We start from the raw sequence: 56,044 nt of genomic DNA, 5'->3' as shown, positions 1-56,044 counted from the left end.
AGCAACGACCGGCGCGGTCGCCTTGTGGCGGTTGCGCGTTACAGAAGCGTCAATGGGCCACCGCGCCTCCGCGCGAAAATCTTTCCGCCGTTGCTCCGAAAGCTTTACGGAGAATTTACGTGTCGCGACGCTACGGCCTGTACTGGCCATATTGGGGAACCTTTCGGAGCCAAGTGTGCGGGTGCTTTTTTGTAAGACCAGCACCCTAGCAAAAGTCCGCGCGCCAAATGGATCCATGCTGTTAGCCGAATATCTGACCCCGAAGCTCATCACGTCATAACAGGCCGGTATGCGCGGGGTTGTTATTTTACGGCGCGACCGTGGCGCTGTTACTCCGTGGGAGATTGCCATTCGTGGTTGGTTCTTGTTTCCAGTGGCACTGATGTTGACGTCTAGCCTGCAGGCGGTCCATCCCCTCGACCGGACCGCCTGCCAAAAGAGGAAGAGCGACCGGCCGCAGCCTCCATTGAGGGATTACATGTAGAGAAAAAAATGACCGCGAATATGCGGTGGCGCACAGAACTCTCGACAGCGCCCTACATCATCGTAGCGATACGGTGAACTCGGAACTCCGTCCAGACCCAACGACGTAGGCGAGTCGACGACATGCAAAGGAAATGGTCTATGTCGAATCATCAACCAATGCTTGCTTGCCCTAGATCCATGCGCTTTGGGATTACCTGAAATGCAGCGAGAACTATCCCGGCATTGACGAGAGATATTGCCGTAGCAGCTCAATTCCAAGCTTCACCGCTTAGGATTGGCAGCTGTCGCATACCTATGTACGCGTGGTGCTTCGGTATGAGGCAGGGCAAGAGTGGGTCATCAATAGCCGGTTGGATGACGACTGGAAAAAGATCGTTTCGTTGGGCGCCTTGCCTCGTCCATAAGTTCAGGAACAGGCAAATTTAGATCAACCAGCAGGAGTGCGCTATGAGCAAACCGTTGAATCGAACGACCCAAATATTGGCTGCGGTTTCACAGAGGCTGTTCTTGGCGTTAGTGACATTTCTAGCCATTCTGTTGGCCATTGCGTGGTTCCAACAAGACAGTGAGGCCGTTGTCCCTGCTCTAGTCATTGCAAGTGGTGTTATCGGCGGTTTCGTAACCATACAGCGGCGCCTCAAGGATCTAACAATCGATGATCTCGAACTTCTAGAGTCGTCGTGGCTTCAGATTTGCCTGTCGCCATTGGTCGGCGGCATTCTTGCTCTCTTGCTCTATATAATTTTTCTCGGCGGGTTGCTAACGGGTTCCATGTTTCCGACTTTCGTTCAAGACGGCCCTAAGGATGCAGCAAGATTCGCCTCCATCTTCGCTCAACACGCCTCGACGTATCAGGACTACGCGAAGCTGTTCGTCTGGTCATTTCTCGCGGGATACTCCGAACACTTCGTGACTGACGTGCTGGGTCGGTTTGAAGGCGAGTCTGTCAGCAAAAGTTCGGCTCGGCAGGAGAACAACTCGGAGGGACAAATCCATCAAGAGACTAGCGAAATCATAGAGATGCGGCCCGGCGCATCGCCTGTCGACGCCTCAGAGAAGGGCGTGGGATGAGGCCGGTTGGTCTTTGACGGCGAGGTCCTATTGGCGCAGGTAGATTTGCGCCGCAAAGGCGCCCACTGGCACATGAGTCGGGCGCTCGAACTGCGCAAACCGCTAACGAACAGATTGCCCTTGCCCGTGTTCTTGAGGTCGTCGGCCGTAGACCGCATTAAATCTATGGTCCCTCCCATTTTTGCAACCACGATTTCCGATGTCATTGCAGGCTCGCTTAAATCTATCCGGCGTCGATAGTGGGGATCACGCCCCGCGCCACGATGAGGTCCGCGCCTGAGGGTCCTTAAAACTGTCTCGGCTTCGAGAAGCCTATTTAATACCCAGGTTGTCCTTCAGGCCGATGTGCCGTTCATGTCATCAAATTTCAGTCGTCGCAAAACCAGTTGGGTGATTCGGTAGAAGTTGAGCCGCTCAGTCAGTCCGAAGCGACAGTCGATCCCGCACAATACGCGGTGCCATGCGCTGCCATTGACCACGCAGTTCGCGCCAGCTTATTAGCCAGCGCGCACGCAACAACGTTTGAATGTCGTCGGGTGAGCATGGCACGAACCCAGTCCGCGAGATGGCCTGTCCGTCCCTCGAGCCGCAGCATGTAGGCTCGAGCGCACGTGACAAGCAGCCGTCGGATATTCTTGTCGCCGCGCCGACTGATTCCAAGCAACGTCGCCTTCCCACCGGTACTGTACTGCCTGGGAACGAGACCAACCGACGCTGCAAAATCGCGGCCACACCTGTACTGCTTGCCGTCCCCCATTTCTGCGGCCAGAACACTGGCGGTGACGGGCCCGATGCCTGGGATCGTCAACAGACGCTGGCCGAACTCGTCGTCCACGAGCTGGGCATTAATCTCTTTCTCGATATGACTAACTTCGCTATCGAGGTACTTGTAGTGATTGTGCAGACGCTGAAGGATCGCGATCAGGCGTGGTGGCAATGAATGCTCGGTGAGGAAGGCTGGAAGACGCGCAACCGAAGCTTTTCCAACTGGCAAACTAACGCCGAATTCCAGTAACAGGCCATGCATCTGGTTCACGGTTCGGGTGCGGTCTCGCACGAATGACTCTCGCAAGTGATGTAGTGCGGAAAGCGTCTGCTGTGATTCCGTTTTCGCGGTGACAAACCGCATGGTGGGTCGGGAGGCAGCTTCACAGATAGCCTCGGCGTCTACAAAGTCATTCTTGTTGCTCTTCACGAACGGACGCACAAACTGCGGCGAGATCAGTTTGACCTGATGCCCGAACGTCGTCAGCAGGCGAGCCATGTGATGGGCGCCGGCACAAGCCTCCATTACAACAGTGCATGCATGAAATGTCGCGAAGAACTCGACTACCTGCCTGCGCCCCAGTTTCTTGCGGAACACTGCCTTGCCCCTTCTATCCTGGCCGTGGAGGTGAAAGGTATTCTTTCCCAAATCGATGCCAACCATCGTGACGTCTTGCATGACAGTCTCCAATCCGGAATTGACGCCGCAAGCGTAACGCACTCGGCGAGGGCGGGAGGGACCATCTCATTACTGTCATCCATTGAACGGCCAAGGTCAAGAGACAAACACCCACCTCTCAGGCCTGTCCCTGCTTGTCTGAAGCAATTTCAGCCACGTCTTCACGTTGAAGCGCATGAGTGCGCATCCGATTTTTCTATCATCTGGTTGCAGCGCTGGTCTGCACCGGTCATCCATCGGGATCAAGGCGAAGGCCGGTACTCTGCGTTCGCCGCTTTCCTGCGGCGCCGTCGCGACGCCGTGATACGCGCCTGGCGCGATGGGTGGCCGATGCGAAGCCGATGACCACCGCCGTCCCGCCTGCGCGGGCTGGCCGGCACGGACCCGGCGCGCGCGGCATCCGTCCCGGGCGCGGCCAGTGCCCGGGCTGCCGGCATTACCCCGGTCCGTCATCCGCCGCGTAATACTGTGCGGCCGCCTCCAGCATGCGCTGCTGCTCGGCGCGCACATAGATCGACGTCGTCTGCAGCGACGCGTGGCCGAGAATCGCCTGCACCACGTCGACCGGCATGTCGCGCGCGACCGCGCGTGTGCCGAAGGTGTGCCGGAACGCGTGCGCGGAGGTGTTCGCGAGCTGGACCAGGTGTTCTTTCGGGACGTCCGCCCGCGCGGCAAACCCGACGGTCAGACGCTGGATGGCCTGACGGACCAGATGCCCGAAGGCATCGGCCGTATACGGCGCCTCGACGGCGCCGCCGTGTTTCTTCCGCGCCGTGCCGGTCGCCGGAATCACCAGCGGCACGATCAGCGGCGCGGAGTCGAGCGGCGCATCGAAATCGCGCCCGCGATCGGCCCAGTGTTCGCGCAGCGCGCGCACCGTGGCGGCGCTGACCGGGACCGTGCGCTGTCTGCGGCGCTTGCCGGTCACCGTCAGCGCCCAGACCGCCGCCGCCTCCGGATCCTGCGGCGACCGGAGCGGGTCACCCCGCAGGTCCTCCCGCCGGGCGTGCGCCGCCTCGTCACGCCGCAGCCCGGAGTCGCCCATCAGCAGGATCGCCGCGCGCGCGGTGCGCCACTGCCGGGCGTCGGCCTCCTCCGCCCCCGCCCCGTTCACCGGCGATGCGCAGCGTGCGTCGAGCGCGTCGCGCAGCTGCGCCCACAGCCCGGCCGGCAGCGCGCGCCCGACCTGCACCGGGACTTCGCGGGTGACGGTCACCGGATCGTGCACCGCGCTCCACGGATTGCCCGCCAGATAGCGGACCTCGGTGAGCCACGCAAAGGCCGCACGCAGCACGCGCACCGCATAGCCCTGGCTGTCAGGCGACAGGCCCCCGGGGGCAAACGGCCGCCAGCGGCCGCTCACGCGTGACTGTTTCGGACCCACGAAGGCAGGCGCCGGGGCCGCGAGGAAATCCTTGTACGCCTCGCAGTCCTCGACCGTCATTGACGACACCGCGGTGCCGCGCACGATCACCGCCCACAGCACCAGCCGCTCGAGCTCGCGGGTGTACGCGCGACAGGTCGCCGGCCGGTCGCGGTAACGGTGCAGGTACGCGTGGATCGCTGCGAGGTCGTGCGGCGCGCGGATGAACGCAAACGCGCTCGCCCGGTTGGTGCCGCGCTTTCCGGCTCCATGCGCCCCCTCGCCGCCGTCGCCACCCGATAGCGCCGCCGGCACCGCGAGCCGTTCGAAAGGGGCCAGACGGGGCGCGAGCGGAGTGCCGCCAATGACCACCAGCCCGTCGGTCCCGCCCTGCCCGTCCGACGGTACCCACGCGCCCGCATGGGTACCTGCATCGGACCCGGCATCGACGTCGGCAGCCACGCGCATGCCGAGTGCCGCTTCATGGCGGCGCAGCCACGCGACGAGCGTGCGCGCGCGCAGCGCGCCGATGCGCGGCACCGAGCGCCACCAGCTGCCACCGCGCGCATTGCACCAGTCGACCAGCGCCCCGAGCGTCGCGATCCCCTCGCCGGCCAGCCGGCGCGCGATGAGCGGCCGGAACCACAGGTGCACCGGGTGGGCGGCGGCCGGGACCGCAGCCGCCAGCGTCGACGCCTGTTCGACCATGCGCAGCGTGACGGCGGTCAGTTTCGCGCTGCCGTGCTGCCGGATGGACGCCTTCAGGTGCTGCGCGAGCACCGTCGAGCCGTGCAGCAGCGCCAGCTGCACAAGGTCATCGCGCATCGTGCGCAGGTAGCGCTCCATCGCCTCGGACGTCGCCGCGTGCGGCGCGAGGTCGGGGTCGTAGTAGAGCCGCGCGATGGTCGCCGCGGGTACGCGCTGCACGAATGCGCGCAGCGCGGTGAAGTCGGTGCGCGTGTAGCGGCGCGGCGGCGGAAGGGTCAGCGATTGGGTCTGGTTGGCCATGGGCAGAAATCCAGCGTGGCTGAAGAGGTGAGCAATTCAGGAGCGCTCATCCCGGTATGGAGAAGAGCCGCCGGTCCCACACGACCGGCTGTGGTACGGAGACCGCCAGACGCGCCGCAGCCGGGTGCGCCGGGTTGACCAGCACGTTGGACTCGGCCCGCGCGACCACCGACGGCACGACCAGCACCGCGGATCGGCCCTCGCCGAGCCAGCGGTCACCAAAGTGGCGCGCGACCTGCAGGTCGGGGCTGTCCCAGCCGGCGGGCAGGTCGTCAGCCCCGACCCGCTCGACCCGCACGTCGTCGGGGATGTCCGTCTGCACCCACACGTGATGCCGTGGCACCTTGCCGATGCGGGCGTGCACCAGCACCTCGAGCATCGCGCCGGCAAAGCTCAGCGCCCCGTAGATGACCGGCCGCCCGGGACTGTTGAAGCGCCCGCCGACCAGCATCGCGCCGGTGCCGCTCCACACCGGGTGGCGGCTGTCCGCGATCCGGAACACCCGCATCAGGCCGGCACCCCGTAGAACAGTTTCCACAGCAGTTCCTCGACGCGGCGCGCGCCGAGTTCGGTCAGCGCGACCTCGAGCGGCGTGCGGCCCCCGAGCAGCGGGTGCGCGGTGGCGAGGAATGCGCGCGCGTCGTCCTCGCTGTCCCACACGTAGTTCGCCGTGGCAAAGATGCGCGCGAGCCGTTCGGTCTTCTCCGACTCGTCGGGGCTCAGCCGGTCGCGGCGGCGCTTGAAGGTCGCCTCCGGGACGATGCGCGCGAGCAGCGCGCGGCGCTCCTCGGCGCTGCGCGTCGCGTGTCCGACGCCCTCCTTCAGCGCCGATTTGGGCAGCCCGCCGCGGACGAGGTCGTCGAGTTCGGCGACCGAATGCGGCAGCGGCGTGAGCGCCATCACGGCGGCAATCTGTTCGGGGGAAACGAGGATCATGGCAGGTACTCCGGTAGACCACATGATCTATCATCATAGATCAAATGATACCAGAATGGGAGTGGCGGTGACGCGTAACGGGCATTCCTCGTATTTTACCCATTAAACGCAGGGCTGCTAATAAGAATTAGCAGACAAGGTGGGCCGCAAAAAAATCGGGCCGCCCATTCCCATGTCGGCGGCCCGCATCCAACCCAACTACTGCGGCGGCCAACCGCCGCGCATAGGCGCTGCCGAGTCGACCAGCAAGGCCGATTTCAGAGCGTGACGAGCCGCCTCTCTCCGCCCCGATGCTGGACTCGAGCCAGGTGCCGGCGCGGGTTTCAATGTCGCTCTGCATCAATGTGGCGACGGGCGTCGCCACCGGCGCAACGTCTGATGCGGGGAGATATCAGATGTGCGATTTTTACTCCCCTGCCCTGCGGATCGACCGGCGCTGGCCATGAAAAAACCCGGCCGGAGCCGGGTGTTGAGGTACGTGACCGTGGGTCCGGGCTCATTCGCAGGGCCGCTCAGCGGCGGGAGCGGCAGCGCGGTGCCAGCCGCCACCCGGTCGGCGCCGCTCGCCGCGGTCTGCTTCACGCCCGCAGCAAGGGCGAGCGCCTGGCGCGGCCGTCAGAAGGCCCGCCCGCCCTCAGGCGGGCGGCCACGGCGACAGCACGCTGTCCCAGTACTCGAACGCCGTTTTGCCAACGAAGTTGTCGCCTATGCCATCCAACGAATCATTGGCGACCAAGCTGAGCACGCCTTGGTCGGTGCCGTCGTCGTCGACCACCCAGCGCCAGTTTTTATCCAGCGTATAGAGCCCTACCTGGGTGCCCTGGCCGAGCGCGGACTTCGTGAACCCGAAGCGCGCGTGATTGAGGGTATTGTCATCCGGCGGCTGACGGCCTTCATATGGGACCAATTGCGTCGGATCGTCCAGGCTTTGCATGATCCAGTTGCCCTCCACATCGCTAAATACCCCCATCATCGGACTCATGGAAAACATGCAGAACGCATCCGGTGTGTCTTTGCATGCAACGTAACAATCTCGGCCGAAGAAGCTGGTAACCAGCGATAGCCACTTTTTGTTGTACACCGACAGGAACGCAATGCCCTGCAGAGCTGAACCCATGGTTGCCCCTCCTCGTAGTGATCCGTGATCGGCAGCACGCTTCGCCGTGGACGTGGACGCTTTGCCAACGCGCGCGTCGTGAAGATTCGGCCCTCGATTGCCGAACGTTCAATATAGAGGATTCGGCGCAAATTCGTATGACAAAACCGTGTCATGCGCCTGCTGGGTCGGGTTGCGTGAGGGGCAGTTACCGCTCGCGCCGAGCGCATCGCAGCGACGCACTTTCGCGCTCATGAGCTTGTCTCGTTGAACGCCTATTCGATCTAGGTTGAACACTTCGCCGTGGCATGTCCGGTGTGCAATGCGGTGAGCGCGACGTGATCAGCGCGAGCGGCATATTCAGGTGTTTTGACCCATGAATCGCAATGCCGCTAAGCGGAGTTAGCGGCATTGAAGCGGGACAAAAAACAGCCCGCCGGGGTGAACGGGCGGACCGCCTTCGTGATGCATGGCGGAGCCGCGGCGGGCGGCCAGGTTGCCCGCGCCGCTGCTCCGTTGTGGCCACGTGCCGTGAGGCACCGGCCACGTTTACATGATAGTCGCTGTTCCGCCGCCCTGCCGGGCCTGTCTGCCAGTCACATGCAGACAAGGCGACCGGCGGTAAACCGGCGCATCGGGGCCGGAAACGCGCACACAACTCAAGTGGTGGTCAGATTTCAACCGATGGGGTGCTCATCCGCCGTCGACCGCGCGTGCGCCACCGTTGATGTCAGTGTCCGGCGCAATGGCGGTGACCGGCTCATCCGGGTCCCCTAATCACGGATTGGCGGCCATCGGCGCGCGGTGTGAACCAGTGCCAGCACCCAGACTGTTTCGCCTTCGACCTCATACACCAGGCGATAGCTTTCGTGCAGGATCAGCTCACGCGTGCCGGCGATTTTTCCGGCCCGGCCCATCAGGGGGAAACCGGCCAGCTGCGCGACCACCTCGCTGAACAGCCCGTCCATCCGGGCCGCGGCGGCCACGTTGTCGGTCGCGATGTAGTCCCACACGTCATCGCGGTCCTGTTCCGCTTCTGGCGTCCAGACGACCCTCACGCCTTGCCTGCCGCACTGGCGCGCCGCGCGGCGAACCTCGCTTCAACCTCCTCATCCGGACGGCCGCGGCCGGCACGCATCGAGGCGCGGCCGGCTTCGACCTTGCCGCGCAGGAACTCCTCATAGTCGCGTGCCTCGCGCTGGCGCTGCACGAAATCGCGCATCAGCTCGCGCAGCACCTGCGACGCCGGCCGGTGCGCGGCTTCGGCTTCGGCCATGAACTCGGCGCGCAGCTCCGGTTCGAGCTTCATGGTGAATACGGCTTCTTTCGACATGGCACCATCTCCAGCAGTAAATACTAACCAAGTATATACGTTTTAATTACCAGCTCATTCGCGGCCCGGCAGGCGGTTTGACGGATGGGCGGGTTGGCCCATGCGGATAGCCATGCTGGATAGTCAAAAATTGCCGGGCCACTTCAGATTGCTATTCAAGGATTTTGGCCACCTCTGTCAGGCGTGGTCAGATTGGCTATACCCCAAAGAGCCGCCGCACGGCGTGGCTATGCCACGGCTGCAGGGAGCCGCTGTCGGCGGCCCTGGTACGTCAGGGGCCTACCCGTGCACCGACGCGTGCCGTGCGACGAGATTGCGCTGTCGCTGCAGTCGTACCGGATCGCGTTTGGCCTGCCACCAGTACCGCTGCCGGACGCAGACCAGCCGCTGCTGCTGTCGGTGCGGCGCTCCCGCTGGGGTGAACTCAGGGGCATCCGCAGCCACACGGCCGTCTGGAAGCTTATCACCGGGCTGTGCAACGAGGCGCTCGCCTACGCCCGCGCCCACGCACTGGCTGCGCCACACCTACGCGAAAGGGCTCCCGCAGGCGGAGCAAGATGGACTGGATGCCAGTGCGGCACTCGAGATCATGGGACACAGCGATCTGCGGACCTTCTGCCAGTACTTCGACGACGAACCGCTGAAGCGCGCACTGGCAACGCATCTGGCCCGCGCACGTGCGGCCCGGTAACCGTCAGCGTCCCACGATTACCGGGTGCCGCCAAACCAACAGGGTCTTCCCATTGCCATCACCGGCGCGGAGGCATAGCCGGCACGCAGGGCGTTCACCAAAGGCTCCAGTCATGGACCGTCATTGACGCGGTGTCCCTCGCCGAACACGATGTGGCGCTCACTGCTTCCATCGAAGAAACCGTCGCCCGCGCAACTGGCTGGCCAGTGCGTTGTCAACCCGGAGGCCTCGCGCTGCTGGCGCCCGACCGGTCGGGCAGCCGACTGACCGGCCCGTACCTGATGACTAAATCGGCGGTGCTTCGAGAGAAGGTGATCGGCGTATGGGCCGGTCTGAGGTGCTGTCAGGTAGCGTTGACGGCGGGAGGAAGTAGGGAAGCTCCAGCGCGACGCCACCTGAGCACGCAGAGATATAAGCACGTCGCCACACGGTCATGGCAATTGCGCCTGCGTTGTCCACGGGGCCAGGAAACAATTGTAAGAGGAAATACCATGACCCGGAACAACATCAAAAATGGTGGCACGTACAGTCGAGATCCTAGTCACATTGCCGACCACTGCAGTCTGGTTCGTCGCAATCTTGGGGCTTACCGCGGGACCAACTTTTTCCTTCAGAGGGTACAAGAGCAATGCACCGGGATATCGCAGTGGATGTCGGCAGTCGGACAACTTCTCGAATCCGAAGCCCCGTGCGAGAGCTGGTCTTGCTCAATAATCAGCGATCGTCAGGACGAAGGTATGGTGAACAGGAACGCTTACTCGCCGCCGAGATGAATGCTTATCGCAGGTTTTGGGTCTCACACGAAGATCTTCTGGGATCCCACGCCTTTCGCATTCAACTTTGATCAGGCTACTGCGCCGGCGCTGACTTGCTGACTCACGTGCCCAGCTCCTCTATAACAGGATGGCTCCTGCCGATCTGTTTCCATTAGAGGCGTGTCTAGAGTCTAGACACGCTCGCGCCTCGTCCGCCACCATCGACGCTTCCGGGAGCCGTGAACTGCTGACATATCCCGATAGCGCTGCTCGGAGCCGACGGCTACCCTCGTGCGCGTCTAGACTGTAGACACGCCAAGGTGACCGCAGCCATTCATTGCTCCTCGCGTGACCGCCTGATGCCCGCTAACCGCTGCCTAATCTTGTGTCTAGAGTCTAGATACGCGTGCTCTAGGTCGGACAGCGACGCGGCGGACAGTGTGTCTAGACTCTAGACACCCAAGAACGCATAGACGAAAAAAAGCCCGCGCATGCGGGCTCAGTGAAGGATGAAGCCTGCCTCAACTCGCTTTCGGCTGAGCGTGGAACATCTGGCTAATAAGCGCCCGAATCTGCGTCTCCTGCGCGTCGGTGAGGACGCCGGCCTTGATTTTCACCGTGATACCGCTGATGTCCTTGGTAATGGATCCCGCGTGTTCCTTGCCAGAAAAGAACTTGTCGATGCTCCGCTCGCTTGCGGAATTCGTCGTGGTCGTTCGACGAGTTGCCAACGCCTTAATCGCCGCGGCCACCTTCCCCTGGTCCATGTCTCCCTTCACAACGAGCGGCCAGACTTCCATTGCTGCGTTCACACCGTCTTCGCCGTGTTTCTTGATGGCCGCAACAATCGCTTGGGCAGCAGTCCCGCCAAGCAGCCGCGGCTGGATATCGAGGTCCTTCCTGATGAAGTCCGGCAGATTTTCAAACGAGAGGAACTGGTAGAGCCCGCTGCGGGACATACCCAGTGCCTCGGCCATCCGCTTACGGTCAGGGAACTCCTTCTCCGTCTGCCTCATGGACATGGCGACTTCATAGTCGGACAAGTCGTCACGACTAACATTTTCCACGAGGGCTAGCACAGCCATGTCTTCGTCGGAGCACTCCACAACGACAGCCTTGATGGCATCGAGTCCCACCATCTTGTGTGCGCGCCACCGACGTTCGCCAGCCACAATCTGATAGATATCCTCGGCGCGGCGGACCACGATGGGCTGCATAAGTCCGACTTCACGAATGGACTCGGCCAATTCCGACAGCTTCGCCTCGATGAATACCCTTCGCGGCTGCCAAGGATTCGGCACGATGTCGGACACCGATAATTGCGATGCGGCGCCGGTGGACTCCAGCTCTTGCACACGGAGTTGCGCTACCGCAAGCGCACCCGCGAGGCCAGGCGCCGTCTGCGTTCGGTTGCTACGCTTGACCTCATCTTCCTTGATAGATGAGGTCGTCCGGATGCCGGACGTCTTCGCCAACAGTTGCTCTCGCATGTTGCTCATTGCGCGTTCCTCCATTTTTCTGCATAGATTTCGTCCACCCATCGGCAGTAATCGACAAGGGGCTGTCGTACACGCTGCAACGACTTAGCCGCGCTATGGGTACTGCTTACGTCGAATACCGTTGAAAATGCCAACGCTCCTGTGCTCATCACAGAACTGGCCGGCACTTCAATCGAATGCAGCCAGCTCTCATATGCGCTTTGTGCCCATGCGCGCACGATAGGTGCGGAGGAGGTGCGCCCGTAATCGACCCTCGAAAGCATCAGCGAGATAAAGTCGTATTTCTTGTCCTGCTCATACTTGATGAAACTCTTGGATACATCTGAAAACAGTCGCCAGAACGACAGCGAGCTGATGAAGTCCAGATTTTCGGGAACCATCGGCATGACCATGGCATCCGCCGCCAGCAATGCATTCAGGTTGAGATACGACAGCGAAGGCGACGTGTCCATGAGGATGTAGTCGTAGCGCTTGCGTAGTGGCTCGAGACCTTGCCGAAGCACCGTCCAGAACCGGAAGCCCGGCCTCATCTTCTGCATCGCCGGCAGATGGAACTCCGCACCAATCAATTCGGTGTGAGCAGGAATCACGTCAAGCCCATCCCAGTAAGTCGACTGAACCCTTGTTTCCAGGCCACCCTCGACGTCCTGGTCGTAGATATATGGCAACACGGTGTCGTCCGGCGTCACATCCTTTTCCGCGTACAAGCCGCACAGTTCGGAAAGCGAGGCCTGAGGGTCGAGGTCGATGACAAGCACCTTGCGCCCGCGCAACGTCAGCCCTTGTGCGAGACACATGGTTGTGGTTGTCTTTGCCGAACCGCCCTTCAACTGGGCCGTTATGACGATTTTGCCTTCCGGTTCACGTGTTCCCGTAACGAGCGGAGTCTGATAGATGTCGGAGACTTTCTGGACCCAGAGGCGTGCTTCCTCCAGAGTGAATGTACGGGTCCGGCCGGTACCGGCAGCGGTGCCTGGCGGCAACTCTCCGTCGCTCTTGGTTGCGAGGTATTGGACCTGAGAATGAGAGATGTTGCACATCTCAGCAATTTCCCCTGTTTTGAAAACGGGAGCAGCTTTTCGCGGTCGGGGTGCAAGAATGGTGTTACGCAGCTCATCTGTGAAAATTGAGACCTTTTCAGCGAACTGGCTAATCTGCTCAAGAGGAACCGTTCGGTCTACAGCAGGAAGTTGGCTCGTTTTCACCATTCTGAGGTTTATCCATAAATTTCGATGAACCTCAGAATACAGGAAACACATGAAAATTGCTCTATAAACGACTGTTTTTTATGAAGACTTTCTGAAAAACCACCCATCATTGCGCGTTTCCGGCTGACTGGAGTGCGGCCGACAAGCGTAGAAGAGACACTTCCTGCTCTTCCAGACCGCTGCCATTCGGCAGAATTGTCGCCGATAGAGCACTGTAGTTGGCCGACCGGTCACCAGATCGTCGTTCAAGGTGAGGTCGCTTGTGCTAATTCTGAAAGCAGTATCGTCACGCAAATCGACCTTTGCACAAAAGTACGGCACATGGTGAGGTTCATTGTGCTGCGAACACATCGGCGCGCTTCGAGTTGTATCACCCAGCACAATTGACCTCACCTTCCTCTCCGATTTTCATTGCCTCGCATGCGCGGGGGTATTTATACAGGTGCCTGTGCACACGCCTGCACAATGAACCTCACCTTCACTTGGGTGCTTTACCGATCGAAAACGTTGTTTCTGTGGAAACGGAACAGGGGCTGGACCGAAACCGCTGTTCGGCACAATCAAGCTCACCATCAGGGGCGCTCGGCAAGTTGCTTCTTGGTAACGGGTTGGTTTGTTTTTTTAAAAATCAAACAATCCAACAAACCAACAGAGGGGCGTGCCTTTGTTTATTTTCAACGACTTAAGCTCAAAAAGGTGAGGTCCGTTGTGTTAAAGGTGAGGTCAGATGTGCACGAAGGTGAGTTTCGTTGTGTGGGCAAGGTGAGGCCGGTTCCACACGAAGGTGAGGTCAGATGTGCGGGATTCGCTGGCTCGCACCAAGGTGAGATTGGCTGCGCATAGCGGCGCAGGAGCTAATTCCAATCACTCGGGATAAGGGTTTGACGGGAGATGCGGGTTCATCGTGGTGAGGTTGATTGTGCTGAGGTGAGGTTCATTGTGCATGGCGGATGAGCGTAGGCGGCAGACAGCCAGTGCGGCCGGCTGATGGTGAGGTTGTATGTGTTGACAGCTCACCCACGAATGCTACATTGCCGAAAGCGAAAATGAGGAGCGGATGAGAATATGGCGGCGGAGGACAATCCGGAAGAAGGCAAGTCGAAAGTGACACCGCGACAGATGGCGCTCGCGTTGTTCGAGGATATGTTCGATTTGGGTTTGCCCATCAGCGAAGCCAATCGTGAAATCGGATACCAGCGCAACAACTTCTTCACCCAAGTCGTCAACATGGGGCTGCCGGCGCGGCGCTTTCTTGACGCCGCGTATTTCATTGTCGCCCAGGAGCAGGAAGCACGAGACCAGTACGACGTTGAGCTGAACTACTTCAAGTGGTTGATGCGCTATGACAGCCGCAATCTCAAGCACTTGCGCACTATCGCGGAAGAAGCTCAGGACGCGAAAATCCAGGTCACCGATACACCGCTCGATCGGGACCCCAACGAAAACGATCTGTGGGTATCAGTCCAGCTGATGGGCATGGTCGGCTTCCACAGGGGGCGCATTCGATTCGACGTGCACCCTCGCCTGGTTCCGCAAATCCGTGACCCCAAAAAATCCCACTGGTTGAGCCTGCGTATATCGACGGCTTTTACACGCAGCCTGGCGCGCGCGATCTATGACCAGGTCCTTCCCAGTGTCCCAAATGGCCGAACGGAATGGATACCGCTTGAAGACATGCGAAACTGGCCCGGCAGAATGGGAGCGAACGCCGCCATCTTCAAATACTTCAAGCGCGACTGGCTAGAACCGGCTGTGCGTGAAATCAATGAGGTGTCTGACATCGAGCTGTCCTATGAGACCAGGACCGAGTCCAGCACGTCGAAGAAAATCGACCGCATAAGGTTCCTGCTTAAGCGCAAGGATACCGCCGACGCTGCGCTGGCCAGCTTGGCTGACGCGAGTCACCTGTACAAAATTCTCAAAGAAGAATTCAACCTGTCTACCAAGCAGTTCAGCGAGATTTCCGAGAACCGCGAAGTCTGGACCGATGCGCACATCCAGCAGGCTGTCGAATACACACGATTCAAGCTCAATCGTGGACAGATAAAAAGAAGTCCCGCCGGCTACCTGATGCGAGCCCTGCGCGATAACTGGAAGATGTCTGAAGCCGAGCGGAAGATGGTCGAGGTTCAGGCGAAGCTACTTACCGAAGAGACTGAAGCGGATGTCGTAAAAAGCGAAACCCAGAGTTCGGTCGCACGCAGCATCGCTTCACGCGAAGAAGAAGTCCGTGCACGCATGAACGAGGAGTCGCGTAAGGGCCGCGAACACTTCAACGCGGCCGACGCCAAAACCCGCAAGGAACTGGTCCGCGCATGGGTTGCGTCGAGGGAGGGCAAGCTCATGCTGCGTCGTATGAAGCTCGAGGCCGCAACTGTAGTGGAGGAGGACATCGTCGCGAATACGGAACTGGTTTGGTACCTGGGGCAATTCGTATTCGGGCGCATGAATTCGTCTCGCGCATCGGCGTGAGTGTCAGCATGAGCACCTGCGCGTTTCCAAGCGGTTCGCTGTCGCTACCTTTTTGAATCACCGGCGGCCCTGGGAATATCTGGAGTTAAAGGATGCGGTCCTGTTTGCGCGGATGCGCCGCCGTGCTGTAGGGTGGTGTTACCGGCGGCCGCGGTCCGCGGGAACGGTCTCATGAACGCCCGATAGGGAGAAACGATGAATAAGCAGGAACTGGTTGATACGGTCGTCGCCGCGAAAAGTGAAAGCAAGACGGCGATCGACTCGCTTATCGACTCGGTGACCACTGCGGTGGCAGGCCGCGGAATCGTGCAACTGATCGCTTTCGGTTCGTTCTCGAGTGATGAGCGCGCCCCACGCGTGGGGCGTAGCCCGGCAAGCGGCAAAGCAATCCAGATTCCAGTTGTGAAGACGGCCAAGTTCACGGCCGGCAAGGTGTTCAGGGAGGCGGTGAACGCGTCATGACGAAGTCCGACATTGCGGCAGCCGTTTATGCCGGCCTGCAACGCGAAATTGCTGACGTGGTGGAGTCCACGCGTGAAGCGACAGCCCGCAGTATCAACGCGTTGATGACGGCAACCTATTGGGAGATTGGCCGGCGCATCGTGGAATTCGAGCAGGGCGGTGAGGGCCGGGCCGCTTACGGCGAAGCGCTGATCAAGCGACTCGGCACCGATCTGTCCCAGCGGTTCGGGCGAGGCTTCGGCTGGCGCAACCTTTCGCAGATGCGGGCGTTTTATCTCAGCAGACCGGCGGAGCAGATTTTGCAGACGCTGTCTGCAAAATCCCCGTCCCCGAAAATTGTCCCGACACCGTCTGCAATTTCTGCCGGACGACATCTTTCCGGATCACCTGCGCAGAACTCTCCTGGCCTGACCGCTGTGGCACAGGCGTTTCCCTTGCCCTGGTCGGCCTACGTGCGCCTGCTGTCGCTCAGGAATCCCGCGGCCCGCAGCTTCTACGAAGCTGAAGCGCTGCGCTGCGGCTGGTCTGTGCGGCAGCTTGACCGGCAGATCAGCAGCCAGTTCTACGAGCGCGTAGCCCTCTCGCACAACAAGGCGGCGATGCTCCGAAAGGCAGGGCAGCCTGGGTCTGACGACGCACCTACGCCTGAACAGGCGATTCGGGATCCGTTCGTGCTGGAGTTTCTGGACCTGAAGGACGAGTATTCCGAATCCGACCTCGAAGACGGCCTGATCCGTCACCTGACTGATTTCCTGCTGGAGCTTGGCGACGACTTCGCTTTTCTCGGCCGGCAGCGACGGTTGCGGGTCGACGACGCGTGGTTCAGGGTGGACCTGCTGTTTTTTCACCGGCGACTCAGGTGTCTCGTGGTGATCGACCTGAAGGTGGGCCGGTTCAGCTATGCCGACGCCGGACAGATGCATCTCTATCTGAACTACGCGCGCGAACACTGGATGAAGCCTGGTGAAAACCCACCAGTAGGTCTGATTCTGTGTGCGGAGAAGGGCGCTGCCGAAGCGCACTATGCACTCGATAATCTGCCGAACAAAATTCTCGCAGCGGAATACCAGACCGTGCTGCCGGACGAGAAACTGATTGCGCATGAACTGGAGCGTACGCGGGCCGAACTGGACAGGCGTAGCGTCGAATCCGGACGATCTTCTCAAGTCGACTGACCCCGCGCGACGACGCCGTAAACGTAGATCAAGTTGATTCTTTCAACACGGATTCTCGGTGGCGGACTGCACTTTGCGATTAAGACAGACCCACCTTTTGTTTAAGCCGACGAGGGTGCCCTAAAGGATTCTTGAAGCCATGCGATATGCGCGACGGGTCTCAGTACACGCACATCATCACGGGCGCTCAATTGTTCGACGTATTGAGTCTTAACAAAACGGCGTAAAGAACACGCATTGCACTCCAACACTCAGACGGCAGGTGCGCATGTACCGATTCGAAGATTACGACCTTATCATCGACGCGCGCAGCGAACGCGAATATGCCGTGGATCACATTCCTGGAGCAATCAACCTACCCGTGGTCAGCAATGAAGAATACGCCGAGGTCGGCACCCTGCATCGGACCGACAAAATGCGGGCCTATCTGATCGGGGTTTCCTATTCGCTGAAAAACATTTCACGTCACCTTGACACCGTAATTGCGGCCCGCCCACGTCATGGCAGGGTGCTTGTGTATTGCTTTCGCGGCGGAAAGCGCAGTCGCCTTTGGTTTGATGCTCGTAGAGCGCAATAAATCTGTCACCGCCCGTACCGCACCGCGATGCGACAAAGCGACGTCGCGGTGACAGTTTTGCTTCCACTCCGAACGCAATGAAAGTGTCAATTCGCCTCAGTCCGAATTAAATCTTTCACTTCGCATCGCGAGTCCAAGACTTCGGCTCCATCATATTGATTCGGCAAAAGAAATCGCGGCACGGATGCGGTCACTTTGTCGGCACTGTCAAGGTGTGCGCGGTGCAAATTGGATAGGTGCAGTTACGCCAGGAAAAGCAGCTGTTGTAATAAGAAGAGTTATCGCAATAGCGGCCCTCCGACGCTCACTGGTCGACATGCGCGTCGTCGGCACGCGGCATGTCCGGCCGTCGCCAGAGGCGCTTGACGACCCTGAACGGCCGGTCGCGAGCACAAGACGTCGATGGCTGCTTCTGAAGTGCTTCGGACGCCCGTTGAGGCGCCAACCGCCAAGCTCAATTCAATAAGTCAACCCTGTTCCAACTGGGATTTCAAACCGATAACTGGTTGGCAGCAATAGCACTTCCAGCATGCTTTAAGGCTCTTGGAGGCCGCAGAACGTCTAGGCCCGAGCCATAGAACCGGCAGCGAGCCGCTTGCGCCAGGCAATCCAGCCGACAACAATCGATAGTGTTGTCACGACAAGTGGCGCCACCCCATGTCCGTATTCGCCGTGAACTGTGACGGTTGCCAGCGCAGCCAACATCACGGTGCAGCCGAGCGCCGAGCCCCACAGCCGCGTCCGGGCTTGCGCCAGCAGAACGGCGGTCATGAGTTCCAGCGAACCGGTCACGAAATGGAACCAGTGCGGATATCCCCACTTCAGGTATTCCTCAAAGATGGATCGCGGGGCGACGATGTTGCTGAGCGATCCCACGACGAAAAAAGCCGCGAGAACCAAAGGTAATACCTGGCGCCAGGAAATCTTGGACATTCGTACCTTCTCCGATGAGGGCGCTGCCGACGACCAGTGTGGCCGCCTGGTCGACGAGCCGACACGATCTCCGCTGTTCATGCCGTAGTGGCCTTGTAGGCCGCCGCAAAGACATCGCGAGGGGACGTCGTGCCGGCGACGTGCTCCGTACCCGCGACGCCGAGGTCCATCCAGCCCGCGTTGACCGCATCGAACATCGCTTCGGCCGGTCCGGTTTGGCCCTTCGGGATGCCGAACTGTTCAAACGCTGCTGGCCACCCGGCCCGCGGGATGGCAAAGGCCTTGGCGTCGCGCTGCAAGACTTCGCCCAGCTGGGCCGCGACTTCATCCGCGCTGACCATCGAGCCAAGCTCGACGACGCGATGCCCGGACCACGCCGGCCCGGTCAGCAGCGTCGCCACCTCGGCGCCGATATTGTCGGTCGCGACCATGGTCGAGCTCCGGCTCGTCGGGTTGTAGTAGACGGGTAGCGTGCCGCCCTGGGCGACGTGCAAGCCGTAAAGGAAGTTTTCGAAAAACCCGCCGGCTCGCACATAGGCGGTCGGCAACGTCAGGTGGCGCAGTCCTTGTTCCAGAAGCGACAGGGCGGTGACCATTCCCAGCCCGCTGGTTCTGTTCGCACCCATCGACGACAGCGCAACCACCCGCGGCGGTGCTGCCCTCGTCAGCGCCTCGACATAGTTCGCGATTACGCTTTTTGCTTCCCTGAAATCAGGCGAGGGTGCCCAGACAGCCGGCAGCATGACAAATGCACCTTCGACCCCTTCGAGCGCCCTCTCTACGGCGACCGCATCGTTCCAGTCGCCGTCGACCAGTTCCACACCTTGATCCGCCCAATTCGCAGCTTTTTCCCGATTGCGGACCAGCGCCCGTACTTTCTCACCTTGCGCCAACAGACGTTGGGCCGTTGCGCCGCCTACGCGTCCTGTGATTCCCATTACCAAAAACATGTGTTTCTCCTGAAATTAGGGTTACCTTTAAACGCCAACGTTTCTGCGGCTGCGACTGGATGCGGTGGTATTGGTATCTTCGGCTTCCAGCTACGACTCCTTCACGCGCCGGCCGAGACGCCCGCCGGAGATCTGGAACACAAGACGGGCACAAACAGGGTTTGACAGCAGAGTTCCCTGAGGAGCGGTCTTTGTTTGAGGACAGGTCTATCATAGAGACCTATACCTCGCGCCGGAAGGAGGCAGTTTTTTGTTACCTGACGAGTTAAAGGGAACCCGAATGAGCACCGCCCAGAATGCGATCGAGAGATTCAGCCGATATCAACGTCAACTGGGCGACGCCCAGCCCGCACATTGCGCGGTTCGCGACGTGCTCGATCGCATCGGCGACAAATGGAGCATGCTCATGATCATGGAGCTCGCGACGCGATCGCAGCGCTTCAGTGAGCTTCACCGGGCCATCCCGGACATTTCCAAGCGCATGCTTACCCAGACACTCCGCGATCTGGAGCGCGACGGACTCATCACCCGCCATGTTTTTTCAACCAGGCCGCCGACCGTCGAATATCGTCTGGCCCCACTAGGCCAATCCCTGTTGGACCCGATGGCCGCCCTCATCGATTGGGCCGATCGTCGTTATCCTGAGATCCATGCCGCGCGCGTCCGCTTTGACGGCGCATCCGGTGATGTCCCGCGCTGATGCTCAGCCGGGTGTGACGGTGATGGCGAAAGCCGGAAGCGTCCAGTTTATGTCCTGCTTTGAAGATAACGCGGAAGGACGTATCACGCGTCTCATGCTTGTCGCCTCCGCGGAAGGAGGACGAACTTGCCAATCAAAAAAAGACTGCCGTGAAGTCTTAAATTGCTAGGCGGCCGGAGCCGCGGCTGTAGACGCGCCGGCGTTATGTCGCCCGATTAATGTCCGTTGTCGACGGATCTCCGGGCATCCGACGGTTAATGAACAGCAGTCGACGAAGGTCCGATTGTGGCCGAGCTCGGAAGTCCGGCGGCCGGGGCGGCGGGGCGTGAGACAAGCCGATTGCCTTCGATGTGGAGTGGCGCGTACCGGGCAGTCGCTTCTTCACATCTGCGCCTGCAGTTGACACTTTTATTTCGCTCCATCGAATTCGTATGCAGCAAGGCTTTTCAGGCGATGACGCGCCGCACGACCGCAGATTGACAAATTTATTGTCGCAACGGTGACAGTTTCAGGCGATGACGCGCCGCACGACCGCAGATTGACAAATTTATTGTCGCAACGGTGACAGTAATGAGATGGTCCCTCCCGCCCTCGCCGAGTGCGTTACGCTTGCGGCGTCAATTCCGGATTGGAGACTGTCATGCAAGACGTCACGATGGTTGGCATCGATTTGGGAAAGAATACCTTTCACCTCCACGGCCAGGATAGAAGGGGCAAGGCAGTGTTCCGCAAGAAACTGGGGCGCAGGCAGGTAGTCGAGTTCTTCGCGACATTTCATGCATGCACTGTTGTAATGGAGGCTTGTGCCGGCGCCCATCACATGGCTCGCCTGCTGACGACGTTCGGGCATCAGGTCAAACTGATCTCGCCGCAGTTTGTGCGTCCGTTCGTGAAGAGCAACAAGAATGACTTTGTAGACGCCGAGGCTATCTGTGAAGCTGCCTCCCGACCCACCATGCGGTTTGTCACCGCGAAAACGGAATCACAGCAGACGCTTTCCGCACTACATCACTTGCGAGAGTCATTCGTGCGAGACCGCACCCGAACCGTGAACCAGATGCATGGCCTGTTACTGGAATTCGGCGTTAGTTTGCCAGTTGGAAAAGCTTCGGTTGCGCGTCTTCCAGCCTTCCTCACCGAGCATTCATTGCCACCACGCCTGATCGCGATCCTTCAGCGTCTGCACAATCACTACAAGTACCTCGATAGCGAAGTTAGTCATATCGAGAAAGAGATTAATGCCCAGCTCGTGGACGACGAGTTCGGCCAGCGTCTGTTGACGATCCCAGGCATCGGGCCCGTCACCGCCAGTGTTCTGGCCGCAGAAATGGGGGACGGCAAGCAGTACAGGTGTGGCCGCGATTTTGCAGCGTCGGTTGGTCTCGTTCCCAGGCAGTACAGTACCGGTGGGAAGGCGACGTTGCTTGGAATCAGTCGGCGCGGCGACAAGAATATCCGACGGCTGCTTGTCACGTGCGCTCGAGCCTACATGCTGCGGCTCGAGGGACGGACAGGCCATCTCGCGGACTGGGTTCGTGCCATGCTCACCCGACGACATTCAAACGTTGTTGCGTGCGCGCTGGCTAATAAGCTGGCGCGAACTGCGTGGTCAATGGCAGCGCATGGCACCGCGTATTGTGCGGGATCGACTGTCGCTTCGGACTGACTGAGCGGCTCAACTTCTACCGAATCACCCAACTGGTTTTGCGACGACTGAAATTTGATGACATGAACGGCACATCGGCCTGAAGGACAACCTGGGTATTAAATAGGCTTCTCGAAGCCGAGACAGTTTTAAGGACCCTCAGGCGCGGACCTCATCGTGGCGCGGGGCGTGATCCCCACTATCGACGCCGGATAGATTTAAGCGAGCCTGCAATGACATCGGAAATCGTGGTTGCAAAAATGGGAGGGACCATAGAAATTAATACGGTCTACGTTTGATTAACTTCTTCTTTACCGCAGCCTGGTGGACCAGCACCGTGATCGGTGCGATTGTGCTCAACCTCTTCGCCGCTTATGCGAAAGACATCCTTGACCGGGCTCTCCGTGCGATGTCGAGAAAGTGGGCGACCAGGTCGCGGCGATCGCGCGAGGAATTCCAGCGGACTGTCCGAGAGCTGGCGGCCAGCTCGGCAAAGCGGGAGAGGTTTCACAGGGAAGAAAGGCGGTGGCGGTCCAACGCAATCTTCTATCTCTTACTTACTGTGGCGCTAGCCGCGCTTCTTGTGCTCGGGATCGAACTTGACCTTCAACAGATCCTCGAACCCTCCTCATTTTCCGCTTCTTTGGCGCCCCACATGTTCGGAAAACGCGGTGTTGGTAATGTCGGGGTATGGTTTCTTGGCCTCGGCATCATGATGGCCTTTGGGTCTTTTGCCCAGGCGAATGCTATCAACGACAAACTTGCCGCGTCAGATCGCCTGCGCGAAGAGGGCGGCACTTGTTGAGGTTCGTTAATTCCGCTCCTGGGTACGCTAATTCTGCAAACCTCAACAGTTGGTCCCGACGCCATTTTTGTCGATATGGATGACCTTCACTTCATGTATCGGGCTCGCTTTGAGGGAAGGGCGCTAGCTTGCCGACGGCGAGCAGGACCAGAAGAACGTTGTGCTCGAGTTCAGGGTCCGAGTCGGGAGAGGATATGCTTGTTGCCTGCCTCTGGTCGCGCTAGAAGGGTAAGGGCGAGCCGGATCTTTTGTCGTTCGCAGCCGTAACGGACGAGCCGCCGGCGGAGATCGCTGCAGCCGGTCACGATCGCTGCATCATCCCGATCCGTCCGGAGCACGTCGACGCGTGGCTTAATCCTGAACCCGGCAACCTGTCAGCGCTGTACGCCATCCTCGACGACAGGGCACGGCCGTACTACCTGCATCGACTTGCCGCCTGACCGATTGCTGCAGCCCGTCCGTCACGTCAGCGCGACTTTTTGCATCGTGCGCATTCGTAGGCGTGGATTCCGCTGTCGTTCAGGATGGAATAGTAGTGCGGATGCTTTCGCCATTGGTGTAGCCCAAGGCGACAGACCAGCCATCCAGCGAGAGAACGTAGCATCGCTTTTTCTCCTAAACCGTGCCGTACGCCTTGACAGAAATTTCGGGAACCGGCATCTGAAGGTTGGTGATCAAAACCCGTATGGATTGTCGCCCCATTGCCGCAGGACACGGTAATCGTGTTCGGGTAGCACGATCAGCCCGTCCTCGGCCGCCTCGAGCACCCGCTCCATCTGGCCGCTCTTCACGAGGTTGCCGTGCAGGCCATAGAAGTACCACGCGAACGGCGTGCCGATCCGCTCGTCGAACTGGGTCAGCTTGCCATACAGGCTGTACACATCGAGCTTGTGTGTGTTCTTCAGCGCCGCGATCTTGCGCGTGTGCGTCCAACCAGGCACGAAATCCAGATACCGGCGACCCTGCGGGTCAGTGTAGTCGGACGTGTTGAATGCCCAGCGCGTGCAGATCCGTTCACCTGCACGACCGGCGCTCGAGGCGCTCCAGTCGTCGAAGAACCGGCGGCCGCGCCACCGCTGCCGATCGTAGCCGGGCGTGAGTTCGCGTACGCTGACGATGCGGGTCTCGCCGGTATCCGTGTCGGTTTCGATCAGTCGTCGATCGCCATCTGCCCGCTGGCGATCGGCAAATACCGCCCCGGCGAGCGCGGCGAAGCGCTGCATGTCGATCGCCTCGTTGAGGCGGTAGCTCGGCGTGCCGAGTGTGCGTCGCGCCACCTGTTCGACCAGGGCTCCACCGGTCGACCCGCGGCGTAGCTCGTCTGCATCCGGCAAGCCCCAGCGGTCGTCACGCGGAAACACTTCGCGCTCGACGAACGCCTGTTCTTCCCATACTGCGAACTGGGTGAAATTGTCCTGGTCACCATCGCGGTCGTGCACGAAGTAATGCAGCACCGGCTGGATCTCGACCAGCAGATAGCCGGCATCCTTGTGCGCACGCCACACCTCGCGCGCGGAGCCGCCGTGTGCGGCCAGCTGCGCGTCAATCCAGGCGTGATAGTCGGCGGCAACCGCGCTACCGTCGGCGCCGAGGATCCGCGCCGGCTGCTCGCCGAACTCGTCGCGGGTCTTCACATAGCGAGTTCCGCGGTAGTCCGTGCGGGTCGCGAATGCCGCCAGTAGCTGCGCGTGAGATTTCGTGACCGGCGTCGTCGCGACGATCGTCGACAGCACGTCAGTTTGCAGATCGTATTCCTTGCGCATCGTGTTCGCCTCAGTTGTCCATGCTTTCATTGCTGTCCGGCTGCGGCTGGTTCTCGTATCCAGGACCGCGCCGACGCGACTTGCGCATCTCCTCGATACTGATTTCCCAGATCGCGCCATACCCTGCCGCATAGCAAAGGAGTGCCCACGACGCGTACGGAATTGGCGCGTCTTCACTGATCCACTTGCGGATCTGGCGACCGCTTTTTTCGGCAAGGTCGAGATAGTCGGCGGCAAGCCGCCCGGTGAACCCCGCCTGCCGGAGCACTTCCTGTACTTCGGCTCCGGTCGGCCTCGCCCAGTAAAGTGCTGGTTGCAGGCATTCGCGGCGGATCGTCACAAACGGTTCGTTACTCATCGGTCTTTCCAGTTGTTATCCAGCCCCCACGGCTTCGCCGCGAGGGATTCACGCTCCCTTCGGTCGCTTGACGACCCCGAGCCGGTGGTCTGCCCGCGCCCGAGCCGGATCGTCACGCCGCGATCCGCGGCGCGCCGGCGCGCTCCCCACGCGTCCCGCGCGGGTCCCCGGGCGCCTCGATCCGGGCGCGCGGCGCGCACGACGCAACCGTGATTATCCGATGTCTGGCTTGCAGGAGGGAGAGTCGGCAAGGCAGCAGCGCGCTGGCCAGCATCCGGGGGGCCGATGGCGGCCGACGGCGGCCCCCGGGCGCCGCCTGACCTCACAGCGGCAGTTCGCGCTGATACAACGCCACCCGAAGCGCGTCCAGTTGATCATCGTTCAGCTTCGCCGCCTCGACAGTGTTGGCGTGTTCGAAGATCATCAGCCCGTATACGTCAGCCAGCGGACGAGCCTTTGCGCAAAGTGCGCCATCCTCGCCGGGAGCCTGCCGGGCGCACCAGTAATTGATCGCCTGCTCGATCTCGGCGATTGAAAATCCGGATTGGTTCATGAAAGCCTCGCAGGCCCGCGCAACCCTCGCGCGGGCGTTGATTGTCAGTCGGCGCTATTGCAGTTGGCCCCGATGCTCGATGACCGTCGCAACGGGTGCGGAAGGCGGTACGCGATCGAAGCCAGCCAGGGCGGAGCGGGCGATTGCGCGCAATTCCTCGCGATGCATGTCGATCGCGTGGCCGTCACGGTCCAGCATGTCGGCGATGCGCCTGAGCGCGTCAGCGGACTGTGCCGCCGCATCAGCCGACAGGGCCATGCGGTACAGTTCGCCGCGAACCTGGCTTCTGTCGCCGTACTGCCAGATTGCCAGCAGCGGCAGCAACGTAGCCAGCCATGTCGGTCGGGTGTTGAGCGTGTCCATGTGGTGTCCTCAGTGTCAGAAAATGCCCTGACCCGCAGGGCAGGGCGAGCCGGTTAGCCGCGCAGGCGGCGCAGTTCGTCAGCAAGTACCCACAGGGCACGGTTCAGGCGGATATTCTGGTCAATACCCCGTCACGGCGCGCGTGGTGGTCGCACGGCCAGCCGCATTGCGACCCTGCAGCCCGCCACGAGTCATGTTCTCCTGCACACGATTGAAAGTGGTCCACAGGTCGGATCCACGGTCCTCGATACGGCGCGGCGCAAGAAGCTGTGCTTCCGTGACGGGCGCGGGCTTGTCATCGTCGTAACGCAAGGCAAGCGCCGCGCGTGCAAAGGCGTTCTGTTCGCCCTCATCGAGCACGGCTTGGGCCATGCCTTCGCGCTGTTCCGTCTGCCCTTCGAAACCGTCAAGCACCCTGAACGCCCCTTCAATCACCTGGCCGATGACGTCCCCTTTGTGCGGCACGCGGATATCGCTCAACGCATTGCCGCACACGATCCCGTTCTGACAGGCGAAGCGGATCATTCCCGAGATCATCTGATAGCTGGACTGGCCGTTGTGGCTGTTCAGGAGGATGACTTCGTTGGCCTCGCGACCGCTGATCTGGTCAGCGTGGCGCAGACGAAGCATGTGTTTCGTGTAGTCGCGCATCCCGCTATCCCGCACGCGGGTCTGGCAGACCATGAAGGGTTGAAAACCTTCCTTGCGCAACGCGTCGAGCACATCGACGGTCGGAATGTAGCTGTAGCGCGGCGAACGGCTTTCGTGCGGAGCGTTGGCAAGGATGGAAGGCGCAACCTTCGCGATTTCATCATTCGACAGTGGATGACCGGAGCGCAGGGCGACGGCGTTGCGGCTGAAACTGCTGGCAAGCATGTTCATTTGCTGTTCCTCAATCAGGGGAGCAGCCCCGACCCGAAAGCCGGGGCCGGTCGATTAATCGATGGCGCGGAGGATGTTTGCGGCTTCCACGTGCTGCGAGGCGAACTCGCGCAACTGGTGATAGCGCTCGATGATGGTGTCGTCGTGCGTCTTCTCTGCGAGGTGGCAGAGGGCGTACAGCGTGACGGTAATGCCGAAGGCTTCCGCGCCCATCATGTCGCTGTAACCATTCATGTGCCAGCGGACGTGCACGCGACCCATGTTCGAAGGTGCCATATAGAAGCCGTTGTTAGACAGCGTGAAGAAATTCCAGTGACCGCCTTCATAGTTGCGGTACAGACGCGCGGCCCAGTCGTACACCAGCGACTCACCTTCCATGTAATGACGACCGAGGAAGCGGGGCAGCACGTTCAGGCGCAGTTCGTCTGGAACAACAGATGAGGCGATCTTGCATTCAGTAGTACTCACTTGAGTTCTCCGGGTTGAGCCACAGCGGGATTGCCGGGCAACACATCTATTATAGGCCTTAAAGGCCTTTACAACAAGAAATTAATCTATTTAATGCGCGGCGGATTGTTTTTATTCGTCTTGCAATATAGGTCTCTAAAACCTATAATGATTCTGTTGCCCGGCAATCCCGCTGTGGCTCAACCCGGAGAAGTGACCTATGTTGCAAGTCGAAACGAACTCCACCCTCACCGCTGCAGATGCAGCGCGTATCCAGTACGTCCCGTATTTCCGGCTCTGTCCGTCCCCGTTCAATGTGCGAAAGAGGGAGCCGACAGGGATCGAACCCCTGGCCGAGACAATTGACGGTCGGGGCTTGATGCAGAACCTCGTTGTGCACACCATGAAGGGCCGTGGCAAGCAGCCGAAGCTGGGCGTATGCGCCGGACAGCGGCGGCTCGCCGCGCTGGACCTGCTGTTTTCGCAGGGCCGTATTACGAAGGACTACCAGGTGCCGGTGCTGATCGTCAGCGAAGGCGAAGCGATTGCCGCGTCGCTGATCGAAAACCGCGAGCGGGAGCCGATGCATATCGCCGACGAGTGCGTTGCTTTCGGGCTGCTATCGCAGGAGGGTAAGCCGGTGTCCCATATCGCGGCGCTGTTCAAGGTGTCGGAAATGGTGGTGCGTCGTGCACTGAAAATCGCCAACCTCGCGCCGTCGCTACTCGACCTGCTGCGCGAGGACAAGCTCGACTACGAGCAGGCGAAGGTGCTGGCATTGGCTGACGATCATGCGACACAGCAACGCATCTGGAATGACGCGCCGAATGCCTGGCACCGTCGCCCGTCCGAACTGCGTGCGGCGCTAACCAAGGCAGAACTGGACGCCAGCGAAAACCCGCTTGCGCGATTCGTCGGGCTGGACGCCTACGAGGCCGCAGGCGGTTTCGTGCGCCGGGATCTGTTCAGTGACGACAGGAATGCCGGATACATCGCGGACGCGGAGCTGCTGCACCGCCTCGCGACCGAGCGGCTGATCGAACTGTCCCAGACCATAGCCGCCGAGGGCTGGTCGTTCGTTGAGACGAGAACCCGCGTTGACCGGGCCGAACTGATCCGGTACGACCGGATCGTGTCGACCTCGCGCAAGCCGACGAAGGCGGAAAAGACGGAGCTTGCAGCGCTTGTCGCCGTGCGCGACGAAGCGAAGGCCGCACTGGATGCCTACTACGCCGACCAGGACAGCGAGGAAGACGAGGTGCTGTGGGAGCGACTGGACAACGCGCTCGCCGACGCCACGGCAGCCGTTGATGCTTACGGCGAACGGTTCGAAACATTTGACGCCGACGACATGAAGCAGGCCGGTGCGTTCGTCGCCATCGATGAGGCTGGCAAGGCGCAGGTCACGCGTGGCCTACGCCGTCCGGAAGAACGCGCCGCTGACTCGAACCAGGTGGCGCAGCTTACCCACGCGCAGCGAAGCCGTGATCTACCGCCGAAGGCGAAACCGGTGCACGGCGAGAAGCTGTGCAAACGCCTGACCGCGCACCGCACGGCAGCGATACAGATCGAGCTTGCACAGCAGCCGGGCGTTGCGCTGGCCGTGCTGATGTACCGGATGATTCCAGTTGTGTTCGATGACGTGTACGGTCAATCGTACATCGACCATGCCGTGCGGATCGACGTGCATACGTCGCGCGATGCGCTGGTGTCGAATGCCGATGACATGGGCGACAGCGCAGCGTGGAAAGGACTGGAAGAACAGCGGGCGAAATGGACGCGGATGCTGCCGAAGCGCACCGATGAACTGCTGGCCTGGCTGCTGCAACAGGATTCGGACGTCATGTCGAACCTGTTTGCATTCTGCGTGGCCGCGACGGTGGACGGCATCAGCCCGGTTGACCGCGCACATGCCATCAACGAAGTCGCGAACACGATGGAAGTGGATTTCACGCGCTACTGGAAGCCCACGCGCGCCGGGTATTTCGAGCACGTTTCGAAAGACCGCATCGTGTCGGTTGTCGGCGAGGCAGTCGCGCCGCATGCGGCAGGCGAACTGCGCGGCATGAAAAAGGGCGATGCTGCCGCTGCCGCCGAGCTTCGGATGACGGAATCGGGCTGGTTGCCGGAGGTGCTGCGTAACCGTGAGGTGCCGAAACACGTCACGTACGGGCATTGGGACGACGAGGACAGCGAGGCAGACGATACGCAGGATGAAGGCAACGACGGGGATGCGGAGGAAGCCGAAGCCGCCTGAACCATGACGCACTTCTCGTAAGAGCGGGTTGTCACAACGGCCGTCCAGGTGAAAGCCTGGGCGGTTTTTTTATGACTAACGCATAAAAACCAGTCGGTACGTAGACCGGCGGTCGGAGGCGACTACTGCGTGCCCCGGAGACCGGAGACCTTGAGGACAGCGGCCCGCCAGTTATCGCGACGAACGCGCCTGACTGCCTCCATTTTGCGAAACAGGATGTTACGGAACAGTTGCGAAACGATGCGGATGTGCGCGCGCCGCGCGCCCGGATCGAGGGCCACGGGGACCCATGCAGGATGCATGGGGAGAGGCCCGCCCCGACGCAGCGCGGCGGGGCGATGCGGCTCAGCGCTTGAGCAGAGGGGGATTGTATTTGCGTTTCATTTCTTCGAGATCCTCTGAGGTGATGACGGGATCGGCGTACTGCTGGGCAACCAGTTTGCTGATCTGAACGCTCGACAAGGTCGGGTTTTCGCGTTGCAGTTCTTCACGTGTCTTGACGGTTTTGCCATGACTGGCGCTATTCGTCATGGCAGACGCTGCGTTGGGCGCAGGCGCGTGAGTGACTGGCGATGCGGGTCGAGGTTGAGGTGTCGGCGTGGCTGGTTGCGCAATGGCCTGGTCGGGGTTGCGCGAACCTCGGCGGGGGGCTGGCCTACCCAGGCGTTTGCGAATCCGCTGCAAGGCCTTGATGAAAGCCGGGAGTGTCATGGTGAATCCGCCTTCGTGGAGGCGTGACAGGACGACGGCGCGTGGGACGCCTCTCGCAATGGCCGCGTCAATGTGCTCGATCAGATCGACCAGCAAAGCCGATTCGCGGCGATCGGAAGGGGCGTCATGGTCGGGTGCGAGCGACTGCGTAATGGCATCAATGTCAATCTTGGGCATTGGTGTCTGCTGGGAGGGTACTGGACGGGATGATGATGGCACATGACGGGTGCGTTGTGTCCACTTGGTGTCTATTGATGTCTACCTGAAAGGTGCATTTCGGGTATGGTTCGGGGTGTAGGCGGGTATTGTGAGGTCGTGTGGATATATTTGAGGGCGAGGCGAGGCACGTCGGATATGTTTACGCGATGCTACGCATCCCGTAAAATATCTCGTGCCAAAGGGGCGAGCCCCTTTGAAACCCCGACGCGGGCTACTGCCGCGTCAGCGTGTCGGCAACTCCGTTACCGACACTAAGCACTGCCATGTATGCGGAATGCATATGTAGCGAATACGGAGGTCAGGCGATGATTCCGAGCAGCGAATGGGTGATCCAGCTTGTCGTGGGGCCGCGTGCCGACGAGCGCGGCAGCGAGCCGCGTTATCTGCCGTGGGCGGGTTACACGTGGTCAATGACGGGTGACCAGGCGATGCGCGCGCTGCGCGAATGCGAGTTGCGGTGGCCGGAATACGAGTTTCGCGCGCATCCGATCGATGACGACGGCGGGCCGTTCGTGATGGTCGGCGCTGACATCGACCGCGGTCGCTCGACGGGGCTCTGGTGATGCCAAAGCAGAAGAGCAACGGCGGAGCAGGGCTGGGCAAGCCAATCGCGTTCCGTCTGTCGGATGCGGATCGCGCGGCGTACCTTGCCAAGGTGGCGCAGAGCGGAATGACCCAATCGGAATTCTTCCGGCAGGCGGTGCTGACCAACCGCACGCAGGTGATCGCACGGCCGGTGGCGAGCGGGGACCGCAAGCGGTTGCTGTACATCTTCAACAAGACGAGCAACAACCTGAACCAGATCGCGCACCGTGCGAACTCCGAGCACGTGCGCGGCAAGCTGTCAGAGGCGACGTATGCGCAGCTGCTTGACCAGCTGCAGATGATCTCGCGGTATCTGAAAGCGACGCTGGGCAAGGTCGATTGAGGCGGAGACCTGAGATGGAGATGGCATGAGCGAGGTACAGCAGGCGATCGCGCCCGTGGTCGAGCTCGAAGCGCGGCTGCACGGTGAACTCACCGGTGCCGGGCAGGGCACCGCGGAGGGTACATCAAGCCGCACGCATTGCGACGCAGCGCGAGCGCAGGTTATCGCCGCGCGGCATCTGCTGTACCCGAACGCGTATTTCGAGCTCGAGCGGCGCATTGCGCAGGTCGAGTTGTGGCTCGAGGCGCGCGGTCATACGCACCCCCACCCGGAGGGCGACTGATGCTGATCCGCGTGCGTGGCCACCATGACGGGATCAAGGCATATCTGGAGAAAGGCCAGAAGCAGGATCGCGAGTTCGAGCGCGACGAGATGGACGAGCGCGTCATTCTCGCGGGCGACCTGGACCTGACGAACGAGATCATCCAGTCGATGGACACCGCTGCCGAGCGGTATCTGACGATCACGCTTTCGTTCAAGGAAGACGAGGTGTCGCGCGAGACTCTGGAAGCGATTACGCGCGACTTCGAGGCGTTCACGTTTTCCGCGTACCGCAAGGACGAGTACGCGTTCTATGCCGAGGCGCACGTGCCGCGGCTCAAAAGCTACGCCGATCGCAAGAGCGGCGAGCCGATCGAGCGCAAGGTGCATATCCATTTCGTGGTGCCGGCGGTCAATCTGCTGACCGGGCGGCGGCTGGAACCGTTCGGCAAGGTCGACCAGCAGACGCGCTTTCTCGAAGCGTTCCAGGAGCACACGAACGCGAAATATGGCCTCGCGAGTCCGAAGGACAACCGGCGCGTCGCGTTCACCGATGCGTCGGAGATGATCAGCCGGTACAAGGGCGATGCGTTCGCCGGCGCGAACCGGGACCTGAAGGCGTCGATCCTCGAGGCGATTCTTGCGCGAAACATCACGCGCCATGACGACTTCAGGGCGCTGCTCGCCGAGTACGGCGAGACGCGCACGCGCAATGCCGGGCGTGACGTCGAGTATGAGAACGTCAGGCCGCACGACGCGGCGAAGGGCGTCAATCTGAAGGAATACGTGTTCTCGCGCGAGTTCATCGAGTTTGATGGGGATGCCAAGCGCGCGGCGCTCGCATCGGGCATTCACACGCAGTACATCGAAGCCGGCGTGCCACGCGAGACGCCGGCAGCGTATCTCGAATTGCTGGACGAGTGGCACGCAGTGCGGGCGCGGGAAATCAAGTATCTGAACAGCGGCAGCAGTTTTTACGAAACCTACCGGAACGCAACGCCCGACGAGCAGCGGCGCCTGCTCGCCCACCGTGAGACGCGTTTCTATCAACGCACTGGAGGACTGAATGAACGCGGAATCGAAGAACGTAGCGAACGACGCAGCAGCCGTGGACCCGGAGACTGGCGAGATTGGCGGGGGCTGGGAAGAACTCGCGACCACGAGCGAACACGAGAGCCAGGCCGAGGAGGGCCGGAGGGCGGGCAAACCAGCTGGGAAGCGCTCGAACGCGAACACGAAGAAATCACCCGCCGGTGGCGAGCCGGAGCGGATCGTGACCTTGACGCTCGCTTCGATCGATCCGGCCCGGCGCCCCAATCCTTCGACCGTGTGCGAGGTGTGCCCGGCAGCGGTCTGGATGGCGACGCCGCGCGACGTCAAATGCTTCTGCCGCCTGATGCATTACTGGAGCTGGGAAACCAGCAAGCCGAACGAGTTGACGCATTGCGATGGTCTGGCGATCGCGAGCGAAAAGGAGGACTGACAGGGGAGCGCGATGCGCCCAGCTGGCGGTCCATCGCGGCGCGGATGTACTCGGCTTACCAACTGGCCGATCCGGCTGAGCGGGCCAGACTTGCGGCGACCAGCGCGGAGAAGTTCGAGCGCAAGACCTTCGGAATGAACCGTGCGCTCGGCGGTGGCAGGATGCCGCGAGAGTTCCAACAGGACCAGGCGCCCCGCAGTATGGCGGATATCCAGTCGTTCGACGCGATCGCGTCGATGCCGTTCGAGTCCGTGCCGTTGGCCGAGGCAGGTAGTGAGCCGATCACATTGCCTGGCATCGACGCGTTTGAGCGGCCACCGTATCCATTCGACGCCGGCGACGGGCTGTCCGATACCTATGGACAACCGCCCGGAACGATGGAGGCGCCGCGCAACTGGCCAGATGCTGGCAGGTCTGCGGGGCAGTCGCTCAATTCCCGCGCGAGAGCATCGACCGGACGCGAAGCCGATACGGTGCTCGACCAGTTCGCGCGTGATCTGGTCGAAACGAGATCCGTTCGGGCGGACCGCGAGCGGGCCGAGTTTGCGGAAATCCGCGCGACGCTCGATGCGAGCCGGCTGCTGGCAGCCCTTGCTCACTCACACGGTTTGATAGTCGGGAAATACCAGGTCGGCAAGGGCCGCGACGGGGCTGACCGGATCAAGGCGGGCTCGCGCAACCTCAATGTATCGGACTTCCTGACGAAGGAAATGAGTCTGTCGTGGACCGAGGCGGCGCAGCTGCTGCGCGATACCTATCACGCGCAAACCGGACGGGATCCGGCGCATGCTCCGCGGCGCACGCCGGAGCGTGATCTGTGGGCGGAGTTTCAGGCGTGGCGCGCGGCGTACCGCGAGGCATTGCGCAGCGAATGGACCAGGCAGGGGCTGCTCGGGAAGGAGCGGCGGACGGCCATCAGGTCAGTGTTCTACGGGAAACGCAGCGCGATCGCCGACAGGACAGATCTGTCGGCGGCGCAGCGCAAGGACGCGCTCTCTGCTGCACGCGTCGGACGGCTCGAAGCCGAAGCGGCGTTGCGGGAGCAGGTCATCCGCGAGCGCGATGCGTTGAAGGGCGCCGCCCGGCGGCCATTGACTGACCAGTATCGCGACTTCCTGCAGGAACGCGCTCAGGCGGGAGACCAACGCGCGTTGCACGAGTTGCGGCGGATGCAGCGGCTGCGGTCGGAACTCGCGAGGGCAGCCGACGAGACAGGCGCGGTTGCGTTCCGCCCGGCAGGTGCCGGCGAGCCGAACGAAATCCTCTATCGTGGACCGTCGATCACTTATGAAGTGCTCGTGAACGGCGATGTGGACTACCGCAAGGACGGTGCCGCGCTGTTCGTCGACGAGGGGCGAACGCTGCGCCTGTGGGATCAGGAGCGTGACGCACTCGAAATCGCGCTGCGGTTCGCGCAGCAAAAGTTTGGCCCGTCGCTGGCGCTCACCGGTCCGGAAGCGTTTCAGGCGGGCGCCGCGCGCGTGGCTGCCGAAACCCGGATGCACGTCGAGTTTGCCGATCCGGAGCTCGAACGTATCCGGCAGATCCGGCGCGCCGAACTCGATGCCGTGGCGGCTGACCGTCGGGCGGCGCAGCGTGATGCCGATCGCGAGCGTGACGCTCACGAGCGTGAACGGCTGCGCGATATACTGCGCGCGCCGGAACCAGAACCGGGCGATGTGGACAGCGGATCAGCGGCTCCCGATCGCGAGGACCCTGAGGGACGAGACGGTCCGGATGCTCCGGAACACGGGCCTGACATCGACAGATAAGGAGGAAACAAATCATGGCACGGTATGGCACCATCGCTCGGGCAGAGATCGCGCGGGAAGTCATCTTCAGCGGGACACCGTCACAGGTCGTGAACCTGCCGACGTTCATCAGGTGGCTCGTCGTGGCCGCGCTGATTATTGCGGGCTACGTGTTCGCGCTGACCCGCTGGCCGGTTCCGTGGTTCACACCGGCGCTCGCGCTGCTGCTCGTCGGTCTTGGCGTGCTGCTGGCGTACCTGCAAACGGCCTTTACGGAGATCATCATCGACACCGAACGCATCACGTGCCGGCAAGGCATCCTGAACCGCCGTGTGTCGAGCATCGAACTGTTCCGGATACAGGATGTCACGTCCGTGCATCCGTGGTGGCAACGACTGTTCGGTATCGGCGCAGCGGTCGTGATGACCAGCGACTCGAATAATCCGGTGTGGCTGATGCCGGGCATGCAGCACGCCGAGCAGTTGCGCGATGAGCTCAACCGTGCCGCGATCGCGCTACGCGATGTCAAGGGTGTTCGCGAAGTCAACATGGGACGCGTGTAAGAACGATTGCAACCTGGCGCCGGCAGGCCGCCAGTACCATCTGGAGGATGGATGCTACCGTCATTGGAACAGCATGAAGGGCCGAGAAAAAAGCCGCGTGTGCTCGTGCTCGAGGTCCAGGATCGCCAAAAGCCGGATGGACCGGTCATCGCGCAACTTCTGATCGAGCGGCAAGAGTCATTCAAGTACTATGCTGACGGGCCACTCGAGGAAGCGGGGTTCGAGCTTTCCTATCGTATGGTTGGCGCCGACGTATTTCCAGGAAACGGGCGCGGGGAGTTCCGGGCCGGCTTTTCCACGTTCGACAATCGTGTTTCCGTGACGCAGCATGGTGTCTGGGGACACGGATTCGTGACTCTCGATCTTCCCGGGCTTGAGGGGCAACGGATCGGCACCTATCTCATGAACGAGATTGTCTGCTGGGCACGCCAATGGCCCGATGCCGACGTCAATAACATCGAACTCCTTGCGGCCCAGGCCCGGGACCGCAATACCGCCCGGCGCAACCGCTTCTATGAGCGGTTCGGCTTCGTGTTCGACTATGCCGATTCACGGCATCGGGCCGGTATGTCTCGCCCCCTGAAAGTTCGCGATCTCAAGCCTGTGGAAAGCTGGAAAGAGAATATCACCGAGCACCTTATGTTCGACTTCCTGGCCCGTCAGCAACAGTTCGAACTCCGTGCCCGAGCCGAGGCCGCGACGCTCTCGCGTTCGGTGCGCGAACTGGCGCTCGAACAAAGACGCGCCGAAGCGCATCCGGTCTGGTGGGCCGTAAAGGAAGTCTATGAGCAGCGCTCAAGCTGGATAGTAGCGGGGGTCCTGCTGGCGACCGTGGCCGTGGCACTGCATTTTTCCCGCTGAAGGTCGGGCGTTTTCTGTTGCGCCATTTGTTGCATCGTCTCGGGTGACGGCAAGCTGGCAAGTATCCGGTGCAGGCGCTCGCTTCCCGCATAACGGCATCCATTTTTAACGTCCAACGCGAGCCCTGAACTGAGAGCTATTTGACGAGTGGTAGTTGCAGGCGCGCGAGCATGGTGATCTGCAATGCAGGCACGCCTGCCTTCAGATGCAAGGACCTGCAAGTAGCGCCCCACCTGTCGTACTGATTCCCGTGCATGGTGCAGGGTATCTTCACTTGCGCGCGATTACGCTGATGGGTTCCGGTCTTTAAGCTGCTTGCGCAGACGCCTGTTATCGAGAACAAGAACGCCCAGCACGACGACTAACAGGATATCGGTTGCATAGGTGCCGGCCGCCGCAGAGAACAGCCATGCGAGCGCTGCGCAGGCAATCGCCGCCGCGATCAGCGCGGCCCGGTCTTTCCACCATTCTTTCGATCCGACTTTCATCGCACCGCCGCCACTTGTGCCTGTGTTGCCGGAATGCTGGCCTTCTTCACAAACATCGAGCGACCAGGCGGGTCGGCCGCGAAAATTTCGGGGTTCGTCTGCAAGACGAACAGCACGCCTGCCGGAATGCGGATACCTGTGTTAAACGTGAATTTGCGAACCCCCAGCATCGTGGCGCTCGCCGACTTCCCGCATGCGGTATATTCGGACGCCGCGACCATAAGGCTACCGACCGCCGCACCAAGCCAGAACGATGCGTACATCGCACCGAACACAAGCAGCTTTTCTCCGGTCCTGGTTGCGCCGATAAGCTCGGCGACGCTCGCCGTCTTACCCAGCTTCTCGGCTGCGGCGACCATCGCCGCGACGCGCGCAATGACATTAGCCGGTGCGGTGGAAACGCTGGCCGGTACGTCCAGCCCCAACGCATCCATGTTCGCCTTGAACGCCCTGTAAAAGTCTGCGCCAGTACATGCATTAGCCATCGTTGCTACCCTCTGTATCATCACACAGCGCTTATGCGGCACGCATAGGTGGCCGGTTTTGAACAACGCCACTTTACCAAAATACTGTTTCGCTCAGAACAATGCTTATCCAGACCTTCACTGGCGCGCTCTCAGTTGTAGACGGGCTCGCCAGAAAGACGGTGATGGCGGCAAGCAACGTAACAGTTCCACTTGGTTTTTGCTGAAAGTGATCATGCAGTACCGTCGCGCCAGGCGGCAGTTCCAGCGACGAGACGAGGGGGATCGGTAAAGAGGCAAGCGTCGCGTCGTCACGAAAGGCCCGGCAGAGCGCGGGACCCTCCATGCCGGACATGTTCCAGTCGGTGATGAGCAGGTCGGGGCGCGCAAGCCCTGCCAGAGCGGCGTCCCCGCTCGGTGCCCGTATCACTTCCCAGCCGTTCCATCCGCAACACGGTGGACCATGCGTGAGCATCGTCTTCATGATCCTCCGCGCAGAGAACGGTCGGACGGCGTTCGGGGTTACTCCATTACACGTTCCGGCATCAAGCAATTCACTCCTGACGCAGCAAACGTGCCAGAACAACAGACAAGGAGCGAAGGAGCAACTATCTCGTCGACGTCGCGCTTCGTGTAATAGTGAATCCGGGTACGTGCCGGCGCGAGGCCGGTTACCATATACCGCATGCGCAGAGTTGGGCCTGCATTCTCAAACGCCGCGATCTGCTTGGCGACGAGAGAGAGCCGCTCGAACTAACGCTCGGTTTCGGTCCTTAAACCGGGCGGGAGCTGCGGCACGCTCGGCCCACCAGCGCGCACGTGCGCCCACCAACCTGTTCGGTGCGAAGGTTGTGGAGCACCGAGCACCGAGCAGCGAGCGGATTCAGTTGCTGTGAGCAGTGCGCTCCTGCCGCAGTCGGACCAGAGTTCCCCGAATGGCCAAATACACCCGGACACCCCGTTTATCCGGAATCGGGGCAACATGATACGTACCGCGAATCAATCGCGTGATGATCCAGTACCGAGGTGCGACCGCCGCAATGGTTGCCTCGCCGAATAGGCTGGAAGTGCGTGCCGTTTCAGAATGTGTTTCTGATCAGGTCGCCAGAGAGCGCACGGCGATGAAACCCGCCTCGTGGGGCATTGGGTCACCCGCCCTCAGGGAGTTGCGAATGCGAAGACGAGGATTGGCGGAATGTGCGCCATCGAACGGATCGATGCGAGCATAAGGTGTGAAGTGGGGCTCGCCCGCATCTGATAGTTATCTGCATTTGCTCTCAAGCACACGTCGCCCGAATGGCACCTTTCGACGCGCGCGCGACACAGGATCCCCAGGAAACCCCTAACGATGAACATGCCAACGCGTCTGTCCAACCATGTTTCAACACTTCTGTCCGCGAGCGGCAAGCGGTTCCCATCCCCGCTAACATCTGCACTGAACCTTCGCGGTTGGAAAAAACAATGCAGTAATGCTGGAAACATCCATCTTCTCCAGCAGACTACCGTACTTCCCAATGCAGTCGATCCTGGAGAACTCGTCCGTTTGCAGGCCATGTCCACCGCTGCGGTGAGTGACCGTACCACGCCCAATCAGCTGTACGATTATCTGGAAGCGACGCTCGCGCTCCATGGCGTTCAGCGAGGCGAGCAACGTCCCACTTATGGCCCGATGTGCGACGGCGACATCCGGCATTCACAGGCCAGCGTCGGGAAGGCTGAACGGCTGCCCGGCTACGCAGACGCTATTCCACTCGCGCAGGGGTTTGCCGCGGCAATGCCGTGGTATGTGCGCTTCGTTGCTCAGCGCAACGGCCAGGGGTTAACAAGGTAAGCGCAATTTCCTATCATAAGCCCTGAAGTTATGAAAATTCATGAACTTATGCAGGCTTCGATATAGACGGCCTACCGCTTAGAATCTCGTGCGGCAAACGCCTGATCGAACTGCTGGGCGCGCTGCACTTCGTCGCTGTGCAGATAGGTCGACGTCGTCGAGATCGACGAATGGCGCAGATTGTCGCGCACCATGATCAGCTCGGCGCCCCGGGCCAGCGCGTGTGACGCGTGCGTGTGTCTCATCCAGTGCGGGCTTGCGCGGCGCAGCTTGTCCGCCGTCGCGGGCCGCTCGTCCTGGATCGCATCTGCGACCAGCACAAAGAACCGCCGCAACACGCGCCAGAGTCGCGCGCTTTCGATGCCTGCGCCATCCTCCTCAAGACTCGCGACGAGCGGCGTCGCTGGGTTCCAGCGAGCGGGCGTGACCGGCAGGCCCCGCTGCACCAGGTACTGATCAAGTGCCGTCCGCGCAAGCGGTGGCAATGCCACCTTGCCGCGCTTGCCACCCTTGCCGAGCACGTGCAGCCAGTGATCGCCGTGCTCGTCCCGGCGTATGTCGGCGAGGGTCGCGCCGACCAGTTCGCTCGCGCGCAGGCCGGTTGCATAGTCAAAGTCCAGCAGAAACCGCAAGCGCTGGGCGGCCAGCACGCTCCAGCCATAAGACCATTCGAGGCCGTCGGCCAGCGTGCGGATCAGCAACCACTCGCCCTCGGAGAAGCCCCGCGACACGTCCAGGCCCGCGTGCGGCGCCTGGCTCTTGACCTTGACGCCGGCGAACGGATTCGCAAGGACGTAGCGCTGCTCGACCAGCCAGCGGAACAGTGCCGACAGGACGTTCAGTGCGTACGCCGCCGATCGGGCAGAGAGCGCGCCGGTGAACGGCCGCCATTCGACACTGTGCCGCGGCCGCGATGGCCCGATCCAACGCTCGCGCGGCGTGGGCCGGCGCAGGAATGCCCGGTACGCGATCGCGTCGTCGGTGGTGAGCGACGACAATGCGCGGCCGCGCTCGACGATCGCCCACAGGATCAGGCGCTCGGCTTCCTTGCGGTAGGCGCGCTGCGTGGCGGCCGATTCATGCAGCGACAGCCAGGACTGGATCGCCTCGTAGTCGTTGGACGCATTCAGCAGGCAGGCGGCTCGCGGTGCGCGGAACTGTCCATGCGAGCCGTCGACTTTGTGCGGCACGCGCAACTGCTCCCACGGCACGATGTCCCCGGCGGGCGTCGCGGCGATCAACGCCCGCGCCCGCTCGGTCAGCGCCGGGTACATGGCAAAAAACACCTCTATGCGGCGTGCGCCGGCGACGCCGAGTCCGGCGATCGCTGTCCACCAGCGGCGCCGGCGCGGAATCCGCACGGTCAGATCGGCCAGCGTCCGGATGCCATGCGCCCGCAGGGCGGCCACCGCGCGCGGCGGCAACCACCGGTCGATGTCATCGGCAATGTGCGGCACCGGTGCTGGCAGGCTGCGCAACGTTTCGATCGCGTGTGCAACGCTGTCGGCCGACATGGGGTCCCTTTCGCCGAATACCACCGCCAGATCGTCCCGATGGCGGCTTGCCGCGTATGCGACCAGGGCACGCCGGATGCGGCCGAGCTCGCCGCGCGCGGATGCCCCTGGCGCCTTGCGGTCGCCCAGATAGCGCGCCACGGTCGCGCGAGCGCCGAGCCCGGCATACCAGGCGCGCAGCGCGGCGAGTTCGGCATCGTCGGGAAAGGCAACGGTTTCGGTCTGGCGCGTTTTCATGATTCCCAGTTTAGATGAAATTTGATGATGGACTGATAATGATATTTATCACGCTACCAGCAGTTTGCACTGCAACGGCCGCCGCCGCAGGCGCCTGTGAATGACAATCATTGGTTGCGTGGGAGGTTCAGAACGCCCCCTCAACCGCCACTGGAATCGGTGCCGGTCAACGGCCGCTTCGAAGTCCGACGGCCATCCGCAAGTCTGCAGCGGTCCGGCAGGCTCTCGTAAATTACCTGCCGTTGGCGCCGTTGGGAGAAGCATCCGACTTCTTAAAGGATACCCGGCAGCAGTGAAGCGAAACTGACCGACCGAAGGAAGCGCTTGGATGCGGGCACTGCCTGCTCGGAGGACCGCCTAACGACAGGCCCCAGTTGAGAACGAACCGCTTAACCTTTTCGTACGCGCCTGGTTGTCTGGGACCGATGCGTCAATCGTCCCGCCGCTTAATACCGTCGGTCGTCAACGAGATCGCAGTATCAAGTAGATCGTTGATGTGGTCGACGTCCAATCGTAGGTTGTCAGGGCGCCACATCAGGCTGATGACGCCGTTCATCATCGCCCACAGCGCCGTCGAGGCACGTTCTGGTTGGATGTCGGCACGCACCCATCCTTCGTCGATGCCTCGGCTGATCAATGCGGCTAATTTGGCGTTTTGCTGTCTGATCAGGGCAGCAATGCGGGTGAGCGCCTCCGGTTCGTCGGGTGGTTCGACAAGGATACGAAACTGGTACGGGCGCTCCCTGGCAAACCTTGCATAAGCAGCTGCCACACAACGGAGCTTCTTCTCCACATCGCCATCGGATGCATAGGCGGCGTCCATGTAATGGCGGTTCTCTTCCAGCGCGCGCTCCGCCACCGCAATGAGCAACGCGGAACGGCCACCTACACGGTTGTAGAGCGTCTGCACGGCAACATCCGCACGGCTCGCAACCGCTTCAGGCGTGACTGCGGCCAGCCCGCCCTCCGTCAGCAAAGCCTCCGCGGCTTGCAGGATCGTCAGCCGGGTCACGGCTGTCCGGCGCTGGGTTCTCGATTCCATGCGGGGTTTCCCCTCATAAACTGGATCGCATTCCAATTATAGAATGCATTACAGGATTAGATGGTAATCCATTCTCTCACACCTGGAGGAACACATGGCCGAGCGGACAGGGGTAGAGTTTGCGGCTGGCGGGCGCGGAGAGCGTTGCCATGGCTGGCTGTACGAGCCTTATGGGACGGGTCCGTTTCCTGTCATCGTGATGGCGCATGGCTTGGGCGGGACCAAGGAGATGCGGCTCGACGCCTATGCGCAACGTTTTTGCGCGAGCGGCTACGCGTGCCTCGTGTTCGACTATCGGCATTTCGGCGCGAGCGACGGTTCTCCGCGTCAATTGCTCGATATCGACCGTCAGTTAGAAGACTGGTCGAGTGCGATCGCTTTTGCACGCGAGCACGGCAATCTGCGTCCGGATCAGGTCGTCTTGTGGGGAACATCTTTCGGTGGCGGTCATGTAATGTTCTCCGCCGCACGCGACCGGCTTGTCGCCGCTGCCATCGCGCAGTGTCCGTTTACCGATGGTGTCGCGTCCTTGTTCGCATTGAACCCGCTTAGCGCGGTCAAGGTGACGGTGCTCGCTCTATGCGATGTCATGCGATCTCTCATCGGCATGGCGCCCGTGATGCTGGCGACGGCGGGTCCGCCCGGTTCTGCCGCGTTGATGACCGCGCGGGATGCGCTGGACGGTTATCTCGCGCTTGTACCTGACGGTGCCGCTTTCCGCAATCAGGTTGCGGCACGCTTCGGCCTGAAAATTATTCGCTACAGGCCCGGCCGCAAAGCAGGTGACATTTCCTGTCCGATTCTGTTTTGCGTTTGCGAAACGGACTCCGTCGCTCCGGCGGGCCCGACCAAGCGGTACGCCAGGCGCGCCCCCAAGGGGGAATTGCGCCTGTATCAGGCCGGGCACTTCGACATCTACGTGGGCGACGACTTTGAACAGGTGGTCGCCGATCAGCTGGAATTTCTCCGACGTCACCTTCCAAAGAAACAAAGAGGCGCGCATGTCGACTTATAAGCTGGCGAACAAGGTGGTGGCCATTACCGGTTCTACGGGAGGCCTGGGATCGGCGTTGGCGGAAGCGCTGCACGCAAGGGGCGCGCGCCTCGCACTTTTCGATCTGCAGGCAGACAGGCTCGCAGCGCAGGTTGGCGCCTTTGGCGGTCCCTCTCACGCGCTCGGCTGGACTGCCGATGTCCGGGATCTGGAAAGCCTCGAGGCTGCAATGGCCAATGCGGTGAGTCATTTTGGCCAGATTGACGTGGTCATCGCAAACGCGGGCATCGACACGATGGCCCCGATGGCCACCATCGATCCGGCCGCGTTCGATCGAGTCATCGACATCAATCTCAACGGCGTGTGGCGAACGTTCCGGGCCGGTCTGCCGCATGTCCAGAAACAGCGCGGGTACCTGCTGGCGATATCGTCGATGGCCGCGTTCGTGCATTCGCCGCTGCAGGCGTCCTATACGGCCAGCAAGGCAGGTGTCTGGGCGATGTGCGACAGCATCCGTCTGGAGCTTCGCCATCTGGGCGTCGGAGTCGGCAGCGCGCATCCGACGTTCTTCCCGACACCGCTGATGGACGATGTCGTCGCCGATCCGGCCGGCCGCGCGTTGTGGGGAGGCAACGATCGGGGCTTCTGGAAGATGATTCCGCGCGAGCAGGTCGTACGGGACATCGTGGCAGGCATCGAGCGGCGCGCGGACATGATCGTCGTTCCCAAGACCAACGCCATCGTGGCCAAGGCACCTGGCTTCTTCAGACGCTTCGTCGAACGGGCCGCCTTTCGCAGCGGTGAGGTCGAACGTGCCATCGGCCTGGCGTCCGCGACAGGCTGGAACAAATCGGCTAGACACGCCCCGGCAAAATGAATGGCGATCCGGTGGTCTCTGGAACCGAACTGCTTCGCATGGTGAACAAAAACCAATGGCCCGACAGCCGTCGCCCTTGTTTGCACGGCAGAGGAGCGGTACAAAGTGGCTTCCGATCTTCGGGAAAAAGTCGTGCTTATCACGGTGCCGCAGGCGGCATTGGCGCTGCGACCGCGCGTGAGTTGCATGCATGCGGAGCACGACTCGAACTGACCGATGTGACAGAGGCTTCAGCGGACCGCCTCGCTGCGGAGTTTGATCATGACCGGAACATAGGTTGCCGGGGAAAATTCTCGCATCGCGGTCTTTCAGTTCGGTGCGCCAGATTTCGTCGAGCCCGCGCAGCTCCGCCTCGATCTTGCTGGTCGCGATTCGTTTGCTTTCGGTGGCCGCCTTCGTCACTTTTCCCTGAAGCGTGCGATCCGCGTCGGCAAGTCACGCGCGCTGTTTGAACAATTCCTGTTTGAACCTGGTTGCCTGCTCGACGTTGAACCGGTCGATCGCTTCCTTAATCCGCCGTTCCTTGTCGTTCAGGGGGGCGAGAATGCAGCGTCCCTCGCCTTCGGAATCCTGACATTGCTGCCCTTGGCGCGCTCCCCGTACGAGCGGAGACCCACGCCCTGCCCGGCAAGAGCCGACGACAGCGATCCCTAGACTGTTTGTGGGGACCGCAAGCATGCAATCGCGGAAAGGCGATTGCCCGTGGTCGGAACGTCAGACCCACAGTGATTTCGACTGCGCTCGTCGTCGAGACGACTGCGCTCAGGCGCCGGCTTGCAGCCGTGCTGCCGCATGCCGCAACGCTGTCCTCAAGCCTTCCTCGACGACCGGATGATAGAACGGCATCCCGAGCATGTCGTCTACCGTGGCCTGCATCTGCAAGCTCCACGCGAGCAGATGACCGATGTGTTCCGCAGCCGGGCCGAACCATTCCGCGCCGATGAAGCGCCGCGTCACGCGATCGATGTACACCCTCGCCAGTCCGCGGTTCTTCAGCATGACGCGGCTGCGCCCCTGATCCTCGAAGCTCACTTCGCCGGCGACGAAGCTACCCGGTGCGAGATCGCGGTACCGTGCCCCGACCACGGCGATCTGAGGATCCGAGAAAACGATGGCGAGCGGCGCACGCCTCACGAGCGGCACGACACCGGGATAGCGCGCGGCGTTACGGCCGGCGGCGCGGCCTTCGTCGGCGGCTTCGTGCAGCAGCGGCAAGATCCCATTCGCGTCGCCGGCAATGAAGACCGGATGCGCGCCCGCCTGCAGCGTGTCGCGATCGAAGCGCGGCACGCCGTGACCGTCCAGTTCGAGCGATGTGTTTTCAAGGCCGAGGTCCGCAACGTTCGGCCGTCGCCCGGCCGCCGCCAGCACGTACTCGTAGGCGCGTTCGAAATAGCTGCCGTCGGCGCGCGCATAGCGAATCTGCACGCCGCGCTCAACTGCCGTCGCGGCCTCGAGCGTGCCCTGCGGCTCGAAGTGGAACGCTTGCGCGAACGTCGAGCGCGCCTGCTCCACGATCAACGGGTCCGTCAGCGGGCCGACGCCGCCGCGTGCGCCAAACACGCTCACTTCCACACCAAGGCGCGCGAGTGCCTGGCCGAGCTCCAATCCGATCACGCCCGGGCCAATCACCGCCACGCTGCGCGGCAGCGTCTGCCAGGCGAATACGTCGTCGTTCACGATGACGCGCTCGCCGACGTCACGCAGAACGTCGGGGATCACAGGGGTCGAGCCGGTCGCGATCACCACGCTCTTCGCCTGCACGAGCGTATCGCCGCCGACCTGCAGCAGCCGGTCGTCGATAAAGCGTACGTGGCCAATCAGCCGGTCCGCTTCCGGCAACGCGTGGACACCGTCCACGACGAAGCCGACGAAACGGTCGCGCTCGCTGCGCACGCGATCCATGACCGCCTGGCCGTCTACCCGCACCCCCTCCACGCGGACGCCAAACGCATCGGCGTGGCTCGCGGCATGCGCGGCTTCCGCCGCCGCGATCAGCAGCTTCGACGGCATGCAGCCCACTCTTGCACACGTCGTGCCGTATGCACCGCCTTCTATGATCACGGCCGTGCGGCCCTCGGCTTTGGCGCTGCGGTAGGCCGAGAGCCCGGCCGTGCCTGCGCCGATAATGGCGACGTCTGTACGAATGGTGCACATGGCAATCTCTCCTGTCGTGGGCTGAGTGCTGGCGCTACGGCTTGCGATGCAGCGGCACCATGGGTAGCCAGGTGTCTGCTCAATGCAATGGCAAATCAGGTCTTTGAGCCGGCCGGCCAGAACGACGGCAGGCCGGGGCATCTGCTGACCGGCGTCAGTTGCGTACCGCCATGACTCCGGCGTCCACATCCCAGATTGCGCCGGTCACCCACGACGTCTTGTCAGATAGAAGGAACACGATGGTGTTTGCAACGTCCTCGGGCCTGCCGACGCGCCCGAGCGGATGGAACGATTCGAGCGCCTTCATCGCGTCGGGGATGGCCTCTTTCGCCATGAAGCCTTCGTAGATCGACGTCTGTACGATCGCCGGGGACACAGCGTTGACGCGAATCCCTGAGTCCGCCAGTTCGATAGCGAGGTTACGCGTGAAGGCGTGAAGACCGGCTTTCGCCATGGAATACGCGGATGCGGCGGAACCGCCTAGCGCCGCTTGCGCACCGATCGATCCAACGTTGACAATGGCGCCGGGGCGCCCGGCGGCCAGCATATTCCTGACCACGTCCTGTGTGATAAAGAAAGTGGCGCGGTTGAGCGACAGGTACATGTCGTAATCGGATTCTTCATGGTCAATGAAGGATTTGGGCGCAAAGATTCCCGCCGAATTCACCATCAACGCAATGTCCCGGTGGTTCGTGTTGATCTCTTCGCGGATGGCGTTCATGCCATCCTGTGTCGTGAGATCTGCCGCAATCACCGCGACGGGGCCGAGCTGGCTGAGCTCGATGCGCACCGCTTCGGCTTTGTCCTTTCTGCTACCCGTCAATACGACGCTGCCGCCGCTTTTCAGGACCTGTCTGGCCGTTTCCAGCCCGATACCGCTCGTACCACCGACGACAAGAAGTTTCCTGCCCGTGAATTCATTCATTTGATGCTCCGAATTTAATGTCAGGACCGATCCGCCCGACGGGCGATGGCGAACTGATGAGCGGGTATGGCCGCTGCCATCGCTTTTCCGCCGTGTTCCGGCCACTGACCGGCCCCGCCACAGGTGCGGGGCAGCAGTCATGGAAACCGCTAAAGCATGTCGCGGCTAGCCCTCGCGAACTTCCAGCGTGGAAACCATGCGGATGGCCTTCGAGAAATTGGCGAGGTTGACCGACGTTCTGGTCACGACCTTGTGAAGCTCCTCGACCCGTTCGCGGGAAGCGTCGGTGTGCAGGCGAACGACATAGCTCACTTCGTCATAACCCGGGTTCACGCTCTCATCGAGACCCAGGAAGCCGCGCAGATCCAGTTCGCCGTCGGTCTCAATTTCCAGGCTGTGTACCGTGATGCCCATCGCCGCAGCGTTGACGACGTAGCCCACCGTCAGGCAGGCATTGAGCGCGGCCATGAGCAGTTCCTGGGGGTTAGGTGCGCTGTTCGCGCCCAACAGCTCGGCCGGTTCGTCCGCTGCGATTTCGAAATGCCGCTGGTGCGTCACCCCGCCCAGCGAGTAGTGACTGACCGTCGCCACGGAGCGGGTCTGGTGCGCCCATGTTGTCTTCACGTTGAATCGCGCGTTGCGTTTTGAGACATCGCCGGCCACTGCTTGCGCGAACTGCTGCAAAGCCGGTACATCGATTCCGTTCGGGTGGGTTGTCATCTGCTGATTCCTCTTAGAAGCGCATTCGCGCAATGTTCAGGTACGCTCTTACTCTACCATCTAGTAGGTAGTGTGCCAAGTGATATTCCGGAAGCTGATGCCGATCTCCCTGGTTCTGCGCCGGCGAGCTGCGGGCCGCATGTCGCGCGGATCAGGACGTCAGCGCACCCGGTATTCCGCTGCATCCAATCCCCGATGGTACGGATGCGTTTGACAATAAACCAACTAGTAGGTAGACTGCTGTTTCAGTGAGGGAAAAATGGCAGATGTGCCGGGGGATGCATGGCAGCAGGAACACGCGACGCGTTGGTAGAGGCAGCGGAACAGCTGATGCGGACCAGGGGTTACGCAGCGTTCAGCTACGCCGACCTGGCGGAAACCGTCGGTATACGGAAGGCGAGTATTCACCATCATTTCCCCACAAAGGAGGAACTGGGGATCGCCATCGTCGAAGCGTACATTGCCCGGGTTGTTGCTGAATTTGAACGCATCGAGCGGCAGAATGCAGATCTGTGGGGACGTTTGGACGGGTTCTTCGCGACCTTCCGCGCCAGTAGTGACGGAAGCCTGCTGCCCCTGTGCGGAGCGCTCGCTGCCGAAATGGCCGCCTTGCCGCTGGGATTGCAAAGGCTCACCCACCGGTTCTTCGATCTGCAGCTGAGATGGCTGACCACGGTCATCGACCACGGCATAGCGGATGGCGAGATTCCGGCTGGCGCCGGCGCCAGGCAGAAGGCGTATCAGGTGCTGAGCGTCCTTGAAGGGGCGAGTTTTGTCGGTTGGGCCATGAAAGACGGCGAGACGCTTGACTGCAATATTGTCCGGCTCATCGTCGCCGCGGCGTGAGAGGAGGCACCGGCTGCCATCGGCGTGCTCCGGCTGGGCCCTGAATTCCCGGAACCATCTTCAGTTTGGACATGGTTCTTTTATTTGCACCTTAACACTACCAACTAGTTGGTTGTTATTTATGGAGAAATCATGCTGAACTGGACTGAGACTATCGGCGTCGTCACCGGCCGGCTGGGTGAACTGGCCCGGCATACCCCCGACACCCTTAAAGGCGTCGCCATGCTCGGCGGCGCTGGCGCCAAGACGAATCACCTGGATGCGAAGACGCGCGAGCTCATTTCGCTGGCGGTAGCTGTCACCACCCGGTGCGATGGCTGCATCGCATTTCATGCCGCAGAAGCTCAGAAGCTGGGCATCACGACCGAAGAAGTCGCCGAAGCGCTCGGCGTTGCCATCAATCTCAACGCCGGTGCCGCGGTTGTCTATAGCACCCACGTTCTCGACGCAATGGACCACCTCAGTCGTCAATAGATTTCACGTACAGCGCTCCGTCTTTGGCGGAGCGCTGGACAGCGCAACTTTCTAGCCGGGGAACAGTACATGAAGCGGGTCAATGTAGAAGTATGGTCGGACTTTGTCTGTCCGTGGTGCTGGATCGCCAAACGGCGCCTGGAAAAAGCGGCGGTGGCCGTGACACATCAGGTCGAAGTTGTTGTGACGCCCCGATCGTACCGTCTCGCACGGGGCATGGCCCCGGCCAGTTTTACCGACGCGCTTTATGCGAAGTTTGGCAACCGGGCAGCAGCCGAAATGATGATGGACGCGGTGGCCGCAGCCGGTGCCCAGGAGGGCCTGACCTACCGGTTCGAGACCATGCGCTTTGGCGATACCACCGACGCGCACCTTCTGGTCAAGAGCATCCGAACGCCCGAAGACCGCCAACGGATGATCGAACGGATCTACCAGGCAGTTACCACCGAAGGCATAGACATTTTTGACAGAACCGCACTTCTTGAGCTTGCGAAAGGCATCGGCTTTCCGGGTGCATCGTTCAGTTTCGATGATCGTGAAATCGCATCCGGGATCGCGCGAGATGAAACGGAGGCGAACCGGGTCGCCAACGGTGTGCCCCTGTTTGTCTTCAACAAGCGTTCTTATCTTTCGGGTGCCCGTGAAGTAGGCGTGTTCGAGAAGGCGCTGCTCGACGCGGCCGGTAACGTGCCGGACGGGACAGACGACAGTCAGGGCGTGATCTGCAGCATTGATGGTTGCGCAGGCTAGACAGGCAATGCGCCCGTGACTGCAGTGAATCGTCTGGCCGTCCCCTTTCTGGGCTGCAACTGAAAGAGACTGGAGGTCCATTGTCATCCAGTCCATTTTCCAATTAACCCGAGATTCAACCAGCGCCCTGGCGCACTTTCATTTTGAGCGACATGATGAGCAAATTGTTTACGCCCTACGATCTCTCCGGGACGCCGCTAGCCAACCGCGTTGTCATGGCGCCGATGACGCGAACGCGTACGCCCGATAACATTCCCACCGACCTCACTGCACTCTACTACGCGCAGCGTGCTTCGGCCGGGCTGATCATCACCGAAGGTCTGCCGGTCTCCGAGGAGGGTCGCGGCTATCTGTATACACCAGGCCTGTACACCGACGAGCAGACCGAAGGATGGCGGAAGGTGACCGACGCCGTGCATGAAAAAGGCGGCAAGATCTTCGCCCAGCTCTGGCACGTCGGCCGTCTGTCCCACGTTTCCATCCAGCCGGGCAATGTGGCACCGGTGTCGTCAGGCGAAGTGCCGGCGACCACGACCATGGTCTACGCATGGGCCGAACCGGGTAAGGAAGGCCCGGTCCTGCCGAGCACGCCGCGTGCGTTGACTACGGTCGAAGTGCAGCGCGTCATTCAAGACTTCGTTGCATCCGCGCGCCGTGCGATGGATGCAGGTTTTGACGGCGTGGAACTAATGGCGGCCAACGCCTTCCTGTTCGATCAGTTTCTGAGCAGTGCGCTGAACACCCGCACTGACCAGTATGGCGGTTCCATCGCCAATCGCCAGCGCTTTTTGCTGGAGACGATCGACGCCCTGGCGGACGCAATTGGCGGAGAAAAGGTAGGGGTGCGGGTCTCGCCGTTCGGTCGCATCTACGACATGCAACCCTTCGAAGGTGAGGCGAATACGTGGGCGAGCATGGCCTCGGCCCTGAACGAAAGAAAGCTGGCGTTCGTGCATCTGAACTATCAGACGACCATTTCGGCTGCAGGCACACCGGATGGCTTTGGTGCCGCCTTCCGCAAGGCCTACCAGGGCACGCTGATCGGCGCTGGCGGCTTCACGCAGGATCTGGCAAAAGCCGAACTGGCGAAGGGAGAACTGGACCTGATCGCGTTCGGCACGGCTTACATTTCCAACCCCGATCTGGTGGAACGGATGAAAAACGGCTGGCCGCTCACAGACCCCGATCGGTCGACCTTCTATGGCGTTATTGGCGCAAAAGGCTACACCGACTATCCGGTTTTCGAGCACGAAGCCGCCTAATCGGGCGGAAATGTCGGGGTATGAGTCCGGTCCCCGCTGTCGATACGGCGAGGACCCGACAGCCTTCAGGGAAAGTTTTCGAATCAACTTCTCATGGTCGTTCGAAGTGCGTCCTCCAGGCGATCAGAGCCGTCGATAAAACCGGCGAAACTCGCTGGCCTGCACTGATCAATTAGGTCCGCTCCACGCGTCGCCGGTTGACTGGATGCCACACCCAAACGCCACAATCGACGTCAATGCGAACCTTCGAACCTGTTGCGCTTCAGGGGACGAAAGGTCAAGCGGACACGCCATCGCACGCGGGTGCTAGAGATCGACAGCTGCATCGCGCGAGGCTCGTCGAATGCCTGACTCGTACATGGAGAATTCAGTATGGGCTATAACTTTGATCGCTCGATCTCCCGCCGCGACACAAACGCTCTCGCGGAAGAAGGCTTCTCGAATTATCTGTTTGGAGCCGATGCGTCCGCACCTGCGCTCGATGTGCCAAAAGAAGATCTGATCTCGATGTGGGTGGCTGACATGCAGTTTGCCGCGCCGGATGCGGCGATCGACGCCATCACCGAGCGTCTCAAGCATCCCATCTTCGGCTACACGGCCGACCTCGACGAGGAGCTATATCAGGCCTTCCATTCGTGGTGCGCACAACGGTATGGCTGGCAGTTCGCTCGCGAGGAAATGCAGGTCTCGCTCGGTGTCATACCAGCACTCTTCGCGCTCGTAGAATATGTGTGCCGCCCCGGCGACAAAGTGCTTTGTCTGACGCCGGCCTATGGATACTTCAAACACGCGGCGATTCAGCGCGACCGCGAATTCGTGACGTCGCGCATGCTCGTATCCGACGACGGCGAGTACACGATCGACTTCGACGACTTCGAAGCGAAAGTGAGCGATCCGGCAGTGAAGCTCTTTTTCCTCTGCCATCCTCACAATCCAACCGGCCGCATCTGGACAAACGACGAACTGCGCCGGATGGGTGAACTCTGTTTCGCAAACGGTGTGAAGATCGTTTCCGACGAGATTCATTGCGATCTTGTCAGAACCGGTAAAACGCACACGCCGATGGCGAAGCTGTTCACAGGCAGCCCGAACATCATCACCTGCATGGCCGTGAGCAAAACATTCAATCTGGCTGGAATGATGATCGCGACCGTCGTCATCCCGGATCCGGAATTGCGCTCGGAATGGAAACGGCGCCACTACCCGTTCGTGAACCCCCTCAGTCTTGCTGCCGCCATTGGCGCGTATCGTAATGGCGCTTCGTGGCTGGACGCGCTGCGACTCTATCTGGACGAGAACTTTGCACTGACCCAGCGCTTTCTGAGCGATCACTTGCCGAAGGCAAAGTTTCGCGTTCCGGAGGCGACCTATCTGGCATGGATAGACCTGCGGGCCTATTTCGACAGTCCGGTCAACCTCACGCGATTTTTTTTTGAAAGGGCAGGCGTCATCCTCGAAGGCGGAGAAATGTTTGTTGAGAACGGCGATGGCAGAGTGCGACTCAATCTCGCGTGCCGTCGTGTACAGGTCGGGCTGTCTCTCGAAAAGATACGCGATGCGATTGTCAGGCAACACGGCTGAATTGAACCGCAACGATGGGCTGGTTGCCTGAAGACCAATCAGCCACTGGCTGGCGTCCAGCCCGTTGAGATAGACACGAACGTGCCGGCGCACGCTCATCCGACCCATGCGAAAGGGCCGATGACGCGGCGGGAGAGATGTAAGCGCGACACCAGCCTTGCAATTACCCACTTCGATTCAGGGCGAGTTCATAACCTAGTTGAATATCGGTGAGGCGCCGCATGCCACGCCACACGACGGTATTACCTGGTGGCGCATCACTGGCTCGACCCAGATAGCCTCCAAGCCGGGCGACCTTGATAAGGTTTCGCAGGAGCGGTGGTGCCTGCGCGGTAAGCGGCAAGTCAGGGACTATGCACTCGAGCAATTCTATTTCCGTTGAGGTGAAGGCTGCCTCAGCTGGAGCTTGCGGCGCACATCGGCCGATCATTGTCAGCCAGAATATGCGCCAGCTCAGGATGCAGAATACGGAGATAAGGTTCGCAAGTCGATCGGCGGTGCGTAGCTTCGAGTCCTCGGCCTTGCATCCGGATTTGAGAATCTTGTGGAACGTTTCGATCTTCCAGCGCATGGCGTACCAGTCGAGCTTCTCGATTGCTTCTGCACGCGATTGGACCGGGAGATTGGTCAGCAGCTTCCACTCGATGCCAGGACGCCCGGGCGGCACATCGCGCTCTTTCGCGTGGATCACCGTGAGTTGCAGCGCCGGGTAGCGGCTTTGCTTGCCGATGGGCGGCAACACCGTCATGCGCTGGTAGCGAAGCTCAAGGGTTACAGTCATCGGATGTCCCTTCGCATCACGAATCTCGACACGATGCAGTCCTTTGACCTTGACCTGCTCCATCTCGTCTGCGATGGTGTGATGGCCATCGTCGGCGAGTCGGTCAACGCAGGTCCGCACGAGAAAGTAGGTGCTCAGATCGTACGCTGTACAAAACAGTTCGTAGATGTCACTTTCCCGATCGCCAACGTGAATGCAACGCACCGGGTCGCCGAGCAGCGCCGTTGACTGGCGCATGTTCTCCAGCCAGCGGTAACTCTCCTTCTCTTCAATTGGTACGCGTGTAGGATTGACGTGCCGCTTCAGCGCGGTAGTACCCTTGAACCTGCTTCGGGTCCAGAATTTTACGGCGGCCAGACCCAGCGGCAATCCCTCAGCAGTAACAACCAGACTCGAATGCATCAGGATGCCGCATTGTGTCAGCGGCCTTAGCGAGCCATTTTTTCCACGCTTGATGGCCATCTTGCCTGTATAGCCGATCAGCTCCGGGCGCTCCCGCTGATACGAGAATGTCGTCGTATCCTGAAGGATAAGAATGGGGCCCTGCGTCGACCTGAAGCGCTCTGCACTCGCATGGAAGTGACCGCTCAAGATCTCCTGCTCGCTGACCCGCTCATTAGACAGGAATCGGTAAGCGGCCTTCGTTGAAGACCAATCCTGACATGCAAACGGGATCGTCTGGCCTATGCCGGACCACAACCGTTCCAGCACCATGCCAAAACGCTTGCGCAATCTGGCATCCTGAAACCTACTCGCCTCGATCTCCGTCTCGAACCAGGCTCGCTCGTCTGCCCGCTCTTTTTTAGCCATCTCGCTCGCGCAATGACTATAACGCGTGCCAGGTTACCAGGTTTCGTGGCTGAAATGTGGGTAATCACAAGGACACCAGCAGCTCAAGCAACGCGCGTACGGAGAGCTTGCATTTCCGCGCGTGCGCACGCACGCAGCCCTAATGGCGCACGGCCTTCGCGCCGCGGCGGCTCATCACATTGCTCCGCCAACATGACACCATCGGCGTGACCGCCATTAGAAGCGATGCCTTTGCAGACAGTATATGAAATTTGGCATGCAGAGGGCGCCCTCGAGCCGTGCCCGGCTCCTATAGGCGATTCATGCTGCACCGACTCCGCTATACGATCGTATGCCCTGCTGCGAGCAACAGTTTCGTCGCGGCGTCAAAGTCCTCATGCTTGAGCAACAGGCAATCTCCGTCAAAGGTGGACACAAGAAAGATTCCCAAACCATTTTCAGAGAGCGGTTTGATGACCGAAAGCACAATACCGGTCTCGCCGAAAGCAAACGGGCCCAAAAATTTCAGACATACCCAGTCGGCGTCGGTTTTAACGCCAGACGGCACACGCTCCTGCAAACTCACGATCGAAAGCTCGTCGCCATTGCGCGAGATCGATACGAATCCATCGCCATCGGCCCAGACGGGAATCGCCGCGTCGCCGCTGAGCCGCGAAATGGAATAGGCTCCGTCAAGAACCTGTAGTTTGATGTTTTTACCCATGGCTTTCTTCCAGAAAAAAGGACGGCTCGCGCCGTCACATTGCTATTCTTTTGGTGGGCTTCAGGGCCGGACTGGGACCTTTCTGCCCTAACAGACCAGCAGTAGCCGGCTTCGCCGGTGACACATTTATTTTGCACCCTTGGGAGCCTTGTCGCGCAAGGTTGAGCCGGCATCCAAGTTGGTCCAGGCCGCGAGTTGACAGTTTTATTGTCGCAACGGTGACAGTAATGAGATGGTCCCTCCCGCCCTCGCCGAGTGCGTTACGCTTGCGGCGTCAATTCCGGATTGGAGACTGTCATGCAAGACGTCACGATGGTTGGCATCGATTTGGGAAAGAATACCTTTCACCTCCACGGCCAGGATAGAAGGGGCAAGGCAGTGTTCCGCAAGAAACTGGGGCGCAGGCAGGTAGTCGAGTTCTTCGCGACATTTCATGCATGCACTGTTGTAATGGAGGCTTGTGCCGGCGCCCATCACATGGCTCGCCTGCTGACGACGTTCGGGCATCAGGTCAAACTGATCTCGCCGCAGTTTGTGCGTCCGTTCGTGAAGAGCAACAAGAATGACTTTGTAGACGCCGAGGCTATCTGTGAAGCTGCCTCCCGACCCACCATGCGGTTTGTCACCGCGAAAACGGAATCACAGCAGACGCTTTCCGCACTACATCACTTGCGAGAGTCATTCGTGCGAGACCGCACCCGAACCGTGAACCAGATGCATGGCCTGTTACTGGAATTCGGCGTTAGTTTGCCAGTTGGAAAAGCTTCGGTTGCGCGTCTTCCAGCCTTCCTCACCGAGCATTCATTGCCACCACGCCTGATCGCGATCCTTCAGCGTCTGCACAATCACTACAAGTACCTCGATAGCGAAGTTAGTCATATCGAGAAAGAGATTAATGCCCAGCTCGTGGACGACGAGTTCGGCCAGCGTCTGTTGACGATCCCAGGCATCGGGCCCGTCACCGCCAGTGTTCTGGCCGCAGAAATGGGGGACGGCAAGCAGTACAGGTGTGGCCGCGATTTTGCAGCGTCGGTTGGTCTCGTTCCCAGGCAGTACAGTACCGGTGGGAAGGCGACGTTGCTTGGAATCAGTCGGCGCGGCGACAAGAATATCCGACGGCTGCTTGTCACGTGCGCTCGAGCCTACATGCTGCGGCTCGAGGGACGGACAGGCCATCTCGCGGACTGGGTTCGTGCCATGCTCACCCGACGACATTCAAACGTTGTTGCGTGCGCGCTGGCTAATAAGCTGGCGCGAACTGCGTGGTCAATGGCAGCGCATGGCACCGCGTATTGTGCGGGATCGACTGTCGCTTCGGACTGACTGAGCGGCTCAACTTCTACCGAATCACCCAACTGGTTTTGCGACGACTGAAATTTGATGACATGAACGGCACATCGGCCTGAAGGACAACCTGGGTATTAAATAGGCTTCTCGAAGCCGAGACAGTTATAAGGACCCTCAGGCGCGGACCTCATCGTGGCGCGGGGCGTGATCCCCACTATCGACGCCGGATAGATTTAAGCGAGCCTGCAATGACATCGGAAATCGTGGTTGCAAAAATGGGAGGGACCATAGA

The 56,044-nt window shown here is 60.9% G+C and carries 51 protein-coding genes and 3 pseudogenes; 26 read left to right on the top strand and 28 right to left on the bottom strand.

The features are described from left to right. Positions 1-933: 933 nt before the first annotated feature. The gene (locus ACOCG7_RS34030; protein ID WP_421380997.1) at positions 934-1,557 is read left to right on the top strand and encodes a hypothetical protein; all 624 of its coding nucleotides are present in this window, start codon (positions 934-936) and stop codon (positions 1,555-1,557) included. Positions 1,558-1,975: 418 nt separating this feature from the next. Here the strand turns inward: ACOCG7_RS34030 and ACOCG7_RS34025 are convergent, their stop codons facing one another. From ACOCG7_RS34025 to ACOCG7_RS33985, 9 genes are all read right to left on the bottom strand, one after another. After that, positions 1,976-3,001 (bottom strand): IS110 family transposase, encoded by a 1,026-nt coding sequence (locus tag ACOCG7_RS34025; protein WP_421380882.1) that lies wholly within the window; start codon positions 2,999-3,001, stop codon positions 1,976-1,978. 436 nt (positions 3,002-3,437) lie between these two features. Further along, a complete protein-coding gene (locus tag ACOCG7_RS34020; RefSeq protein WP_421380994.1) occupies positions 3,438-5,372 on the bottom strand; it encodes a phage integrase family protein in 1,935 nt (644 codons plus the stop codon). A gap of 46 nt (positions 5,373-5,418) precedes the next feature. Beyond that, positions 5,419-5,880, bottom strand: a complete 462-nt coding sequence (locus ACOCG7_RS34015) for an RES family NAD+ phosphorylase (protein ID WP_421381093.1) — start codon at positions 5,878-5,880, stop codon at positions 5,419-5,421. After that, positions 5,880-6,308, bottom strand: a complete 429-nt coding sequence (locus tag ACOCG7_RS34010; protein ID WP_421380991.1) for an antitoxin Xre/MbcA/ParS toxin-binding domain-containing protein — start codon at positions 6,306-6,308, stop codon at positions 5,880-5,882. Before ACOCG7_RS34010 ends, ACOCG7_RS34015 begins: the two co-directional genes overlap by 1 nt. Positions 6,309-6,942: 634 nt before the next feature. Continuing rightward, entirely contained in the window at positions 6,943-7,425 is a 483-nt protein-coding gene (locus tag ACOCG7_RS34005; protein ID WP_421380988.1) for a hypothetical protein, read from the bottom strand. Between the two features lie 752 nt (positions 7,426-8,177). Beyond that, positions 8,178-8,462 (bottom strand): type II toxin-antitoxin system RelE/ParE family toxin, encoded by a 285-nt coding sequence (locus tag ACOCG7_RS34000; protein WP_421380985.1) that lies wholly within the window; start codon positions 8,460-8,462, stop codon positions 8,178-8,180. After that, a complete protein-coding gene (locus ACOCG7_RS33995; RefSeq protein ID WP_421380982.1) occupies positions 8,459-8,737 on the bottom strand; it encodes an antitoxin of toxin-antitoxin stability system in 279 nt (92 codons plus the stop codon). The genes ACOCG7_RS34000 and ACOCG7_RS33995 overlap by 4 nt, the downstream gene beginning before the upstream one ends. A 1,967-nt stretch (positions 8,738-10,704) precedes the next feature. Next, on the bottom strand, positions 10,705-11,682 hold the full coding sequence (locus ACOCG7_RS33990) for a ParB/RepB/Spo0J family partition protein (RefSeq protein WP_421380979.1): 978 nt from the start codon (positions 11,680-11,682) through the stop codon (positions 10,705-10,707). After that, positions 11,679-12,890: a ParA family protein gene (locus ACOCG7_RS33985; RefSeq protein WP_201078903.1), complete on the bottom strand. Its 1,212-nt coding sequence runs from the start codon at positions 12,888-12,890 to the stop codon at positions 11,679-11,681. Before ACOCG7_RS33985 ends, ACOCG7_RS33990 begins: the two co-directional genes overlap by 4 nt. 1,065 nt (positions 12,891-13,955) lie before the next feature. On the opposite strand from ACOCG7_RS33985, the gene ACOCG7_RS33980 reads away from it, so the two are divergent. The 4 genes from ACOCG7_RS33980 to ACOCG7_RS33965 all read left to right on the top strand — a co-directional run bounded on the left by ACOCG7_RS33980 (position 13,956) and on the right by ACOCG7_RS33965 (position 17,576). Further along, the gene (locus ACOCG7_RS33980) at positions 13,956-15,362 is read left to right on the top strand and encodes a replication initiation protein (RefSeq protein ID WP_310126202.1); all 1,407 of its coding nucleotides are present in this window, start codon (positions 13,956-13,958) and stop codon (positions 15,360-15,362) included. A 195-nt stretch (positions 15,363-15,557) separates the two neighbouring features. After that, the gene (locus tag ACOCG7_RS33975) at positions 15,558-15,824 is read left to right on the top strand and encodes an HU family DNA-binding protein (RefSeq protein ID WP_310126198.1); all 267 of its coding nucleotides are present in this window, start codon (positions 15,558-15,560) and stop codon (positions 15,822-15,824) included. Then, a complete protein-coding gene (locus ACOCG7_RS33970) occupies positions 15,821-16,999 on the top strand; it encodes a PDDEXK nuclease domain-containing protein (protein WP_310126195.1) in 1,179 nt (392 codons plus the stop codon). The genes ACOCG7_RS33975 and ACOCG7_RS33970 overlap by 4 nt, the downstream gene beginning before the upstream one ends. A 268-nt stretch (positions 17,000-17,267) precedes the next feature. Next, positions 17,268-17,576, top strand: coding sequence for a rhodanese-like domain-containing protein (locus ACOCG7_RS33965; RefSeq protein ID WP_421380974.1), 309 nt, complete (start codon positions 17,268-17,270; stop codon positions 17,574-17,576). Positions 17,577-18,137: 561 nt separating this feature from the next. On the opposite strand, the gene ACOCG7_RS33960 is transcribed toward ACOCG7_RS33965, so the two are convergent. After that, positions 18,138-18,509 carry a DoxX family protein gene (locus ACOCG7_RS33960; protein WP_310126190.1) on the bottom strand — a complete coding sequence of 124 codons (372 nt, stop codon included), beginning with the start codon at positions 18,507-18,509 and terminating at the stop codon, positions 18,138-18,140. A 77-nt stretch (positions 18,510-18,586) separates the two neighbouring features. Then, positions 18,587-19,459, bottom strand: coding sequence for an NmrA family NAD(P)-binding protein (locus ACOCG7_RS33955; protein ID WP_421380971.1), 873 nt, complete (start codon positions 19,457-19,459; stop codon positions 18,587-18,589). A gap of 280 nt (positions 19,460-19,739) precedes the next feature. On the opposite strand from ACOCG7_RS33955, the gene ACOCG7_RS33950 reads away from it, so the two are divergent. The 4 genes and pseudogenes from ACOCG7_RS33950 to ACOCG7_RS33935 form a co-directional block, all read left to right on the top strand. After that, positions 19,740-20,159, top strand: a complete 420-nt coding sequence (locus tag ACOCG7_RS33950) for a helix-turn-helix domain-containing protein (protein WP_310126184.1) — start codon at positions 19,740-19,742, stop codon at positions 20,157-20,159. Between the two features lie 640 nt (positions 20,160-20,799). Further along, a complete protein-coding gene (locus tag ACOCG7_RS33945; protein WP_421380882.1) occupies positions 20,800-21,825 on the top strand; it encodes an IS110 family transposase in 1,026 nt (341 codons plus the stop codon). Positions 21,826-22,099: 274 nt separating this feature from the next. Continuing rightward, positions 22,100-22,609, top strand: a complete 510-nt coding sequence (locus tag ACOCG7_RS33940; protein ID WP_421380968.1) for a hypothetical protein — start codon at positions 22,100-22,102, stop codon at positions 22,607-22,609. A 127-nt stretch (positions 22,610-22,736) separates the two neighbouring features. Continuing rightward, positions 22,737-23,049, top strand: a pseudogene (locus tag ACOCG7_RS33935) (SOS response-associated peptidase family protein); the annotation flags it as partial. A 234-nt stretch (positions 23,050-23,283) separates the two neighbouring features. Here ACOCG7_RS33935 and ACOCG7_RS33930 read toward each other — a convergent pair. From ACOCG7_RS33930 to ACOCG7_RS33905, 6 genes and pseudogenes are all read right to left on the bottom strand, one after another. Then, complete coding sequence (locus ACOCG7_RS33930; protein WP_310126165.1) at positions 23,284-24,372, bottom strand: hypothetical protein; 1,089 nt, start codon at positions 24,370-24,372, stop codon at positions 23,284-23,286. A 10-nt stretch (positions 24,373-24,382) separates the two neighbouring features. Further along, positions 24,383-24,730, bottom strand: a complete 348-nt coding sequence (locus ACOCG7_RS33925; protein WP_374711014.1) for an XRE family transcriptional regulator — start codon at positions 24,728-24,730, stop codon at positions 24,383-24,385. Positions 24,731-25,052: 322 nt separating this feature from the next. Then, complete coding sequence (locus tag ACOCG7_RS33920) at positions 25,053-25,283, bottom strand: DUF3717 domain-containing protein (RefSeq protein WP_421380964.1); 231 nt, start codon at positions 25,281-25,283, stop codon at positions 25,053-25,055. Positions 25,284-25,337: 54 nt separating this feature from the next. Beyond that, on the bottom strand, positions 25,338-25,646 hold the full coding sequence (locus ACOCG7_RS33915) for a hypothetical protein (protein ID WP_421380961.1): 309 nt from the start codon (positions 25,644-25,646) through the stop codon (positions 25,338-25,340). Positions 25,647-25,699: 53 nt separating this feature from the next. Continuing rightward, a pseudogene (locus tag ACOCG7_RS33910) lies at positions 25,700-26,528 on the bottom strand (DUF932 domain-containing protein). 54 nt (positions 26,529-26,582) lie between these two features. Next, positions 26,583-26,996 carry an antirestriction protein gene (locus ACOCG7_RS33905; RefSeq protein ID WP_421380958.1) on the bottom strand — a complete coding sequence of 138 codons (414 nt, stop codon included), beginning with the start codon at positions 26,994-26,996 and terminating at the stop codon, positions 26,583-26,585. Between the two features lie 199 nt (positions 26,997-27,195). Between ACOCG7_RS33905 and ACOCG7_RS33900 the strand changes: the two genes are divergently transcribed. Continuing rightward, entirely contained in the window at positions 27,196-29,232 is a 2,037-nt protein-coding gene (locus ACOCG7_RS33900; protein ID WP_421380955.1) for a ParB/RepB/Spo0J family partition protein, read from the top strand. A gap of 345 nt (positions 29,233-29,577) precedes the next feature. On the opposite strand, the gene ACOCG7_RS33895 is transcribed toward ACOCG7_RS33900, so the two are convergent. Beyond that, positions 29,578-30,120: a hypothetical protein gene (locus ACOCG7_RS33895; RefSeq protein ID WP_421380952.1), complete on the bottom strand. Its 543-nt coding sequence runs from the start codon at positions 30,118-30,120 to the stop codon at positions 29,578-29,580. Between the two features lie 347 nt (positions 30,121-30,467). Here ACOCG7_RS33895 and ACOCG7_RS33890 point away from each other — a divergent pair, with 347 nt between their 5' ends. From ACOCG7_RS33890 to ACOCG7_RS33865, 6 genes are all read left to right on the top strand, one after another. After that, complete coding sequence (locus ACOCG7_RS33890; RefSeq protein ID WP_421380949.1) at positions 30,468-30,725, top strand: hypothetical protein; 258 nt, start codon at positions 30,468-30,470, stop codon at positions 30,723-30,725. Further along, positions 30,725-31,090 carry a plasmid mobilization protein gene (locus ACOCG7_RS33885; RefSeq protein ID WP_310318815.1) on the top strand — a complete coding sequence of 122 codons (366 nt, stop codon included), beginning with the start codon at positions 30,725-30,727 and terminating at the stop codon, positions 31,088-31,090. The genes ACOCG7_RS33890 and ACOCG7_RS33885 overlap by 1 nt, the downstream gene beginning before the upstream one ends. Before the next feature lie 25 nt (positions 31,091-31,115). After that, entirely contained in the window at positions 31,116-31,373 is a 258-nt protein-coding gene (locus tag ACOCG7_RS33880) for a hypothetical protein (protein WP_421380945.1), read from the top strand. Then, a complete protein-coding gene (locus tag ACOCG7_RS33875; protein WP_421380942.1) occupies positions 31,373-34,606 on the top strand; it encodes an LPD7 domain-containing protein in 3,234 nt (1,077 codons plus the stop codon). Before ACOCG7_RS33880 ends, ACOCG7_RS33875 begins: the two co-directional genes overlap by 1 nt. A 14-nt stretch (positions 34,607-34,620) precedes the next feature. Further along, positions 34,621-35,148, top strand: coding sequence for a PH domain-containing protein (locus tag ACOCG7_RS33870; protein ID WP_421380939.1), 528 nt, complete (start codon positions 34,621-34,623; stop codon positions 35,146-35,148). 63 nt (positions 35,149-35,211) lie between these two features. Further along, complete coding sequence (locus ACOCG7_RS33865) at positions 35,212-36,009, top strand: hypothetical protein (RefSeq protein ID WP_421380936.1); 798 nt, start codon at positions 35,212-35,214, stop codon at positions 36,007-36,009. Between the two features lie 284 nt (positions 36,010-36,293). Here ACOCG7_RS33865 and ACOCG7_RS33860 read toward each other — a convergent pair whose 3' ends face one another. The 3 genes from ACOCG7_RS33860 to ACOCG7_RS33850 all read right to left on the bottom strand — a co-directional run bounded on the left by ACOCG7_RS33860 (position 36,294) and on the right by ACOCG7_RS33850 (position 37,445). Continuing rightward, positions 36,294-36,497: a hypothetical protein gene (locus tag ACOCG7_RS33860; protein ID WP_421380933.1), complete on the bottom strand. Its 204-nt coding sequence runs from the start codon at positions 36,495-36,497 to the stop codon at positions 36,294-36,296. Next, positions 36,494-36,931 (bottom strand): hypothetical protein, encoded by a 438-nt coding sequence (locus tag ACOCG7_RS33855; RefSeq protein WP_421380930.1) that lies wholly within the window; start codon positions 36,929-36,931, stop codon positions 36,494-36,496. Before ACOCG7_RS33855 ends, ACOCG7_RS33860 begins: the two co-directional genes overlap by 4 nt. 124 nt (positions 36,932-37,055) lie before the next feature. Then, positions 37,056-37,445 carry a response regulator gene (locus ACOCG7_RS33850; RefSeq protein WP_421380927.1) on the bottom strand — a complete coding sequence of 130 codons (390 nt, stop codon included), beginning with the start codon at positions 37,443-37,445 and terminating at the stop codon, positions 37,056-37,058. An 864-nt stretch (positions 37,446-38,309) separates the two neighbouring features. On the opposite strand from ACOCG7_RS33850, the gene ACOCG7_RS33845 reads away from it, so the two are divergent. Next, entirely contained in the window at positions 38,310-38,792 is a 483-nt protein-coding gene (locus ACOCG7_RS33845) for a hypothetical protein (protein ID WP_421380924.1), read from the top strand. A 71-nt stretch (positions 38,793-38,863) separates the two neighbouring features. Here the strand turns inward: ACOCG7_RS33845 and ACOCG7_RS33840 are convergent, their stop codons facing one another. Both ACOCG7_RS33840 and ACOCG7_RS33835 read right to left on the bottom strand, forming a co-directional pair. Continuing rightward, a complete protein-coding gene (locus ACOCG7_RS33840) occupies positions 38,864-40,543 on the bottom strand; it encodes a phage integrase family protein (protein ID WP_421380921.1) in 1,680 nt (559 codons plus the stop codon). Positions 40,544-40,973: 430 nt separating this feature from the next. After that, positions 40,974-41,585 (bottom strand): TetR/AcrR family transcriptional regulator, encoded by a 612-nt coding sequence (locus ACOCG7_RS33835; protein WP_421380918.1) that lies wholly within the window; start codon positions 41,583-41,585, stop codon positions 40,974-40,976. Positions 41,586-41,679: 94 nt separating this feature from the next. On the opposite strand from ACOCG7_RS33835, the gene ACOCG7_RS33830 reads away from it, so the two are divergent. The 3 genes and pseudogenes from ACOCG7_RS33830 to ACOCG7_RS33820 form a co-directional block, all read left to right on the top strand. Then, complete coding sequence (locus ACOCG7_RS33830) at positions 41,680-42,600, top strand: alpha/beta hydrolase (RefSeq protein WP_421380915.1); 921 nt, start codon at positions 41,680-41,682, stop codon at positions 42,598-42,600. Beyond that, positions 42,587-43,456 carry an SDR family NAD(P)-dependent oxidoreductase gene (locus ACOCG7_RS33825; protein WP_421380912.1) on the top strand — a complete coding sequence of 290 codons (870 nt, stop codon included), beginning with the start codon at positions 42,587-42,589 and terminating at the stop codon, positions 43,454-43,456. Before ACOCG7_RS33830 ends, ACOCG7_RS33825 begins: the two co-directional genes overlap by 14 nt. 105 nt (positions 43,457-43,561) lie before the next feature. After that, a pseudogene (locus tag ACOCG7_RS33820) lies at positions 43,562-43,725 on the top strand (SDR family NAD(P)-dependent oxidoreductase); the annotation flags it as partial. A gap of 493 nt (positions 43,726-44,218) precedes the next feature. Here the strand turns inward: ACOCG7_RS33820 and ACOCG7_RS33815 are convergent. The 3 genes from ACOCG7_RS33815 to ACOCG7_RS33805 form a co-directional block, all read right to left on the bottom strand. Then, positions 44,219-45,613, bottom strand: a complete 1,395-nt coding sequence (locus ACOCG7_RS33815; protein ID WP_421380909.1) for a dihydrolipoyl dehydrogenase — start codon at positions 45,611-45,613, stop codon at positions 44,219-44,221. A 154-nt stretch (positions 45,614-45,767) separates the two neighbouring features. Continuing rightward, positions 45,768-46,538: an SDR family NAD(P)-dependent oxidoreductase gene (locus ACOCG7_RS33810; protein ID WP_421380906.1), complete on the bottom strand. Its 771-nt coding sequence runs from the start codon at positions 46,536-46,538 to the stop codon at positions 45,768-45,770. Positions 46,539-46,703: 165 nt separating this feature from the next. Then, positions 46,704-47,258, bottom strand: coding sequence for an OsmC family protein (locus tag ACOCG7_RS33805; protein ID WP_421380903.1), 555 nt, complete (start codon positions 47,256-47,258; stop codon positions 46,704-46,706). A gap of 282 nt (positions 47,259-47,540) precedes the next feature. On the opposite strand from ACOCG7_RS33805, the gene ACOCG7_RS33800 reads away from it, so the two are divergent. The 5 genes from ACOCG7_RS33800 to ACOCG7_RS33780 all read left to right on the top strand — a co-directional run bounded on the left by ACOCG7_RS33800 (position 47,541) and on the right by ACOCG7_RS33780 (position 52,171). After that, a complete protein-coding gene (locus tag ACOCG7_RS33800) occupies positions 47,541-48,104 on the top strand; it encodes a TetR/AcrR family transcriptional regulator (RefSeq protein ID WP_421380900.1) in 564 nt (187 codons plus the stop codon). A gap of 132 nt (positions 48,105-48,236) precedes the next feature. Further along, positions 48,237-48,578 carry a carboxymuconolactone decarboxylase family protein gene (locus ACOCG7_RS33795; protein WP_421380897.1) on the top strand — a complete coding sequence of 114 codons (342 nt, stop codon included), beginning with the start codon at positions 48,237-48,239 and terminating at the stop codon, positions 48,576-48,578. Between the two features lie 69 nt (positions 48,579-48,647). Then, entirely contained in the window at positions 48,648-49,328 is a 681-nt protein-coding gene (locus ACOCG7_RS33790) for a DsbA family oxidoreductase (RefSeq protein ID WP_421380894.1), read from the top strand. A gap of 155 nt (positions 49,329-49,483) precedes the next feature. Continuing rightward, positions 49,484-50,590 (top strand): alkene reductase, encoded by a 1,107-nt coding sequence (locus ACOCG7_RS33785; protein WP_421380891.1) that lies wholly within the window; start codon positions 49,484-49,486, stop codon positions 50,588-50,590. Positions 50,591-50,962: 372 nt separating this feature from the next. Next, the gene (locus ACOCG7_RS33780) at positions 50,963-52,171 is read left to right on the top strand and encodes a MalY/PatB family protein (RefSeq protein WP_421380888.1); all 1,209 of its coding nucleotides are present in this window, start codon (positions 50,963-50,965) and stop codon (positions 52,169-52,171) included. A 163-nt stretch (positions 52,172-52,334) separates the two neighbouring features. On the opposite strand, the gene ACOCG7_RS33775 is transcribed toward ACOCG7_RS33780, so the two are convergent. Together ACOCG7_RS33775 and ACOCG7_RS33770 are read right to left on the bottom strand one after the other, a co-directional pair. Beyond that, complete coding sequence (locus ACOCG7_RS33775) at positions 52,335-53,762, bottom strand: IS4 family transposase (protein ID WP_310320050.1); 1,428 nt, start codon at positions 53,760-53,762, stop codon at positions 52,335-52,337. Positions 53,763-54,081: 319 nt separating this feature from the next. Further along, positions 54,082-54,465: an ACT domain-containing protein gene (locus ACOCG7_RS33770; RefSeq protein WP_421380885.1), complete on the bottom strand. Its 384-nt coding sequence runs from the start codon at positions 54,463-54,465 to the stop codon at positions 54,082-54,084. Between the two features lie 297 nt (positions 54,466-54,762). Between ACOCG7_RS33770 and ACOCG7_RS33765 the strand changes: the two genes are divergently transcribed. After that, positions 54,763-55,788, top strand: a complete 1,026-nt coding sequence (locus tag ACOCG7_RS33765; RefSeq protein WP_421380882.1) for an IS110 family transposase — start codon at positions 54,763-54,765, stop codon at positions 55,786-55,788. Positions 55,789-56,044: the final 256 nt, after the last annotated feature.

It is taken from the genome of Paraburkholderia sp. DD10 (genome assembly GCF_049177125.1).
Taxonomy (GTDB): Bacteria; Pseudomonadota; Gammaproteobacteria; order Burkholderiales; family Burkholderiaceae; genus Paraburkholderia; species Paraburkholderia terricola.
Note: the sequence above shows the minus strand (reverse complement) of the source record. Positions and strands in the feature narration are given on the sequence as shown.

Bases quoted from the DNA above. Each gene is read 5' to 3' on its own strand.
- ACOCG7_RS34030 (WP_421380997.1), top strand. From the start codon at position 934: ATGAGCAAACCGTTGAATCGAACGACCCAAATATTGGCTGCGGTTTCA.
- ACOCG7_RS34025 (WP_421380882.1), bottom strand. From the start codon at position 3,001: ATGCAAGACGTCACGATGGTTGGCATCGATTTGGGAAAGAATACCTTT.
- ACOCG7_RS34020 (WP_421380994.1), bottom strand. From the start codon at position 5,372: ATGGCCAACCAGACCCAATCGCTGACCCTTCCGCCGCCGCGCCGCTAC.
- ACOCG7_RS34015 (WP_421381093.1), bottom strand. From the start codon at position 5,880: ATGCGGGTGTTCCGGATCGCGGACAGCCGCCACCCGGTGTGGAGCGGC.
- ACOCG7_RS34010 (WP_421380991.1), bottom strand. From the start codon at position 6,308: ATGATCCTCGTTTCCCCCGAACAGATTGCCGCCGTGATGGCGCTCACG.
- ACOCG7_RS34005 (WP_421380988.1), bottom strand. From the start codon at position 7,425: ATGGGTTCAGCTCTGCAGGGCATTGCGTTCCTGTCGGTGTACAACAAA.
- ACOCG7_RS33995 (WP_421380982.1), bottom strand. From the start codon at position 8,737: ATGTCGAAAGAAGCCGTATTCACCATGAAGCTCGAACCGGAGCTGCGC.
- ACOCG7_RS33990 (WP_421380979.1), bottom strand. From the start codon at position 11,682: ATGAGCAACATGCGAGAGCAACTGTTGGCGAAGACGTCCGGCATCCGG.
- ACOCG7_RS33985 (WP_201078903.1), bottom strand. From the start codon at position 12,890: ATGGTGAAAACGAGCCAACTTCCTGCTGTAGACCGAACGGTTCCTCTT.
- ACOCG7_RS33980 (WP_310126202.1), top strand. From the start codon at position 13,956: ATGGCGGCGGAGGACAATCCGGAAGAAGGCAAGTCGAAAGTGACACCG.
- ACOCG7_RS33975 (WP_310126198.1), top strand. From the start codon at position 15,558: ATGAATAAGCAGGAACTGGTTGATACGGTCGTCGCCGCGAAAAGTGAA.
- ACOCG7_RS33970 (WP_310126195.1), top strand. From the start codon at position 15,821: ATGACGAAGTCCGACATTGCGGCAGCCGTTTATGCCGGCCTGCAACGC.
- ACOCG7_RS33965 (WP_421380974.1), top strand. From the start codon at position 17,268: ATGTACCGATTCGAAGATTACGACCTTATCATCGACGCGCGCAGCGAA.
- ACOCG7_RS33960 (WP_310126190.1), bottom strand. From the start codon at position 18,509: ATGTCCAAGATTTCCTGGCGCCAGGTATTACCTTTGGTTCTCGCGGCT.
- ACOCG7_RS33955 (WP_421380971.1), bottom strand. From the start codon at position 19,459: ATGTTTTTGGTAATGGGAATCACAGGACGCGTAGGCGGCGCAACGGCC.
- ACOCG7_RS33950 (WP_310126184.1), top strand. From the start codon at position 19,740: ATGAGCACCGCCCAGAATGCGATCGAGAGATTCAGCCGATATCAACGT.
- ACOCG7_RS33945 (WP_421380882.1), top strand. From the start codon at position 20,800: ATGCAAGACGTCACGATGGTTGGCATCGATTTGGGAAAGAATACCTTT.
- ACOCG7_RS33930 (WP_310126165.1), bottom strand. From the start codon at position 24,372: ATGCGCAAGGAATACGATCTGCAAACTGACGTGCTGTCGACGATCGTC.
- ACOCG7_RS33925 (WP_374711014.1), bottom strand. From the start codon at position 24,730: ATGAGTAACGAACCGTTTGTGACGATCCGCCGCGAATGCCTGCAACCA.
- ACOCG7_RS33920 (WP_421380964.1), bottom strand. From the start codon at position 25,283: ATGAACCAATCCGGATTTTCAATCGCCGAGATCGAGCAGGCGATCAAT.
- ACOCG7_RS33915 (WP_421380961.1), bottom strand. From the start codon at position 25,646: ATGGACACGCTCAACACCCGACCGACATGGCTGGCTACGTTGCTGCCG.
- ACOCG7_RS33900 (WP_421380955.1), top strand. From the start codon at position 27,196: ATGTTGCAAGTCGAAACGAACTCCACCCTCACCGCTGCAGATGCAGCG.
- ACOCG7_RS33895 (WP_421380952.1), bottom strand. From the start codon at position 30,120: ATGCCCAAGATTGACATTGATGCCATTACGCAGTCGCTCGCACCCGAC.
- ACOCG7_RS33890 (WP_421380949.1), top strand. From the start codon at position 30,468: ATGATTCCGAGCAGCGAATGGGTGATCCAGCTTGTCGTGGGGCCGCGT.
- ACOCG7_RS33885 (WP_310318815.1), top strand. From the start codon at position 30,725: ATGCCAAAGCAGAAGAGCAACGGCGGAGCAGGGCTGGGCAAGCCAATC.
- ACOCG7_RS33880 (WP_421380945.1), top strand. From the start codon at position 31,116: ATGAGCGAGGTACAGCAGGCGATCGCGCCCGTGGTCGAGCTCGAAGCG.
- ACOCG7_RS33875 (WP_421380942.1), top strand. From the start codon at position 31,373: ATGCTGATCCGCGTGCGTGGCCACCATGACGGGATCAAGGCATATCTG.
- ACOCG7_RS33870 (WP_421380939.1), top strand. From the start codon at position 34,621: ATGGCACGGTATGGCACCATCGCTCGGGCAGAGATCGCGCGGGAAGTC.
- ACOCG7_RS33860 (WP_421380933.1), bottom strand. From the start codon at position 36,497: ATGAAAGTCGGATCGAAAGAATGGTGGAAAGACCGGGCCGCGCTGATC.
- ACOCG7_RS33855 (WP_421380930.1), bottom strand. From the start codon at position 36,931: ATGGATGCGTTGGGGCTGGACGTACCGGCCAGCGTTTCCACCGCACCG.
- ACOCG7_RS33850 (WP_421380927.1), bottom strand. From the start codon at position 37,445: ATGAAGACGATGCTCACGCATGGTCCACCGTGTTGCGGATGGAACGGC.
- ACOCG7_RS33845 (WP_421380924.1), top strand. From the start codon at position 38,310: ATGAACATGCCAACGCGTCTGTCCAACCATGTTTCAACACTTCTGTCC.
- ACOCG7_RS33840 (WP_421380921.1), bottom strand. From the start codon at position 40,543: ATGAAAACGCGCCAGACCGAAACCGTTGCCTTTCCCGACGATGCCGAA.
- ACOCG7_RS33835 (WP_421380918.1), bottom strand. From the start codon at position 41,585: ATGGAATCGAGAACCCAGCGCCGGACAGCCGTGACCCGGCTGACGATC.
- ACOCG7_RS33830 (WP_421380915.1), top strand. From the start codon at position 41,680: ATGGCCGAGCGGACAGGGGTAGAGTTTGCGGCTGGCGGGCGCGGAGAG.
- ACOCG7_RS33825 (WP_421380912.1), top strand. From the start codon at position 42,587: ATGTCGACTTATAAGCTGGCGAACAAGGTGGTGGCCATTACCGGTTCT.
- ACOCG7_RS33815 (WP_421380909.1), bottom strand. From the start codon at position 45,613: ATGTGCACCATTCGTACAGACGTCGCCATTATCGGCGCAGGCACGGCC.
- ACOCG7_RS33810 (WP_421380906.1), bottom strand. From the start codon at position 46,538: ATGAATGAATTCACGGGCAGGAAACTTCTTGTCGTCGGTGGTACGAGC.
- ACOCG7_RS33805 (WP_421380903.1), bottom strand. From the start codon at position 47,258: ATGACAACCCACCCGAACGGAATCGATGTACCGGCTTTGCAGCAGTTC.
- ACOCG7_RS33800 (WP_421380900.1), top strand. From the start codon at position 47,541: ATGGCAGCAGGAACACGCGACGCGTTGGTAGAGGCAGCGGAACAGCTG.
- ACOCG7_RS33795 (WP_421380897.1), top strand. From the start codon at position 48,237: ATGCTGAACTGGACTGAGACTATCGGCGTCGTCACCGGCCGGCTGGGT.
- ACOCG7_RS33790 (WP_421380894.1), top strand. From the start codon at position 48,648: ATGAAGCGGGTCAATGTAGAAGTATGGTCGGACTTTGTCTGTCCGTGG.
- ACOCG7_RS33785 (WP_421380891.1), top strand. From the start codon at position 49,484: ATGAGCAAATTGTTTACGCCCTACGATCTCTCCGGGACGCCGCTAGCC.
- ACOCG7_RS33780 (WP_421380888.1), top strand. From the start codon at position 50,963: ATGGGCTATAACTTTGATCGCTCGATCTCCCGCCGCGACACAAACGCT.
- ACOCG7_RS33775 (WP_310320050.1), bottom strand. From the start codon at position 53,762: ATGGCTAAAAAAGAGCGGGCAGACGAGCGAGCCTGGTTCGAGACGGAG.
- ACOCG7_RS33770 (WP_421380885.1), bottom strand. From the start codon at position 54,465: ATGGGTAAAAACATCAAACTACAGGTTCTTGACGGAGCCTATTCCATT.
- ACOCG7_RS33765 (WP_421380882.1), top strand. From the start codon at position 54,763: ATGCAAGACGTCACGATGGTTGGCATCGATTTGGGAAAGAATACCTTT.